The organism is Bradyrhizobium sp. B097 (assembly GCF_038957035.1).
Classification (GTDB): domain Bacteria; phylum Pseudomonadota; class Alphaproteobacteria; order Rhizobiales; family Xanthobacteraceae; genus Bradyrhizobium.
Map to the genome: position 1 here is coordinate 4,998,341 of NZ_CP152412.1, position 51,809 is coordinate 5,050,149.

The following is a 51,809-nucleotide window of genomic DNA, read 5'->3' on the forward strand; positions in this document are numbered from 1 at the left end:
TACTGCCGTCTTTCATAATAAGAGCGACGCTGATCCAGCTATGGAGCACATGCTCAAGCTGGCCGGCGTCCACATGACGAAGCGCCTCCGTGAGTACTCTGAGCCTGAATTTCTGGAAATCCTGGAAGAAGCGGAACGAAGCAAGCGTAGGGTGGATTAGCCGAAGGCGTAATCCGTCATTCCCTGCAATGCGGTCGGCGGGTTACGCTTCGCTAACCCGCCCTACGTGGCCATGCAGCTAAACGACGCGGCGAGCTCGACCTACACCTCGGCCAACACCCCTGCCGACGATACCTCACCCGCCTCCACCCGCCGGTTCTTCTCGTCCACCATCACCACGCGCGGGCGAAACCTGCGCGCCTCCTCGGCATCGAAACCGGCATAGGCGACGATGATGACCTTGTCGCCCGCCATGGCGAGGCGCGCGGCGGCGCCGTTGAGGCCTATGGTGCCGGAGCCGGCGGGCGCCTCGATCACATAGGTCGAGAACCGCGCGCCGGTCTCGATGTTGTAGATGTCGACGCGTTCGTTGATCAGGAAGCCGGCGGCTTCGATCAGGTTGCGGTCGATCGAGATCGAGCCCTCGTAGTGCAAGTCCGCTTCGGTGACACGCGCGCGATGAATCTTGCCCTTCATCAAAGTCACTTGCATTGAGCCTATCCCGTATCGTTGCGTCGGAATTTTCCGAGCCCGCCAATACGGACCGCGTGGCTCGCGGTCAATACGCCTCGCGCGAACGGCACATCGCGGTGTTTCCGCGCGTCGACGGAATTATTCTGAGATCGCCGATTGCGTTGGTTGGATTCGGCTGCCTGTCGCAGCGCCCTGAAATAATCGCACTGCAATTCGCCCTTCAGGGAGCATGGCATTATCTTGCCATCGATTGCCTGGCAGCGAGCATGAGCAAGCGCCGTCCTGCGGGCGGACCCGTTGGCTAACCCGCCCTACTCGCTCAGCGACCTGCCGTTGTGACCTGCTATGATGGCAGCTCGCCTGAGTGATTCAGCAATGGCCGCTCGCAACTTCACGAGGAACAATGTCCCAGTCTTTCAAAGTCGGCGATCTCGTCAGGAAGCGTGCCGGTTATGAGTATCCCGGCATCATCGTTTCAGTTTTCACGACGCGCGCCGGTGCAGTGCGTTACGTCGTGGAGGCCGATCATCCCGGATTTGCGGGGATGCTCCATATTTTCAATGGCGAGCAACTGGAGCCTCGCGCCTAAGTTTCGCAACGCTTCACCGCGCGCCTCGTCACGTTCGCCGATGGCCCGTCGCGACGTCATGCGGCCTACTGGCCGGCACGCTTTTCAAGAAGCAGCGTGCGGTCGGCGATGTCCTGCAATTCGAACGCCTGGGAGTCGAGGAACGCGACGGACCCGTTGTCGGGGTCCGCGGCGAGGCGATGGGTTTCACCCAGATGATGCTTGAGCCAGGCCCGCTGCTCGGTCTGCAATTGCGCGTGCGCCTCGCCCTTCGACTTTGCGAGCAGCGTTTGATAAGCGGCGTTGAGCCTGATGTCCCACTGCGCGATTGCGGCCTTGCCGCAATCGAGCATCTTGGTTGACACCCCTTCGGCCTTGTCCATGCACGCATCATACTCGGTGCCTTGCTGCGCGCGCACCGACAAAGTCCCGAGCATGAGCGTAGCTGCAACAATGACAAGCCTTCGCAAAAGCATGACCACGTCCAAATCACCCACCCGCATCTCCGAACAACCATCGTCGCACAGGGGTGCCCGAAGCTCCGTCATTGCGAGGAGCGTGAGCGACGAAGCAATCCATGCTTCCGCGTATGCGGCGCGATGGATTGCTTCGCTTCGCTCGCAATAACGGGATGGTCCCGCTGCACATCGGTGCGCTTATGACGCAGCAAGGCTGACCCGCCCTGCTCGCTGCCTGCTTACGGAAGCACACGAACGCGCTTCCAAACCTCACGCCGCCTTCGCTTCCTTCTCTGCCGGCGCGGTTTCCATCGCGCGCATGTAGAGATCGAGCAGGGATTCACGCTCGTCGCGTTCGTCCTGGTCCTGCTTGCGCAGCTTGATGATCTCTTTGAGGATCTTCACGTCGAAACCTTCGCCCTTGGCCTCCGAGAAGACTTCCTTCTTCTGCTCGCTCAGTTCCGCCATTTCAGTGTCAAGGTTCTCGACCCGCTCGACGAAGGAACGAATTTTTCCGCCGGGAATGGTGATGTCAGACATGGTGCCTCCTGCTGAATGAGGTCGTGAAAATGAAAGCAAAGAGATGACCAATATCTTAAGCATGCGATCGCCGCGGCGTATTCATAGCTTGAATTATGCATTGCAACGTTCGCTCGCGAAGAAACGGGGAGCACAGCTCGGACAATCACGTCGCGAGAACGCAAAGCTGCGCCCTCACCCACACCGTCATCGCCCGGCCTGTGCGCAATTGCGCACAAGGACCGGGCGATCCAGTACGCCGCGGCCTCCCGGCTCCAGCACCGGCGTCTCTGGAATACTGGATCACCCGCTTTCGCGGGTGATGACACCAACCTAGCTATCTGACAGCTGAATCAGGCCGATCCGTCATCCCCGCGAGCATCGCGCCACGCAGCTGAGGTATTTTTGTGACGACGATGCGCGCATCATCGCATGCGTCACAAATCGCTCAGGCATCGCCCGCCACCCGCAGCGTGATCCGCGTCAATTCGGACGGGCGGCCGAGCCGCAAGGCGAAACCCGGCCATAGCGCGGTGCCGTTGTTGACGTAGAGCGTCATCCCGTCGACGTCGTAGCGGCCCGAGACGAAGCCGGCATTGGCGGGCGCGGCCAGGCGGTCAATCCCGAGGATCAATCCGCCATGGGTGTGTCCGGAGAGTTGCAGCGCGACGCCGAGCGCAGCCGAGTTGCGCGCGTCGCTCGGCTGGTGGTCGAGCAGGACGACGGGCGCGCCCTTGGGGGCGGCGTCGAGAACCGCGGCAAGGTCGCGGATGGGATGCTTCCTGCGGCGCGACGCGCGGTCGGTAATCCCTGCGATCACCAGACGGCCGCCGCCGCGTTCGAGCACGACGTACCTGTTCTCGAGCGAGCGCAGGCCCAACGCTTCGTAGTGCGCCATCCAGGCGTCATAGCCGAAGATATATTCGTGATTGCCCGAGATCACATAGACGCCGTCGGCGGCCATAAGATCCCGCAGCGGCGCGATGTCGTTGCGCCGCGCGTCGATGGTGCCGTCGATCAGATCGCCGGTGATCGCGATCAGGTCCACGCGGAGCTTGTTCGATCGCGCGACGACCTCGCGCGCCCATGACGCCGGAAACAGCCGGCTGATGTGCAGATCGGTCAGTTGCAGGATGGTGTAGCCGTCGAACTGCCGCGGCAGTCCGCGGATCTCGACCTCAATATCTTTCAGCGGCGGAATGCGCATCGCCTGATGGACGCCGATCGCGGCGGCTGCGGCGGCCACCGCAGCAAGCGCGTAGCGGACGCCGTCAGGCGCGCCGACGAAGCCGCCGTGGATCAGGGCTGCGACCAATAGGCCAGCATCGAGCGCCAGTTGCAGCAGCGCCAGCAGCATGATCGCACCGAACGCCCAGTTGAACAGGACGACCACCGGACGCGGAAACTCCGGCGAGAATTCCGATCCCGACGACCATCTGTTCCAGCGGTGAAACTGCAAGGCGACCAGCACCAGCAACGCGGCGACGATCTTTGCCGGGAGCGGCCAGTCGAGCGGCCAGATGAAGCGGGCCAGGATCAAGAGACTGGTCAGGCCGAAGATGAGTTGGGGAATAGGTTCGCTCCGGATCGGATCGGTTGAGGCTCTGCGGTGGGTGCTCAGCGAAGGTAGGGTGGATCGGTCGCGGGCGTAAGGCGCCGTCATCAGCACATTTTCGTTGCATTGCCCTGCGCTGAAACGCGCTGCGCTTTGTCCCAGTAGCCCGGATGAGCGAAGCGATATCCGGGATCAGCCTCACAAGAACACACCACCGGCCCCGCATATCGCGTCGCTCATGCGGGCTACGGGCTGCGCGCGTTGCTGTGTAGCAAGCCGCAGGCCAGGTTGACGCCTCGGTGGAGGCCTCCAGGCACCTGCCCCATCAGCGGCCGCCAAAACTCCCCTAAAGATAGAACTTGAACATCGCTCATTTTCTTGATCTGTTATTGAACAATGTTCATTTATGCTGGGAACCGACGATGCAGACGACCTTCCGGATGGACGGATTGACCGGGTCCGAGCGACCCGCGAAACCGTGGATGAAAGTCACCCCGACGATCGTCACGATCGGCATCATTGCGGAATTCGCGGTGCACGGACGCATCGCGCAGCCGGCCAACTACAACGATTTCGCCGACCACTCGGCCGTCTTCGGCATCCCCCACGCAGCCGATGTCCTGTCGAACGCAGGCTTCGCTCTGGTCGCGATCTGGGGCTGGCTGGCGCTGAGGCCACGGCTCAACAGCGATGAGCTGCGCGCCGGATGGCCTGGCTATCGCCTGTTCCTGATCGGCCTGTTCCTGACCGCGTTCGGGTCCGCCTTCTTTCACCTTGCCCCCGGCAATGGCCGGCTGACCTGGGACATGCTGCCGATCGCGCTCGCCGGCGCGGGCCTGCTTATTGGCGTTCGCGGCGACACCCGGCCGGGGTCGAAGACGAACATCGAAGCGATCGTTCTCGGGCTTTTCGCCGTCGCGAGCGTCGCATGGTGGGTCACGACCGACAGACATGGTGCGGGCGACCTGCGACCGTATCTGCTGTTGCAGGTGCTCCCGCTCGTCCTCATCCCGCTCTGGCAGTCGATCTATCGCGCGCCGCGCACTGAGCGCATCGCGTTCGCCGCCGCGATGGCGCTGTACGTGCTGGCCAAGATCACCGAGGTGCTCGACCATCAGATCGCAAACACGCTCGGCTTCGTCAGCGGGCACACGTTGAAGCACCTGATCGCGACGGCAGCCACGGCTGCGATCGTCTGGGGGCTCACGCGACGATTTTCCGGCAGCGGCGGTCGAACGGCGGGCACTCGCACAATTTCGGAATAATGGAAAAGTACCGCTGAGTTGCCCGACGCGTCAAGTCGCTTCTCCGGGTCGCGGCGGCCACAGCTACTTTGCATGGGGTTGTTTTCGATATTTTGGGACGGGCAGCTTTGCCGCTTCAGCGCACCTCGGTCGGATCAGGCGGATTGACCCGCATGGCGACCGTATCCATATGCATCTGCATGAAACGGCAGCCCAGCCGTTTCGCACCCACCGTGGACACAGCCTGATACCACCGGCCTCGTCCGTTGCGCACCCTCCTCTAGTTCCGGAGCTCCCGTGGCCGCCCTCTCCATTCTCGATCTCGTCCGCGTCACCGAAGAGACCGATGCGCGCGGCGCGCTCTACAATGCGCGCGATGTCGCTCGCCATGCCGAGGCGCTCGGCTATCGCCGGATCTGGGTGGCGGAGCATCACAACATGGCGGGGATCGCGAGCGCCGCGACGTCTGTCGTGATCGGGCACATCGCGGCGGGAACGAAGACCATCCGGGTCGGCGCCGGCGGCATCATGCTGCCGAACCACGCACCTTACGTCATCGCCGAACAGTTCGGCACGCTGGCGCGGCTGTTTCCGGATCGCATTGACCTCGGCCTCGGCCGCGCGCCGGGCACCGATCAGCTCACCTTGCGCGCGCTGCGCCGGACGCCTGAATCGGCCGAGAACTTTCCGCAGGACGTGCTCGAGGTGCAGGCCTTCTTGGCGGCCGCCGGTCCCAACCAGCGCATCCAGGCGGTGCCGGCGGCCGGCACCGACGTGCCGCTGTGGATCCTCGGATCGAGCAATTTTGGCGCGATGCTGGCCGGCGAGCTCGGCCTACCCTACGCCTTCGCCTCGCACTTTGCCCCCGAGCTGCTGATCCAGGCGCTGCAGATCTATCGCGCTCGCTTCAAGCCATCGGAGCAGCTCCAGCAGCCCTACACAATGGTCGGCGTCAACATCATCGCCGCCGACACCGACGCGGAAGCGCGGCGGCTTGCCACCACGCAGCAGATGTCGTTCACCAACATCTTCCGCGGCGCGCGCGGCCTGAGCCAGCCGCCGATCGACGACATCGAGAGCTACTGGTCGCCATCTGAAAAAGTCCAGGCGATGCGGATGCTCGCCCGCACCATCATCGGCTCGCCCGAGACGGTGCGTGCCGGGATCGATGCGCTGGTCGCGGAGACCGGCGCCGACGAATTGATGATCGTGTCCGACGTCTACGATCACCAGAAGCGGCTGCGATCCTTCGAGCTGATCGCCGAAGCCGGCGGGATCAAGGCCGCCTGACCTCACCACGCACCCGACCGCTGCCGCTTCTGGCGCGGCAGCGGTTCAGGGTCGTAGTCTGCTCAATGCGCAGCGACGGCTTGCGGCACGGCATGGCTGGCGCGGTTGTCGAGGCTGAGCGCGCCGGCGCCGAACGCTGCGATCTGCAGCAATCCACCCGCCATCATCACGTTCTTCAGGAAGTGGATCATCTGGTTCTGGTCGGCGAAATTGCTGTGGAACGCGACCGCGGTTGCGATCGAGAACACCGCCAGCGCAAGCCCCACGGCGCGGGCCTGATAGCCGGCAATCAGCAGCAGGCCACCGCCGAGTTCGACGACAACCGCCACCGCAAAGGCGAGCGGCGGAAACGGCAGGCCGACCGCACTGATCAGACCGGTGGTGGCCGCATACGCGCCGAGCTTGCTGAGGCCGCTCATGGCGAACGGGAGGCCGATCAGAAGCCGGCCGCCGAAGGGAAGATATTTGGTAGCGCTCATGGTCGTGATCCTTTGTTGCGTGGATGAATACGGCGCCCCACCGTCCGTGGCCTCGCCGGTCGCGAACCGTCTTGCTGTCCGCTTCGTCCCTGTTATCGCCCCGCCACCGCCGATCGATTAGTCAGCCAGTTTCAGACGGATCGTTCCACCAGAAGAACGATCGCGCGGCATGCGACGGCGGCGCGCCGGACCACGCAGCGCCGGATCCCGCAGCGTCGTTCAGTCTGTGGAACGCTCCGTCTGACAAACGCCGGCTAATGCGGCCGGTCGGTCGCGCCTATGATCCCCTGCATCGAAGGAGACGGACCATGTGCGATATCCTGATGAACAACCTGATCAAGGCCCTGCGCAGCTTCCAGCACGCCTGCCTCACGCCGGCCATCCGCGACGACGACGACGACGATGGCGACATCGCAACGCCGAAGACGAGCCTGGACGACGGCTGGTGAGGCCGCTCGCGAGGCGCCCTCGCCGGCTATCCGCAGACCCAGCGGCGCGGATATCGCGCCCGACATGGCGGCACGCCGGGCGCCGCCGCGCTGCCTGTCGAACGGCTTTCCGGTCGACAGGCGGCGATTCGACGTTGAAAATCGAAGGGAACTATGATGCGGATGAATGATCTGGTCCCGCCCGATGCGGGCGGAATTGACCTGGCAGCGCCTTTCATGCGGGACTTCAACGACCTCTATTTCTTCGCGGCAGTGGTCAAGCACGAGGGGTTTTCGGCCGCGGCACGCGCGCTCCGCCTGCCGAAGTCCAGGATCAGCCGCCATGTCGCGCTGCTGGAGGAGCAGCTCGGCGTTCGCCTGATCGAACGCTCGACCCGCCGGTTGAGCATCACGGCGATCGGCCGCGACGTCTATCGGCATGCGCAGACCGTGGTCGACGCCGCCGAGGCCGTGGACGAAGTCGCCCTGCGCATGAAATCCGAGCCGCAGGGCCTGGTCCGCATCGGCTGCCCGGTCGGCGTGCAGCGGGCGCTGGCGCCGAAATTACCCGAGCTGTTCGCCAAATATCCACGCCTCAGGGCGCAATTCCTCATCACCAACCGGCCGATCAATCTGATCGAGGAGCAGGTCGACGTCGCCATTCGCATCCGCGACAGCCTCGATACCGACAGCGAGATGCAGATGCGCAGGATCGGGACCAGCCGCAGGCTTCTGGTCGCGAGCCCGGCCTTGCTCAAGGCGCACGGCACGCCCAAGGCGGCCGGCGATCTTGCCGGGCTGCCGATCCTCGATGCCACGGAAACGCCGGGCCCGCGCACCTGGGAGCTGTCAGGCCCGCGCGGGCAAAAGGCCTCGGTCGCCGTCGAGCCGAAGATCTCGGCGGGTGACTTCACCATCCTCATTCACGCGGCCGAGGCCGGGCTCGGCATCGCGCTGCTGCCCGAGCTGCAATGTCAGGCCGCACTCAGCGAAGGCAAACTGGTCCGCGTGCTGCCGGACTGGAGCGCCAAGGAAGGCATCATCCATCTCGTGTTTCCGTCTCGCCGCGGCATGTTGCCCGGCGTCCGCGCCACCATCGATTTCCTGGCCACCGCGCTCAAGGCGCAGATTTAGCTGGCTCAAGTCTGGCTGGTCCGCCCTGCGCGCTCGCCGCTCAGCCGCACACGCGACGGTTTTTTCTTGCTTTACCCGCGTGCGCCCCTACGGTGCGCCCGTCACGACGGAGACGATCTCAACGATGGACGCGGCCATGAACTGCCCGAAATGCAATTCCGAGCATGCCTATCAGGACGCGGCTCTCTGGGTCTGCCCGGAATGCGCCCATGAATGGAGTGGCGAGGCGATCGCAGTAGCCGCGCAGGAGGCAGGCGTGCGTGATGCGCACGGCAATCCGCTGGCGGACGGCGACAGCGTCATCGTGATCAAGGATCTCAAGGTCAAGGGCTCGTCATCGGTCGTCAAGGGTGGCACCAAGGTCCGGAACATCCGCCTCACCGAGGGGAGCGATGGACATAACATCGCCTGCAAGATCGATGGCATCGGCGCGATGAACCTGAAATCCGAGTTCGTGAAGAAGGCCTAGCGAGCATAGTGCGTAAAGCGGATTAGCCGACTACGTTCGCCGTAGCTCAACAAGCGAAGGCGGAAGGCGTAGTCCGCCGTTTCTCGCGCGCCATCGGCGGGTTACGTTGCGCTAACCCGCCCTGCGCATTTGCTCACACCCTGCTCAGCGCCTGCGCGATGTCGGCGACCAGATCGGACGGATGCTCGATCCCGATCGAGAGCCGGATCGTCGTATCCAGCACCCCGATCTTCTTCCTGATATCGGCCGGCACGCCAGAATGCGTCATCGTCGCCGGCAGGCTCGCGAGCGACTCGGTGCCGCCGAGGCTCACCGCGAGCTTGAAGATCTGCAAGCTGTTGAGGAATTTCTCCGCCGCCGCCTGCCCGCCGACGATGTCGAACGAGAAGGTCGAGCCGGCGCCAGAGCTTTGGCTTGCGAACACACGCCCGGCAGGAGACGCCGCGTCGTGATGGCCGAGATAATGCACCTCGGCCACCTTGGGATGGTCACGCAGATAGTCGGCGACGATGTGCGCATTGCGGTCGGCCTTTTCCATGCGCAGGCTGAGCGTTTCCAACGAACGGCTGATCATCCAGCAGGAATGCGGATCAAGCTGGGTGCCGATCGCGCCGCGCAGCGCCTTGACGTCCTTCATCAGTTTCTTCGAGCCGAGCGCCGCGCCCGCGATCAGGTCGGAATGGCCGCCGACATATTTGGTCAGCGAGTACAGCGAGAGATCGGCGCCGTGCTCGATCGGGCGCTGAAACACCGGCCCGAGCAGCGTGTTGTCGCAGGCGATGATCGGGGTAAAGCCCTGCGCCTTGCCGATCGCGTCGGCCACGCGCCGGGTGAGCGCGATATCGACCTGGCCGTTGGTCGGATTGGCCGGCGTCTCGATGAAGATCATCGCGACGCGGCCTTTCTTCATGGCCTCGTCGGCAGCAGCGCGGACGACGGTCTCGTCGAGGCCGTCGGCAAAGCCGACGGCTTGAATCGAGAATCCCGCCAGCGTCCTGCTGAACAGCGTCTCCGTGCCGCCATAGAGCGGCTGCGAGTGCAGGATGACGTCGCCGGGCCGCGCGAAAGCCAGCACCGTGGTCGAGATCGCCGACATCCCGGAGGAGAACAGCGCGCAGCTCTCGGTGCGCTCATAGATCGCAAGCCGGTCCTCGACGATCTCGCTGTTCGGATGATTGAAGCGCGAATAGACCAGCCCCGCTCCCATGCCTTCCGGAGGCTCGCGCCGGCCCGCGACGAAATCGAAAAAGTCCTTGCCGTCCTCGGCGGTCCGGAACACGAAGGTCGAGGTCAAAAATACCGGCGGCTTGACGGCGCCCTCCGACAGCTGCGGATCGTAGCCGTAGTTCAGCATCTGGGTTTCCGGATGCAGCAGGTGATTGCCGATGTGGGTTCTGGACGGAAACGGTTTGACCACGGCCAGTCTCCTTGTTCGAGGGACCGTCGCATGTGCGGCAGGCCCTTAAGAATCTGCCGCAAGCATACTCCACCTTTGTGCCGTTCCGCCAAAACACTGCGTCGAACACTCTGGATAACGAACGGCCGGCGTGCGCCCTGCACCGCCGGCCGTCTGAAAACCGTAGCTCGCATCGCGCGTGCGTGATGTCACTTGGCGGGCGATATCAGGACCGATCGCCGGCGCGCGCAGCTCATGCAGCGGTGAATACGCGGCTACCAGCTGCGATCCACATTGCGCACCTCGCCGGTCCGCGCATCGACATCGACCTGCATCCAGCGGCCGAGCCGGTCGCGGCCCTCGACTTCCCACTCGTCGCCGAGGAACTGGGTGTTGGACACCGTCACGATGCCGAGATTGGTCGCGACGTCGAGGGCGGCCTCCATCGAAATCTGGCTGCCGGAATCATAAGCCATCGCCGGCGTCGCTGCGCCGATCGCCAACGCCGCAATGGCGGGAATAATATAGCTTCGCATCAGTCACTCCTCATGGAACGGGACGTCATGCCGCATAAAACGAGCGGCGCACCCAATCAGTTCCGGCAACAGAGGTGACAGAGCAGCGCGAAACTTCAGCAGTTGCGGCAGTTTGGTGGCAGTTCCAGTTTCACCGACGCGCGCTGCGCGGCTTGCGCGTTGGCTTCTTCCACATCCGGAATCCACCCTCGAATGCGTTGGCGTTGTCGCCGAACCTCACGTTCGGCGGCGGGTTGTCGACCTTGTCGGCATTGCCGCCGCCGAGCACGATGTAATCGGGCTCCAGCGCCGCCGACAGCCGCGCGATGACATCGTCGACGCTCTTGCGCCATTTCTTCCGGCCGCGCCGCTCGAGGCCGGCCGCGCCGACATAGTCCTCGAACGTCCCGTCCCTGCGATAGGGCAAATGACCGAGCTCCATCGGCTCGTAAATGCCCTCCACGATCATCGCCGAGCCAAGCCCGGTGCCAAGGCCGAGAAACAGCATCCGCGCGCCCTGATAGCTGCCGATCGCCTGCATCAGCGCATCGTTGACGACCTTCACCGGCCGGCCGAACGCGCCGTGAAAATCAAAGCCGGCCCAGCCGCGGCCAAGATTATGCGGCTCCGTCAGCGGACGGTTGTGAACCACCGGTCCGGGATAGCCGATCGAGATCACGTCATAGGACCAGTCCCTGGTCAGCGCCTTGACCTGCCGTACCATCTCGGTGGCGGACAGCGTTGGACCTGACTCGAATTCGCGCTTGATGCGCTCCTTGTCGGTCATGACCTTGACATGCGTGCCACCGACGTCGATCGCCAGCACCGTCCGGCGCGACGCGGGCTTTGCCGTCATCCTCGCTGTCGTCTTGCCGGCTTTCTTGTTTGTCTTCTTGGCCATCAATCCGCTCTCTCTTGCGCGCGTGCAGTGGAGCAGAGAAACCCGTCGCGCGCCACAGCTCCGTTCTGCATCTGACTCCAGTTTGTTCGCGGGGAACGAATCGGAATCGAGAAATCGGCGCAGCTCAAGCATTAACAGGGCGTGTGCATTTGCAGCATCCGGGCAGCTGATATTGTGCCGAGATGGGATAATTGCTCTCGCGCGGAATATCTCGGCGCACTTCGGGCGCCCTGCGTTCAATCGCTTAACCGATCAAGCGACGATTCGCACCACGGCCGCGTTCCCCATCCGACTCCAGTTTGTTCGCGAGGAACGAATCGGAATCGAAAAATCAAAGCAGAGCGATTCTTAACAACACGTTGGCGCGACTCCGGATGCGCCGTTTTCTTGTGCGTGAGGACGTCCAACCATGGACCGGCGCGCACCGCGCTCCGTTCTCCATCCGACTCCATTTTGTTCACAAAGAACGAATCGGAATCGGACAAATCGGCGCGAGCCGAATCTTAACAACACGTTCGCGACTTCGACGCCGACGGTTACGCGGAGCCGGTCACCGGGCCGCCCTTCGGGCGGACCCGTTGGCTAACCTGCGCCACGCGGTCACGCTCATACGCAAGCTCCGGCCGCAGCGTGCGCATCTTCTCCGCAAGCCTGTGGCTTGAGGTCTCCTCCGCATGCGCGAGCCGGTTGACGAGCGCGATATAGTCCGCATCGCTCTTGTGCTGGTTGAGCTTCGACTGGCCCTCGATCTCGTCGACGGCGATATCGATCACCCGGATCCCAGCCAGCATCTGATCGCGCTTGCCGGGCTCCATCTGCGTGAGGTCCCAGGGCTGCTTCGGCAGCCGCGCCTCGGAGACCGCGAGCAGCGCATCGCCGTGGCCGCGGTTCTCCCCGTGATCGCGCAGATGCGCAACGCCGGACAAATGCACCGCCTCGTAGAGCCAGGTGGAGACGTTATCGCGCGAGACGTACCAGTCGTTCGAGATGTAGGCGTCGTCACCGGAGACGATCAGCAGGAAACGCCTGACGCCGTCGGCGAGCTCGACCAGCGGGTTTTTCGCGGTGAGATGGATCTGCACGATCACGCGATCGTCGCGCCGCGCGATCGCGAACGGCACGTGGGACGCCCGCGGGCCGCGTGCATCGGCGGCGACGATGGCGCCGAAGCCGCGCGCCGCCGCAAAGGCCAGCGCGTGGTCGTCCTCGATGCGGAATTGGGGACGGAGGATGTGCATGGCGGCGGCGCTCGCGGCTGGAGGGAGACGACCCAGCGAAGCTAGCGCAACTTTTGCCGGAGATCACCGCCATGCACCGTCCGGCTCAGCAGATCATGGCATTGTCGCCGTGATCGCAGACGCCGCCCGGCTGATCCCGGGGCAGCGTCTCGAACTCGCCGTAGCGCGGCACGACCATGCGCGGCGGTCCGCCGCCCCAGCGACTGGCGGCCGAGGCATGTCCCTTTACGAACGCGGATGGGCCGGCCGGGACTTCGCGCGCCATGGCCGATGTCGTCAGCATGGCGAGCGCGACCAGGCCCGCCGCGACGTGTTTAATCGTCGTCATCGAACTTCTCCTGCTGGATTCAACAGGATGGGATCATCTCGCCAACCCGCTGAAGCGTTTTCGCTAGAACCATGACGGGCGGCGCCACCCGATTATTCCGCGACGACGCAGCGAATTTTCCTGCGCTGCGGCCCGGTTCGACACATTCGATTGATCGGAGCGTGACCGCCGGGACCGGAGGCCCGAGCGGCCTCGACCAGGTTTGCCTGCGCGCAAGTCAAATCCGGTTCCGCGAACTGCGACAAAACAACCCGACGGGCAACTCGGCAAAAACGCGGCAAGCCCGCTATAAGAAAATATTCCGCTTGGCAGGTCGCGAGAATGCAGATGCGTGACTCAAGCGGCACCACACACTCAGTGTCGTCCCGGCCTAGTGCGCAATTGCGCACGGGGGCCGGGACCCATAACCACAAATGCGGCTTGTTGCGCGACGTCGGAACGACGAGTCCCGATCACAACGCCGGCCGCGGAGTATGGGTCCCGGCCTTCGCCGGGACGACGAATGGAGAGGAACGCGCGCCCGCCTCCATCACCGTATGCCGGCTGCAAAGGCAAAACCTTTGCGCTGGGACGACAGAGCTAATGCAGCTTAGCAATGCACAAGGCCACGATGCGCCGTTGAACTGGCCGCAACGGACAGGTTACGCTGTCACCGATCACGCCCTCTCGCTGGAAGGATCACCATGAACGGCAATCGATATTATGGCGTTCGCGTCGAGGGCGCGAAATACGGCGTGGGGTTCGGCTCGGCGCTGGCGATTGCGATCTCCTACACCAAGAACCATTCGATCCTGTGGGCGATCATCCACGGTATCCTTGGCTGGCTCTACGTGATCTACGCCGCGCTGTTCGGATGATGCGGACGACATGAACGTCATCTCGATTCAGTCACAGGTCGCCTGGGGCCATGTCGGCAACAGCGCGGCGACCTTTCCTATCCAGCTGCACGGCATCGACGTCGTCGCCGTGCCGACCACGCTGCTGAGCAACCGGCCGGGCCATCCGACCATCCGCGGACGGGTGCTCGACGTGCAGCTGGTCGCCGACCTCCTGCGCGGCATCGAGGAGCGCGGCGCGATCGAAAGCGCCCGGATGATCCTGTCGGGCTATCTCGGCTCGGCCGACATCGCGATTGACGTCGCCGACTTCGTCGCCCGCGCGAAAGCGGAAAACCCGGCCCTGCTCTATTGCTGCGATCCCGTGCTCGGCGACCGTGATCGCGGCATGTTCGTGCGACCGGATATCCCGCCGCTGGTGCGCGACCAGCTCTGTCCGCTGGCCGACATCATCACGCCCAACCATTTCGAGTTCGAATTCCTCTGCGGCGCGCGCGTGGCGACGACCGATGACGTCATCGCGCAAGCCCGCGCGCTGATGGCGCGGGGGCCTGCGACCATCGTCGTCACCAGCGCCGAGCTTGCCGGCACGCCCGATGGCGAGATCGAGACGCTGGCGATCGAGCACACGGGAGCGTGGCGCGTGCGCACCGCGCGCGTGCCGATCAGCCCGTCCGGTACCGGAGACCTGTTCGCCGCGCTGTTCGTCGCCGCCCGCGTGCGTGGCCTGGCGACACCGGAGGCGCTCAGCCACGCTGCGTCAGGCATCCACGGCGTGCTGGTGCGCACGGCGGAGCGAGGAACCGAGGAAATGCGCATTGTCGAAAGCGCAGACGTGATGCTTGATCCGAAGCCACGCTTCGCGGCGGTCGCCATCCCTTCATCCTGACATTCGGGACACGTTTCATGATCGACATCACCACCCTCCTCACCTACGCCGCCGTCGTGCTCGGCCTGTTCCTGATCCCGGGGCCAGCCGTGCTGCTTGTGCTCGCGCGTTCGGTCACCGGCGGGCCGCGCGTCGGCGTCGCGACCGGGTTCGGCATCGCGCTCGGCGATCTCGTCCACACCGCCATGGCGACGTTCGGCCTCTCGGCCGTGCTGATGACCTCGGCGCTCGCGTTCTCGATCGTCAAATATGCCGGCGTGATCTACCTGATCGTACTCGGCGTCCGCGCTCTGTTCGAGAAAAATGACGACCTGCATTTGCCGGCGGCGCAGCCGGTCGATCCGCGGCGCGCGTTCCGGCAGGCGATCTGGGCGGAGATGCTCAACCCGAAGACTGCACTGTTCTTTCTCGCCTTCCTGCCGCAGTTCGTGCACCCCGGCCACGGCTCCGCCGTCGCGCAGTTCGCGACCCTCGGCCTGATCTTCGTTGCGATGAGCGCGGCCTACACCTCGCTGCTCGCGCTCGCCGCCGGCCAGATCAGCCCGTGGATCCGGCGGCATCGCCGCATCGGCCAGTGGCAGGGCCGCGTGGTCGGCACGATCTACATCGCGCTCGGCATCCGCCTCGCGTTTCAGGAGCGCTGATGTCTCCGCTCAAGCCGCAGGCCACATATGACGACTTCGCCCGCCTCGACATCAGGATCGGCAAGGTGGTCGAGGTGCAGTCGTTTCCGCGCGCCCGCAACCCGTCCCTGAAGGTCGGTGTCGATGTCGGCGCCGGGCGGATCATGTGGTCGAGCGCGCAGATCACGAACTATGAGCCGGCGGCGCTGATCGGCTCGCTGGTGGTCTGCGTGTGCAATCTCGGGCCGAAGAACATCGCCGGTTTCACCTCGGAACTGCTGATCCTGGGCGCCAAGGATGCCGGCGGCCAGGTGATCGTGCTCGGCCCGCGCAGCGAGGTTGCGATCGGTGAGCCGATCTTCTGACGACTCGACCCGATCACGGCGGCGTGATTCAAATCGTCTGGATTCCCCGTAGTTTACCGATGGGGGATCACCCGGATTCTAAGTGCCCGCGCGCGCTGCTATTCCAGCGCACGAGAATCGCTTCGGCATGGGAATCGGAAGATGTCCGCAGTTTTTTTTCACTGCTCCGACGACAAGCACGTCATCCTGGATCGCATCGGCGCCGCGATGGATTTTTCGGAGGTGCGGATACATGCGGAGCAGCTGGCGCGCAGCTTTGTCATGACGCCGAGCGTGGAAGACTGGCGCAACTGGGCGGTCCACGTCACCGACGATATCGGGACCGAGATCTTCGAGCTGCCGTTCACCGCCGTCCTCGGCGAATTGCACTGAGGGCCTGACATGACGTCGATGGAACTCGCCCTGCAGCCCTTGCGGCGCCGCTTCAACCGCCTCGCTCAGCGCTGCGTCGCGCTGATCGAGGGCGTCATCAACCCCTATCGCCCCGAGCTGTACTACATGCGCGGGCCGGGTCCGAAATGCCGCGCCAGGCGGCAGGCCACGCTGCGCGACTAGTCCGAGGGTTGAGCGACGAGAAAAGGCCGATGGGCGTTACGCCACCGGCCTTCTCCTGCGGCTGCCGGTTCCCGGAGTCCGGTTCCGCCGCAATTCCACCTGGTCCCAAGCTTGCGACGACAATTTTAATCAAATCTTAACGGCAAGGCGGTGAGCTGGATGACAGGACTCCTTCGCCGTGCTGCGCGTGTAGTTCATCGTGCTGGATGCGTTGCACATCGTTTTTGCGCTGATCGCCCGACGATTGTGCGCGATGCATCTTAGGGAACGCACGACTCAGTGTTACCCTGTGATGCAAACCGAAACGGAGAACTTCGGATGCCGTACTACACCTTCGATCTCGTGGTGGGGGACGAGTTCCGGAATCAAGGAACGATCATCCTCGAAGACATCAGCCTTGCCTCCGATCGCGCCGATCAGCTCGCCAATGAGCTGTCGCAGGTCAAGCCGGAGCTGAAGGCACGCGGCTGCGCCGTGCGCGTCACCGACATCGACCGGCGCGAACTCTACCGGACGCCGCTCGACCCCGTGCCGCACTGGCGCAGGGCCGGCTAGCGCCGGCAGACTTTGGACTCTGTTGACCGCGCTCATCCGCGCGCGGTCTTGATCTTGCTGCGCACAGCGGCTGATGTTGCCGCCTCAGCAAGACCAGTCGGCGCGCGGTCCGATCACTTCTTCATGTTCAACCGGCCGATGAAGTCACGTTTGCCGAGCGGCGCGCCCTTGTGGCGGAGGATGTCGTAGGCGGTGGTCGAGTGGAAGAAGAAGTTCGGCAGCGAGAACGACATCAGGAATCCCTCGGCCGTGAACGGCATCGACCGCTCGCCGAGCTTGAACATCACTTCGCGCCCGAGCAACGCATTGACCGCATCCGGCGTCAGCGCCGACAATTCGCTGTGCGCGTCCTTCACCAGCGCCTGCAATGCGGCGTAGTCCAGATCGGGCTTGCCGGACGGCGGGACGAATACGCCGTTCTTGGCGGCCTCCATCGCGCCGCGCGAATGATGCGCGAGCGAGACAACCTGAAAGCGGAACGGCAACATGTCCGGAAACAACCGGGTCTCGACGATCTCGGCCGGATCGATGCCGTTCTCCTTGAAATGCGCGAGGCCCTTGTCGAGAAAGCCCGAGGCGGCGCCGAGGATCTGCAGATAGTTGGCAACGGTCGCGTCGTAGAGTGAAAAGGTCATGGCGAATTCCCCCAGATAGAAAATTTGTCTGATGCTTGCCGGAACAGAGTTCCCGGAATTTCCGGCGAAGGCAAGCGGCCTTGAGCGTTCGCAACCTTGGGGATTCGCAACCTTGGGGATTCGCAAGTCGAATGGTCCAGCGCCCAGCGCCGGATCATTCGGTCAGGCATCGCGGGCTCCCCGCGGTCAGCTCTGATGCGGTCCGCGCATCATCTTCATGGCGTCCTCGATATGGCGCCACTCGCGGGCCTCTTCGGTCTCGCCCTTGCTCTCGCAGGCGATGGCGTTCTGCGCCGCCTCGGCAATCGCCTGCAGGCCGTGCTTCTCCAGCATCTGCCGCGCGATGGTGTGGATCTGCATCTCTGCTATCATGGCGCTCTCCTCTGCTGTCTGACGCCGCAGGGACAGGCGTGACCGCGCGTCCCGCGGACTGACTTCAAAACGGCCGAACGCCGCGTCTGGTTCCCGCATCCCGGCCGGCGCGACGGATTCAACGGTTTCCACGCGCCGCGGCGGCGGATACAGAGAGGCGGACCCTGCTCCTTCCCGAGTTGCCGGACCCATGGCGCAGAACATCTATGACGATCCCGGCTTCTTCGCCGGCTACAGCCAGCTGCCTCGGCAGGTCCGCGGGCTACTCGGCGCGCCCGAATGGCCCGAGATCCGCGCCATGCTGCCTGACATCGCAGGCAAGCGCGTGGTCGATCTCGGCTGCGGCTTCGGCTGGATGTCGCGGTGGATGCGCGAGCAAGGCGCCTCGGGCGTGCTCGGCGTCGACCTCTCGCAGAACATGATCGCGCGCGCCACCGCGATGACGCAGGATCCGGCTATCACCTACGAGATCGCCGACCTCGAAACGCTGGAGCTGCCGAAGGCCACGTTCGACCTCGCCTACAGCGCCCTCACCTTCCACTACATCAGGGACTTCGATCGCCTGGCGCGGATGCTGTATCGCACGCTCGTCCCGGACGGGCATCTGGTCTTCACCATCGAGCATCCGATCTACATGGCCGCCGCCCATCCCGACTGGGGACAGGACCAGGACGGCCGCAAGACCTGGCCGGTCAACCGCTACTTCATCGAGGGCGAACGCCGGACCGACTGGTATGTGAAAGGCGTGCTGAAATATCACCGCACCATCGGCACTACGCTCAATGCGTTGATCGGCGCCGGCTTCACGCTTCGCCATGTCGAGGAATTCTCCCCGACGCGGGAGCAGATCAAGGCTGTGCCCGAACTGGCCGACGAACTGGAACGGCCGATGATGATGCTGGTGTCAGCGCAGCGCTAGCGCATGATCCGGAATAGTGAGAAGCGGTTTTCCCTCGCGACAAACGCGTAGCGTTTGCGCGGAGATCATGCGCAAACGGCAATAGAGCATTACGCCGCGAGCAGCTTGTCGAATTCCTCGGGCGGGTATGATTTTCCGTCGTTGTCGGTGATCACCACCTGCCATCCCTCGCTCGCCCAGACCTTGGCCTTGGCGACGATGATGAAAGTGCTCTCCCGCTCGATCCTGACCGTTTCGTTCTCGCGTTCTGCGATCATCTTGTAGGCCAATGCTTGTCCCTCGCCGACACAGTCCATTCGGCGGTGTGTTGGCAGCGGCGTTGGGCCGCAATTCGCCGGGAGCATGACAATTTGGTGGAAGCACAGGCGCCGGATGCGGCAGAGCGCAACGTGCGGTCGCGGCCAGCTCAACTTACCCATCAAGGTCGGCATATCCAGCATGTGGTCTTGCCGCAAATGGCTCAGGCCCACCCTGTGAACGCACTCGGCGCGCATGCCTCAAAGAAAAACCCCGCCTCGGTGGGACGCCAAGGCGGGGAAGGTTCATTGGGTTGAAATCCACGCGCCTGGAAAAGGAGAGCGCGGGAAGTAGCGGCATCAATTCTATTTGCGGCCAGCTTTCGGACAACAGGATTAAAGCGCGCGCAGCGCCGGGAGTTTTTCCCGATCCGTCCGGCAAAAAATCCCGAACCTGGCTTACGACGCAGCTCACTGCACCACGTCGAGCCGGACATTCGCGACGCCCTTGCCGATCATGCCGAGCGACTGTGCGGCGGAATACGAGACGTCGACGATGCGCCCGGGAACGTAAGGCCCGCGGTCGTTGACGCGTACGGTGACCGAGCGGCCGGTCTTGACGTCGGTGACACGCAGCTTGGTGCCGAACGGCAATGTCGGATGCGCGGCGGTCAGTTCGTGCGCGTTGAACTTCTCGCCGCTCGCGGTCTCCTGCCCCTCGCTGTAGAAGCTCGCGACGCCCTGCGACGCAATCCTGGTCTCGCCACCCTTGCGTGCGGCGTACGGCGTGTGCTTGCGCGCGGTTGAGACATGTGTGCGCGTCGCCGATGACGCAGCCCGGGTCGGGTCGGCCGATACCGGCCGGCTCGCGAGCGCCTGCGAGCGCTGGCTGACGACGGAGGACTGCGCACAGGCCGCAAGCGACGCGGCACCGATCACGATGGCGCAGAGCCGCAACGGCTTTCGCGCACGAGCCAATGCAATTGCGGGCGCAACACCGCGCGCGCTGCGTTTGACGTCGACGTACGAAATGACTGCATCGTCGCGTGACATGTTGCATCCCCAACTCGCGCCCCAGCCCAAGCCGAAAATCCAACACCCGCATGGCCGAATCCAATCGGGGCGGAACGGTGGCGGAGCGCGGTCGGGCGGGCCGCAGGCGACCCGATTTCCCCTCGGGTGTGGTGGATGCGCCACACAACCAGGGAGGTTTACCCGGAAATGGGACCCCGTGGCTCTCGCGAGCGCGTGGGTGGGCGCCCGCTCCTCGGCTCCCAGCGTCGGTTCCCGAAACTCCCCAACCTCTCCACCCTCTCGCCTTGCTTTGGTCAAACCGGACTGGAGTCGTGGGGCCAGGGCCAGGGGTCGATACAGAGCTCAAATTGCCGGCCGCCCATTTGCGGTTGACCTTGGACTGAAACGGGGACCGCCATGCAATCGACACTGAAAGACGCAGATCCGCACGATATTTTCGCGATCGAACCTAGCTTCACTGCAACCCGCCCGGACAATGCCGCCGCCGCGCCGGCACCCGCCGCCAAGGCAGCGGCGGGGCAACGCGAGCCATGGTTCGGCCCGAGCCTCGCCCCCTCTTCCACGCCACAGGTCGCGCCCGCCGCCACGGTCACCTCGGTACCGCTGGTGACGCCGATACCAGTGACGGCGCCGCCGGCCGCGCCGGAGTACAGCGCCGCAAGCCATGACGGCAGGCTGGACGACATCAGACTGGAGCGTGCGCCGCGTCCGACCAATAAATGGGCGATCCGCGCTTTCTGGTTCGTGTTCGCGATCGTCGGCGCCATGGGCACCGCGGCGTGGCAACACTACGGGCATCGCGTCAAGCAGGTGGTGGCGGAGTACGTGCCCCAGGTCGAGGCCCTGACGTCGCTGCTGCCAGGCAAGGCCGGTCCCACTGCCGACCAGGCGAGCCCGCCCGCGCAGGCGGCTGCCGCCGATCAGCCGGCTGAGGCTGCCGCGGCGGCTGCGCCACAGGACGTCGCCACGGCCGCGCCCGCTCCTGCCGCAGCAGCGGCGCCGGTCGCGCCCGCCGTATCAGCGGCACCAGCCGCAGCCGCACCTGACCAAACGCAATTGTTGCAGTCGATGGCGCGCGATCTCGCGTCAATGGGACAGCAGATCGAGCAGCTCAAGACCAGCATCGATCAGCTGAAGGCGAGCCAGGATCAGTTGACGCAGCGGGTCGCACGGACGACCGAGACCAGGGCCGTCGAACCGCGGCCGGTCGCGCCGCGCCCGCGTGCCGCGATCACGCCGCCGGCGGCACCACACACGGCTGTTGCTTCACCGCCGGTGCGCCGGTCGTACCCGCCGGCGCAGGCCTACATCCCGCCGCCACCGCCGGCATCAGCAGCACCGCTGCCGGCGCCCGTTGCTGCCGCACCGCAGGCTGCCGCGCCGCGGCCAGTGCAATCGCAGCAGTCCTCTGCTGTCGATGCCGATGATAACGGCCCCGTGGTTCGGCCGCCGATGCCGCTGCGCTGACGGCCTACGAACGGTCGCGGGCAAACGAAAGGGCACCGATCGCGCTGACGCGATCGGTGCCCTTTTTTGTATCTCAAATGCGAATTAGGCGCTCTGTCCCGGCGGCAGCACGACCACGGTCGCGCCCGGCTTGACGTGCTGGTAGAGATCGATGACGTCGGCGTTGTTCATGCGGATACAGCCCGACGAGATCGCTTGCCCGATATATTCAGGCTGGTTGGTGCCGTGGATGCGGTAAAGCGTGTCCTTGTTGCCCTGGTAGAGGTAGATGCCCCGGGCACCGAGCGGATTGGCCGGTCCGCCGGCGACACGCGCCGGATACGGTCCGAGCCGCTCCTGGATGTCCTTGGTCGGAACCCAATCCGGCCATTCGGCGAGCCGGCCCACGGTGGCGACGCCGGAGAACGCCATCGCCTCCTCGCCGACGGCGACGCCGTAGCGGATCGCCTTGCCGCCGGGCAGCACGTAATAAAGGTAGCGCGCGTCGGTATCGACCAGGATCGAACCCGGCTGCTCCTTCCGCGTGTAATCGACAATGTGGCGCTGGAACTGATCCGGAATCTTGGCGTCCGCATAGGGCGGATGCGCCAGCAATTGCCGATCGCGCGGCGTCATCGCGGCATCCGTCACCGGCGACAGCGTCGCCTGCATGCAGCCGCCAAGTGCGAGCGAGCCCATCAGCACCGCAGCAAGCCCCAACTTCGACACGATCATTCTCCCCTGCGTCAAGTTGTGGCACTTGCTGCCGAAATCGTGCTGAAATCGTGGCAGCGCAGATTGGAACACGGCTGTTTGATCGGTTCCTTCGGCAAGTGTGTCCTTCCGGTTGCAGTCGGTTCCCACGGACGCTAGCCTTGCGGCAAAATATCCAAACACCGGGAGGAATTCGATGCGTTACGCTCTGCTGATCGGCGGCCTGATTGTCGCGGCAACACCGGCCCATGCCGATCCGCGCGCGGCCTATGTCACCATGGTGCTGCAGGCCTTTGCCGCCAAGGTCGAGTGCCCCGGCACCGATCTGGTCTACCAGGATCTCGTGCAGCGCGCGCAGGACATGCACCTGCCCGACGGCACCACCGAGCAGGTGCGCAAGGCGATCGCCTTCATGCATACCGGCGGCAAGATGGGCGAGAAACAGGCCGACGACCTGATGACCGAAGTCGCGATCGCGACCCAGACCACCGACCTCGACCAGCGCCGCGCCGGCAGCATGACGACCTGGTGCCAGGACCAGAAGACGCGGCTCGCGGGCTACATCAGGACCAAGTAGTAGAAAGCGTTTTCGAGCGAAGTGGGCACCGGTTCGCGTGAAGAAAACGCGTCAAACAAGAATCCTCAATCGAGCTCCGGCGGCGCGAACCAGTTGGTCAGCGACAGGCCGCCGTCGACCACGATCGATGCGCCGGTGACGTAGCCTGCGAGCCTGTGCGACAGCACGGCGAGCGCCATCGACGCGAGATCGTCCGCCTGGCCTAGCCGCCCGAGCGGAATGTGCTTGGCCAGCGCCGGGTCTGCGACGAAGCCGCCGGCCGCGATCGCACCGGGCACCAGCGCGTTGACGCGGATGCCGTAGCGGCCCCAGCTCTTGGCAAGCTCCTTCACCAGCATCGCCATGCCGGCCTTCGCCGTCGAGTAATGCGGCAGGTTGCGCGGCGTGCCCGCATGCAGCGAAGTGAGCAGCAGGAACGAGCCAGGCCGCTTCGCCGCGATCAGAGTGCGCGCCAGTTCGCGCGACAGATGAAAACCGGCATCGAGATTGACCGCGTGCATCTGCCGCCAGGTCTCTTCATCGACCACCATCGCATGATCGGCCTCGCGGCGCGGCGGCGAGGCGCTGTGGACGAAATGCGTCACCTGCCCGACCGCGGCTTGCGCATGTGCCAGCAGCGCGTCGCACGCCGCACGTTGCGCGAGATCGCCGACCCAGGGCACGGCAAGTTCGGGATGTGCGGCGGCCTTGATGGCGGCCATGACCCTGTCCTCGTGCAAATCGGCGAACACCGTGCGCACACCTTCGCCCACCAGGGCCTGCGCGACCGCGCGGCCGATGCCGTTGCCGGCCCCGGTCACCAGGGCCGTCTCGCGCGCGGGATCGAAGGGCGACGTGAAGAGGCTCATGATGCCTGTCTCCGAGGACGCGCGGACTGGCGCTCAGTATGGCGGCGCCTTGCGCGCCCGCTGTGCTTTGGCGGCTTCGATCCACCAGGTGAAGTCGTCGGCAAAGCGTGGAAAGGCGTGTTCGAGCGACTTGCCGCCCTCGCCGATCGGCTTGCCTTCGGCGGACAGGGTCTGCGCGATCGGCCCCGCGCTGATCGTGCTCGACACCACCACCATGCCCATCTCCGACAGCGTGCCGTGCCAGGCGGTCGCGGCGCGCGCACCGGCGAACCGCCCGGCCGAGTAGCTCGCGATTGCCGCGGGACGCCAGAACCATTCCTCGAGGAAATGATCGGTCAGGTTCTTCAGCCCGGGCTGGATGCCCCAATTGTATTCGCCGGTGACGAACAGGAAGCCGTCGGCGTCTCGGATCTTTCCGGCGAGCGTTTCGAGCACGGCCGGCGCCTGGCCCTTGGGATGTTCCTTGTACATCCGGTCGAGCATCGGCAGGCCGACCTCCTTGGCGTCGATCAACTCGACATCGTCGCCGCGCGCACGAAGGCCGTCGACGACGAAATGCGCCAGGCGGATGCCCATGCGATCCGAACGATAGGAGCCGTAGAGAACGAGAATTCGGTGAGTCATGATGGCGCGATCCTACCATGGCGTTGCGACAGCCGTCCTGCGGCTGGCGCGCAGATGTTAACGGCATTTCCGGCGCGTTTTCCCGGCATTAAGCAATTCGTCGCAAGTCGCCCGCCGCGGCCAAAAATTGCCAGATTTGTTTTCTGGATATGTTTTCGCTTCGAGAAGGAGAACCCGACATGCGGATCGCAAAGCTGGTTTTCGCAGGCTCGCTCGCGGCCGTCGCGGCCGTGGCCACGCCTGCGCTGGCGAAGAGCGCCGAGCAGCAGAAAGCCGACGACAAATCCACCACCACCACTTCGGCCGGTTGCCAGGCCTACCAGCAGGCCGCCGACGGCACCTGGACCCAGTTGCCCTGCGGCGAGGCCGGCACCGGCGGCGCGACCCAGCACCGCTCCGCAACCAAGGGCGCCGACGAGGACTCACGCTAGAGTCTCTGTGGGAACCGCCGCGCGTACGCCAATCGGCGGACACGGTATCGTACAGCTGTCGCCGCATTCCCGGTCTTAACCTCTCTCCTTACGGAGGGAGCCGGATGTTCAAACGAGTGGCAATCGCGATACTTGGGCTTTCGCTCGCGCTTCCATTGATACCATCGGAAGCTGCGGAGCAGCATCGCGGCGGCGACGCCGCGCTCGGCGCGTTGTCGGGCGGGATCATATTCGGCCCCATTGGCGCGGTCGCCGGCGCCGTCGTCGGCTACACGGCCGGACCGTCCATCTCTCACTCGCTCGGCGTCCGTAGCCATCAGACACATGCGCGGCGGACCAAATCCGTCAGACAGGCGCAGGCATCCACGAAGTATCGTCAACCCGCACCGGACCGTCGGGCGGCACTCCCTGCGGCGGCGCCGGCAGCGGCACCGGCACCGCCGCCTCCCCTCGAGACGGCAACGACAATGCCGCCGGTCCAGCCGCTGGAATAGGCGACGGCCCAGCCGGAGTACCTCCGGTTGTCGCCGCTCGAGCGAACGCCCGCATCATAAACCCAAGCTTAATGCGCGCCCGGTACGGTTGGGGCCTTCCCTCTTTCGTCAAGAAATGGCGTGCATCCCATGAAAATCGGTACTCTCCTGACGGCCGCGATCGTCTCTTTGTCCGCGGTCGGCGGTGGCCTGGCGGCCTATGTCGCGGCGACCAAGTACCAGACCATGGACAAGGTTTCGACCGCGCAGAGCCGGCTCGAGATCGTCCGTGCCGTCGGGGATATCCCGCGCTACATGAACCCCGAGCGTGGCTACGCCACCAACCTGCTGCTCGCTGGCGGCACGATCGATCCGAAGCAGATCGCCGAACTCGACCGTCAGCGCCAGCTGACCGACGGCGCGCTGGCCAAGGTCAACCAGGTGCGCGCCACCCTGCCGGGATCGCTCGACGATGGCGAGGCCGTCGCGCGCGAGATCGACGCGCTGAAGGTGAAGTTTGCCGGGCTGCGCGACGCCATCGCGGCTGCAATCTCAGGTGCGGCCGATGCCCGCCGCGCGGCCGCCGGCAAGATCGTCGCCGACAATTCCGTGTTCAACGCCGGTGTCACCACGCTGCTCGACGAGCAGGTGCGCCGGCTCGCCGGCCTCGACGGCAATGCCTATCGCCAGGCCAGCTACGCCAACATCGCCTGGATGCTGCGCGACACCGGCGGCCTCAATGCCAGCCTGCACAAGGCGCTGGTCGGCGCCAAGCGCGTCGCGACCGATCAGGAGAAGCTGGAACTCTACCGCTCAACCGGCCGCACCGAGCAGATCCTCTCGACCTTGCAGGAACTGCGCAACAACCCGGCAACGCCCGCCAACGTCATGACGGCGCTCGGCAAGATGCAGGCCGACTATGTCGAGCGCTTCGGCAAGGCGCTGAAGCTTGCCAAGGAAGGCGCCGTGACCGGCAAGTACGAGCTGGATCTCGACACCTACTATCCGGAATCGCAGATCGGCCTCGCCGCCATCATCACAGTGCGCGACGCGTTCTACGAGAATGCCGAGCAAGTGCTTGCCAACGCCTATTCGTCGGCGCGCTTCAGCTTCGTGATCGCACTGATCGGGCTGCTCGCGGTCATCGCCGTCAGCGCCGGCCTCATCGTCGTGGTCGGCCGCCGCATCCTCAACCCGATCGCAGCCCTCACCGGCCGGATGTCGCGCCTCGCCGCGGGCGACGTCGCCGAGGCGATCCCCGGCGCCGCGCGCAACGACGAGATCGGCGCGATGGCCGCCGCCGTGCAGGTGTTCAAGGACAACAGGATCGAGGCGGATCGCCTCGCGAGCGAGAAGGAAGCCGAGAACGACGTCAAGATGCGCCGTGCCCGCGTGCTCGACGATCTGACCCATGCTTTCGAAGCCAAGGTCACCGAACTGGTCGGCGGATTGTCCGCGGCGTCCTCGGTGATGGAGGACACCGCGCAATCGATGTCCGCCACCGCCGCCGCCACCAACCGTCAGGCCGCGGTCGTCGCGGCGGCGTCGGATCAGACCTCGACCAATGTGCAGACGGTGGCGAGCGCGACCGAGGAACTGACCTCCTCGATCTCGGAGATCGCCCGCCAGGTCGCGACCTCGACCGAGATCGCCGCGCGCGCCGTCGACCATGCAAGGCGCACCGGCGACACCGCGCGTTCGCTGGCCGAGGGCGCCCAGAAGATCGGCGACGTCGTGACGCTGATCCAGAGCATCGCGGCGCAGACCAACCTGCTCGCGCTCAACGCCACCATCGAGGCGGCCCGCGCCGGCGAGGCCGGTCGCGGCTTTGCCGTCGTCGCCTCGGAAGTGAAGTCGCTGGCCGGTCAGACCGCGAAGGCGACCACGGAGATTTCCGAGCAGATCACCGCGATCCAGACCGCAAGCGACGAGACCGTGACGGCGATCCGGAGCGTCGTCGACGTCATCACCGAGATCGACCAGATCGGCACTGCGATTGCCGCCGCGATCGAAGAACAGGGCTCGGCGACCAAGGAGATCTCGCGCAGCGTCCAGGAAGCCGCGCGCGGCACCCAGGAGGTCAACTCCAACATCTCCGGCGTGCAGCGCGCCGCCGACGACACCGGCGCGGCGGCAACCCAGGTGCTGGGCGCAGCCGAGCAGCTCTCGACGCAGTCCAAGGACCTCGCCGGCCAGGTCAACCGCTTCCTCTCCGACGTGCGGGCGGCGTAGTCGCGAATCCGTAGGATGGGTAGAGCGCAGCGAAACCCATCGCTTCGCTGCGAGTGTTGATGGGTTTCGCTTCGCTCTACCCATCCTACGTTCGTCATGACGTGATCGAACGGTAACGTGGCTCACTCCACGTGCTAGCCGCCGCGCAGGCCGAGCACCCGGCGGGCGATCGCCTGGCGATGGACCTCGCTCGGGCCTTCGTACACCCGCATCAGGCGGGCCTTCTGCCACAGCGCGTTGAGCGGCAATTCCAGCGTCACACCGAGTGCGCCAAGCGTCTGCATGGCGTGGTCGCAGGCGTCATAGGCCATCTCGGTCGCAAACACCTTGATCATCGAGGCCTCGTGGCGGATGTCCTCGCCGCGGTCGGTCTTGTCGGCGGCCTCGCGCACCATCAGTCGGCAGGCATGCATGCGGGTGGAGATATCGGCGATCCACCACTGGATCGCCTGGCGCTCGGCGAGCTTGACGCCGAACGTCTCGCGCTGCTTGGCGTGCTCGCACATCATGTCGAGCGCGCGCTTGGTGATGCCGACGCAGGTCGATCCCATCTCGAGCCGCCGCGTGCGCAGGCGCAGCTGCATCGGCGCGTAGCCCTTGCCGACCTCGCCCAGCACCGAGTCCTTCGGGATGCGGCAGTCCTCGAACACGATCTCATAGGTCGAGCCGCCGCCGACCATCGGGATCTCGCGCTCGATGATGAAGCCCGCCGTACCCTTCTCGACGATGAAGGAGGTGATGCCGCCCTGGCGCTGATCGTTGCCGACGCGCGCCATCACGATGATGAAGTCGGCGGCGCGCGCATTGCTGATCCAGATCTTGCGGCCGTTCAGCACCCACTGCTCGCCATCGAGCACCGCGCGCGTCTTCATGCCCGCGGGATCGCCGCCGGCGCCGGGCTCGGAGATTGCGATCGCCGACGTCATCCGGCCCTCGATATAGGGCTGCAGATATTTCTTCTTCTGCGCCTCGGTGCCGACCGCCTGCAGCATGCGCAGGTTCGGCGAATCCGGCGGCAGCACGAACGGCACGCAGCTGCGGCCGAGCTCTTCATGCACCGCCGCCATCGTGCGCGTCGGCAAATCGTGGCCGCCGAGATCCTCGGGCGCATCGAGGCCCCAGAGGCCGAGGTCCTTGGAGACATCGCGCAGCCGCTTGCGCTGCTCTGCGGTGAGCTCGGGATGATCGCTGCCGGGCAGTTTGGATTTCAGATATTGCGGCTCCAGTGGGATCAGTTCGCGATCGACGAATCTCGCGACGGTCTCGCGGATCATGGCTGTCTGTTCATCATCGCTCATCCGGGATTCCTCGCCTGTGCTGCTTCGCTTCACAAAACCAGTAGCGCATTTTTTGTCGGCACAAATAGCGGAAACGCGCGCACGCGCTCACGCTCGCGCGAGGGTTTCATGGCGCGGAATTCAATATCCCGCGGCGCGGTCAGCGCGTGCGCAATTGCGCAGAACGTGGCAGCGCGTCGAGCAGACGATCGTGCAGCACGAGGTGATCGGCTGCTAGGAAGCGATCAACGATCGGTGCCCAAATCGCCGGTGCTGCCGCTGCTCCGCGCTGGTTGCAGCCTCCTACTCGGCAAAGCCGACATAGCGGACAAAGTCGCTGTTGGCCTCGCGGTCCGACCGCACCGCGTTGGCGGCAAAACCGTCGTCGGGATAGCCCATTGCGACGCAGGTCATGATCACCTGGTCCTCCGGGATATTGGCGACCTCGCGCACGATGTCGGAGCGCATGATGCCCTGGCCGTTGATCACGCTGCCGAGGCCGCGGTCCCAGGCTGCCAGCACGATGCCGTAGCAGAGCGCGCCGAGGTCGAAATGGCAGACCGCGCCGGGATCGAGGATCCGGTCATAGGCCAGGACCAGCGAGACCGGAGCGTCGAACTGGCGGAAGCCGCGCAGCACCCAATCCTGCCGCATCGGCTTGTCGTCGCGGGCAATGCCCATGGCGCCGAACAGCTTCTTGGCGATGTCGACCTGACGGCCGCGGTGCACGCCCTGGTACTCGCCATGGCTGATGATGTCGCGCTTGGCCTTGGCGCCGGCGATCATCTCCTCCATGTTGCGGCGGCGCACTTCTTCCAGCGGCGCCCCGGTCAGGACATGGACGTGCCAGGGCTGGGTGTTCATCGAGGACGGCGCGCGCTTGGCCACCTCGATGATCTCCTCGACGGTCGCCCGGGACACCGGCTGCTTCTTGAACCCGCGCACGCTTTTGCGTGTCTGTACCAGCGTCTCGAATTCCATTCCGCGTTTCCCCCATTTTGTTCCGCGCTGCACGCGGAATTTTCTCGTAGCTCACCGGGTATTTTATAGACAAATTCGGCTGTGGGAACTTGATCGGGCCAAGAATCCGATATCCAATCCGGCCACTGGTTTGGTTTAGGGAGAACCCAGATGAAGCGGATTTTCTTGGCGGCCGTGATCGCGACCTTTGCCGCCGGTTCGGCATTTGCACAGGACGCCTCCTGCGAGACGAAAGCCGTCGGCAAGGACGGCAAGCCGCTGGCCGGCGCGGCCAAGACCTCGTTCATGAAGAAGTGCACGATGGATACCTGCGAGACCAAGGCGGTGGGCTCCGACGGCAAGAAGCTCGCCGGCGCGGCCAAGAACTCGTTCATGAAGAAGTGCCAGAGCGGCGCCTGAGCCCCTCGCCGGCGCTTATTTGGCCCCCCTCAATCGGGACAGACTTCATCGGAACTCGATCGGGTCGCGCAGGGCGCGGCCCGAACCGCTGTTGATCGGTGTCCTCAGAACGAGACGCCGACCCGGACGCCCTTGCTCCAGACCCGCCGGCAACGCTTTTTGGTATTGCCGTGAAACATCTCGAAACGCTCGGGCAACTGGACCGGCTTGGAGAATTCCAGGCAGGCCCCGCCGGCGGAATAGTCCACCAGCCGGCATTCGATCAGCGGCGCCTTCGGTTCGAGCTGGAGCTTGACCACGCTGGATACACATCCTGTCGGACGAACACGCGCAAATCGTCGGGGATGCATCAGGCCGCCTCTGGTGGAATCGTACCAATAGATTCCTCGGCGGCCGTTAACATTTCGTTCAGGCGAACTGTTACGAATCGTGTCTGCCGCCAGACGGATCGGCGGGCCCGACGCCGGCACGGCGCGAGGCCGCCAGCGTCTCCGATGGCGCTTCCCCGAACTGCGACCGGTAGCTCCGCGAAAAATCACTCAGGTGCCAGAACCCGTAGGCCAGCGCACAGGCCTTGACGCTGGGCGCACCGGCGCGCAGTTGCTGGCGGACCAGCCAGAGCCGGCGCAGCCGCAGGTAGCGATGCAGGCTGACGCCCCGGTAGCGCTGGATCGCGTCGTGCAGCGTGCGCACCGACACGCCGATCTGCCTGGCGAGTTCGCCGCTGTAGATCGGGTGAGCCACGTCGCCGGCCAGGATGGCGCGCGCATCGTTGAAGACCTTGAACTGGCGCGTCGTGTTGGCCCGCGTCGCCCACTTGGCCGGCACGATCTCGGCGAACGCGTTGTCGATTGCGGCGAGCAGCGTCTCCTTGATCGACGCCCCCGTGGCGAACTCCGCAATCGTGACCTGATCCGACGTGACGAGCAGAACCTGCCTCACCACTTCGCGCAACCGATCCTGCGCGCGTTGAGAAATCTCGTGAATGCTGAAATGGAGCCCGGCGCTCGGCCAGCCGCGGTCGACAATCTCGGGCGTGAACATCATCGAGACATATTGGCGGGGCGTCTGCTCCACGGAGGTGTAGAACGCGCCGCCGCCGCCAAGCACGATCACCGCACGATCGCGCTCGACGCCGTTGAACCGCATCGGAACGCCGTCATCCATCGTGAAGCCGACCGCGGTGGTCTGCCGCGCAAGCTGCGCGTCGACGATCCGCGGGAACGATTGCGTGTAGTTGAGCTCGCATCCTGGCAAACTCAGGATGATCTGCTCGGCCGAAATCTTCCGCGCAAGTGGCGTGAAATCAACATCCAGATCTCGGATCGAACTCCGGAATGCATCAACATCGTCAAAACGAAAGACTCTCGGCACCAGCAATGGCGCCGTCAAATGACTGCTCCTGTGAAATGGCTTCTAAAATTTGCACGCGGCGCCGCGCACAGCGCGCCGGCCGCATTGATAAATTCCGTGCACAAAATACAAATCGCCCAATGAGCTCAATCAGGAAAAATGCGGTCCGCTCGTCGAACCGGACAATCTGGCAAAATAGCGCCGCTGCCGAATTTCGATAGTGTTTGCCTGGATATCCACCGTTGGGATCAGCCTCCACACCGATTTCTATACCCCTATTAAAGATTCGGGGAGCAGATTGACGTTGGGAACGATGCTGTTCCCCGTCGCGGAACATTTTAGGGACCGCAATGACAGCCATTGCCTCGCCCGATCTTATTGCCAAGCTCGACCATGTCTTGAAGGCCGGTTCGCCAGACCTCCGCACGCGCATGCTGCAGGAGGTGGCCGGGCTGTTTCTCGACGACGCTCACCGCCTTAGCGAACACCACGTCAAGCTGTTCGACGACATCCTGATCCGTCTGACTGAGAGCGTCGAGTTGCGCGCCCTGACCACGCTCAGCCGCTCGCTCGCCGACTTGCACCTGGTGCCGCGGGAACTCGCCCGTCGCCTCGCCAACCATGACGATGCCGATGTCGCCGCGCCGATCCTGCGAAACTGCGCCTGCATTCCGGACGCCGATCTGATCGACATTGCCTGGATGCGGGCCGAGGGACATCTCTGCGCGATCGCTGGACGTAAGGCCGTCGACCAGGAGCTCACGGACATTCTGCTGATGCGCGGCGACAGCAATGTGCTTCGCGCGCTCGCGCGCAATCCCGGCGCCGACATGACCAGCGCAGGCCTTGCCATGATGGTCGATGCCGCCGAGCGCGACGGGGACATCGCAGCTGCGCTGGTCTCGCGCAAGGACCTGCCTCACCGCGTTCTTGCCGACCTCCTCATGCGATCCACGCCGCGCCAGCAAGCCCGGCTGCTCAGGATCGCACGCCCCGAGTTTCGGGACGCGATCCGCGCCGCGATCGATGCCGGGCTCGCTGCGAAACCCGTTCAGGCCGTGTGAGTTGCGCAATGGCGTATGGTGACCGCAGGGCGGAGCGCGTCAAGCTTGAGACGCGCCATCCCGTCAATCTCATGGGGGTCGACGGCACCTGGCGGCGGAGCTGCATCCTGCTCGACGTCTCGCAAAACGGTGCCCGGCTCGAGGTCGACGGAACGCTTGATGTGCTGAAGGCCCAGGAGTTCTTCCTGGTGTTGTCCTCGCGTGGACTGGCGTTCCGACGCTGCGAACTGGTTCGTGTCGACGGTACCGAGATCGGCGTGAGATTCATCGAAGAACGAAAGCGAAAGGGACGCGCCGTCATTCCGAGATCAGGATCGGCGGCAACCGGCCCGAGGGGAAGTTGACGACATGACCATGCAGAGAGCAACAAGCATCGCGATATCGGCGGTCTCCACCGCACCATTGCGCGGCACCATCGCAATCGAGTGCGCCGGCAGCGTCGCGACGTTCGAGATCGACGAGGAACTGGCCCATCGCCTCTGCAGCGACCTCGAGCGATTTCTGACCCAGGTTCCACGCCGGACCAGCACGGCGCGTTCCGGCTGACATTGCCCGAACGCCCGCGCCGCCTACTCGCGCTTGAAGCGATAGTCGAAGCGGTCGCCGTCCGCCTTGATCAGGCCGACCGTGGGGGCCGGAAAATGGATCGGCAGGATCAGCGTGTCGGTCCCCGCAACCGAGGCAAAGAACTTTCGCCGCGAGACCGCCGATTGCTTCGGGTCCCAATCCGGCTTGGCCGACCACTCCGGCTCGCGGCACTGGATCGCGTGATGCATCAGATCGCCGGCGACCACCGCGCGCTGCCCCTTCGAGAAGACGTTGACGCAGCAATGGCAGGGCGAATGGCCTGGCGTCGGCGTCAGCGTGACGGTGTCGTCGAGCGCATAGTCGTCGTCGACCAGGAGCGCCTGCCCGGCTTCGACGATCGGCAGGCAATTGTCGCGAAACACCGTGCCGGGCGGGTTGGCGCCCTTGGCGTTCTCGGCCTCCCAGGCGGCATACTCGCCTTTGTGGAAGACGTATTTCGCATTCGGGAAGGTCGGCACCCAGCGCCCGTCGCGCAGCGTGGTGTTCCAGCCGGTGTGATCGATATGCAGATGGGTGCAGAACACGTAGTCGATCTGCTCATAGGAGATGCCGAGCGCGAACAGCTCGTTGCGCCAGCGCTCCTTGCCCGGGAAATCGAACGGCGGCGGGTGTCCCTTGTCCTCGCCGGTGCAGGTGTCGACCAGGATGGTGTAGCGCGGCGTCCGCACCACGAAGGTCTGATAGGTGATCAACATCATGCCGCGCGCGGCATCGAAGACCTCCGGCTCCATCGTCTTCAGATGATGCTTGAACACATCGTCGTCATAGGTCGGGAAGAAATCCTGCGGCCGCCGCCACGGCCCCTCGCGCTCGATCACAGCGTCGATCGTGATGTCGCCGATCCTGATCTGCTTCATGCCGCTTCGCTCCCGCTTTTTTGAGAAGCGTAGCGGGCGATGCTGGGCCAGACAAGCCGGACACAGCGCGGCAGGCCATGCGCCGTTGCATTGCTTGCGCGCGTGGCTTGCCGCAAACCGTAGTCTTTAAACAGCGTCCTTGGCGACCTTGAGAGGTGACGCCTTGACCGACTTGCTGGCCGGCTTCGCTGCAAATTCCATCGGCTCTTTCGTGAAAGGATTTACACCACTGCGAGCTTCCGTGGCAGGCTTATGCACGACAGACATTTTCACAAAGCCAGGAATGACGAACTCACCGGATTCGTTCAGCTCCTTGTAGCCAACAGTCGCCATATGCTCGATGACGGTCCTCACGTCGTTCTTCGATATCTGCGTGCCCTCGGCAATCGCGTCGATCAATTGATTCTTCGTCATCTTGGCCATGCTGAAATCCTCTGAATTCGGGGGGCGCGCGAGCTACGATGTAACTCTGTCCAGAATGTGGTAAAGCCACGCAGCGCGCTTCTTGTTCATGCCAACGGTCATGAAGTCACCGGGCTTAGAACCTATCGAGGCCTGAAACGCAAGCATGCGCAACAATCTGCAGTGTATATTTCTCGACCCGGTTAGCGCCTTGATTCTACGCGCGGACTTGCTCAGCAAGGCGATTGCCGTTGTCGACGAGTTCAAGAACCAGGCCGCAGCAGCAAACTGCGAACCACCATCGCCTTACCCGCTCGCCGTGATAGACGACGAGGAAGTATCGCCAGAACGGTGCCAGGACGTCGCCCGCCGCTCGATCGCTGCCGGCAGCAAGATCGACGTCGTGGTCCATCCCGGTGCGACCCACGACTTCTCAGCGCGGCGCTCAGGGATGCGATGGTGAGGTCGATTGCCGCAGTCGACGGCTTGAAGGATTAGGCCGCCGCAAATCGACCAGAAACGCCTCCTACCCGGAGCAACCATCCAGCAGGGAAACGAGTCGCTTGGGCAGGAAATTGAAGTACGCGGCAGCGGCGATCGTTGCCATCACCGCCGGCATCTACCTCAACAACTCCAGCCTTCTCGCAACCCACGCCGGCGGCAAGCCGGTGCTCCTCGCCCATCGCGGCATGGCGCAACGCTTCGACGAGCGCGACCTCAGGAACGACACCTGCACCGCGGCGCGCATGCTGCCGCCAAGCCATGACTATCTCGAGAACACGATCCGCTCGATGCAGGCGAGCTTCGATCGCGGCGCCGATATCGTCGAGCTCGACGTCCATCCGACGACCGACGGCGAATTCGCGGTGTTTCACGACTGGACGGTCGATTGCCGGACCGACGGCCAGGGCGTCACCCGCGAACAGCCGATGGCACGGCTGAAGATGCTCGATATCGGCTATGGCTACACCGCCGATGGCGGCAAGACCTTTCCATTCCGCGGCAAGGGCATCGGCTTGATGCCATCGCTGGACGAGGTGCTCACGACCTTTCCGGATCGCCGGTTCCTGATCAACGTCAAGAGCCGCGATCCCTCCGAGGGCGAGAAGCTCGCGGCGGTCTTGAATCGGCTTCCCGCCGAGCGACGCGAGCTGATCATGGTCTATGGCGGCGACGATCCGATCGAGGCGATCCGGCGCCTTGCGCCGGGGACGCGGACGATCTCGCGCGCAGCCATCAAGAGCTGCCTCGTTCGCTATCTCGGCTATGGCTGGACCGGCATCGTGCCGGATGCCTGCCGCAATGCCATCGTGCTGGTGCCGATCAACTACGCGCCGTGGCTGTGGGGATGGCCGGACCGTTTCCTCAACCGCACGGCGGCGGCAAACAGCGTGGTGTTCGTGCTCGGCCCCTATCAGGGCGGCGAATTCTCGACCGGGGTCGACGATGCCGAGCTATTCCGGCGCCTGCCCGAGAACTATTCCGGCGGCATCTGGACCAACGAGATCGAGACCATCGCCCGCCTCACCGGCCGGTAGATCCGGCGTCTCCTGTCATCTCGCCGTCATAGAAATCGTGCGACTGAAGCCGCCGCTCGCCGCATCGAGGACAAACCTTATGACCGAACCGAAGCCTTCCCGCCCCAAGCTTGCCGAAACCGTCATCGAGCCGACGGTCAAGCTGCGAGAGGTCAAGGTCGGCCGTTGCTGCGAAGTCCTCGGCGACACCGCGATCGAATACACCGAGCTCGGCGATTACTCCTACCTCGGCAGCGGCTGCATGGTCGCCGACGCCCAGATCGGCCGGTTCTGCGCGATCGCGGCGCAGGTTAGGATCGGCGCGCCCAATCACCCGGTCGAGCGCCCCTCGCAGCATCGCTTCACCTACTGCCCTGAATACTACTCGGCCTCCGCCGAGCGCGATCATGGCTTCTTCAGCGATCGGCGCGCGGACCGCGTCGTGATCGGCAACGACGTCTGGATCGGCCATGGCGTGATCGTGCTGCCCGGCGTCACCGTCGGAGACGGTGCGGTGCTTGCGGCCGGCGCGGTGGTCTCGCGCGATGTCGCCCCCTACACCATCGTTGGCGGCGTGCCGGCCCGGCCGATCAAGGAGCGGTTCAACCGCAAGATCGCGGCCGAGCTGTCGCAGATCGCTTGGTGGAATTGGCCGGCCGAGACCATCTGGGAGCGGCTACCGGAATTCCAGTCCGGCGACGTCGAGGCGTTCTGCGCACGGTGGAGAGCGTGAGCTAACTCCGCAACCCCGGCGCTTCCTGTCCGGTTCGTGCGACGTATTCGGTATAGCCGCCGCCAAACTGATGGATACCTTCCGGCGTCAGCTCGAGCACGCGGTTGGAGAGCGCGGCGAGGAAGTGCCGGTCATGGGACACGAACAGCATCGTGCCCTCGAACTCGGAGAGCGCTGATATCAGCATCTCCTTGGTGGCGAGATCGAGATGGTTGGTCGGCTCGTCGAGTACCAGGAAGTTTGGCGGATCGAACAGCATCTTGGCCATGACGAGCCGCGCCTTCTCGCCGCCCGAGAGCACCCGACACTTCTTCTCGACATCGTCACCCGAGAAGCCGAAGCAGCCGGCGAGCGAGCGCAAGGAGCCCTGCCCGGCTTGCGGAAATGCGTCCTCCAGCGACTGGAACACGGTGCGCTCGCCGTCGAGCAGGTCCATCGCGTGCTGGGCGAAATAGCCCATCTTGACGCTGCCGCCGACCGCGACCGCGCCGTCGTCGGGCTCGGTTGAACCGGCGACCAGCTTCAGCAGCGTCGACTTGCCGGCGCCGTTGATGCCCATCACGCACCAGCGCTCCCGGCGGCGGATCATGAAGTCGAACCCGTCATAGATGCGCTTGCTGCCGTAGGCCTTGTGGACATTCTTCAGGCTGACGACGTCCTCGCCGGAGCGCGGCGCGGGCTGGAATTCGAACGCGACGGTCTGCCGCCGCCGCGGCGGCTCGACCCGCTCGATCTTGTCGAGCTTCTTGACCCGGCTCTGCACTTGAGCTGCGTGCGAGGCGCGCGCCTTGAAGCGCTCGATGAACTTGATCTCCTTGGCGAGCATCGCCTGCTGCCGCTCGAACTGCGCCTGCTGCTGCTTGTCGGAGAGCGCACGCTGCTGCTCGTAGAACTCGTAATTGCCGGAATAGGTGGTGAGCTGGCCGCCGTCGATCTCGACCACCTTGTTGATGATGCGGTTGATGAACTCGCGGTCATGCGAGGTCATCAGCAGCGCGCCCTCATAGCCCTTCAGGAACTGCTCCAGCCAGATCAGGCTTTCAAGATCGAGATGGTTGCTCGGCTCGTCGAGCAGCATGACGTCGGGACGCATCAGCAGAATACGCGCCAGCGCGACGCGCATCTTCCAGCCGCCGGAGAGCTTGCCGACGTCGTCGTCCATCATCTCCTGGCTGAAGCCGAGACCGGAGAGCGCCTCGCGCGCACGGCCGTCGAGCGCGTAGCCGTCGAGCTCCTCGAACTGATGCTGCACCTCGCCATAGCGCGCGATGATGTCGTCCATCTCATCGGCCTTGTCGGGGTCGGCCATCGCGGCCTCGAGTTCCCGAAGCTCGGCTGCCACGACGCTGACGGGTCCCGCCCCATCCATCACCTCGGCGACTGCGCTGCGGCCGGACATTTCGCCGACATCCTGGCTGAAATAGCCGATCGAGATGCCGCGATCGAGCGAGACCTGGCCTTCATCGGGGATTTCCCGGCCCGAGATCATCCGGAACAGCGTGGTCTTGCCGGCGCCGTTCGGGCCGACAAGGCCGATCTTCTCGCCCTTCTGGAGCGCCGCGGAGGCTTCGATGAAGAGGATCTGGTGGCCGACTTGCTTGGAGACGTTATCGAGGCGGATCATGCTCTCATACTGGGAACTGAGGGTTTGCGGCCTCTTATTCGATCTGGGACGTGGGTGGAAGCCCATTCCTTGGGGTTTCGCGCCGTGCTCCATGCATGCCACGAGCGTTGCCAATGGAATATGACATGAAGCTCTTCAGCGGCCGGTTTTGGGGCGTCACATGCAAGTCTGGTTTCTCTATCTGCTCGCGCTCGGCGCCGGCATCGCCGTGGCTGTTCAACAGGTCCTGAACGGCAACCTCCGGTCCGCCCTGAACTCGCCGGCCTGGGCCGGGCTCGTCAGCTATCTCGGCGGGTTCGTGACGATGGCTGTCGTGCTGATCGCGACGCGGGAGCCGGTGCCGTCCTGGAAGCTGGTCTCGGCTGTGCCGTGGTGGGCCTGGAGCGGCGGCATCCTCGGCGGCGTCTTCATCTTGCTGATGATCCTGCTGCTGCCCTCGCTCGGCGCCGCGACTTTGCTGGCGCTGGTGGTCGCGGGTCAGATGACCGCGGGCATCGCGATGGATCATTTCGGCGTGTTCGGGCTGTCGCAGCATCCGGTATCGATTTCACGACTGGCCGGCATCGCGCTGATCATCGGCGGCGTGCTCCTGATCAAGGATTGAGGCCATCGACAAGCCGGTCGATGCGATTGATTCCCTGAATGAGAAAGCTCCACCGAATCCGGCGTCGAATGACGTTATGACGCAAGCACCCGGGTGGTAGTCTGCGGGTGTGGACACCCGCCGATTCGTCGCTTAGCTGTAAGCACCCGCCCTCGTCGTGTTGCGTCATGCGGGACCGACCCTCCCTGTTCATTTGCGTCAAAAGAATTGCGCATCCCGCCAGCGTCGAGAGGCCGCATCCCGGGCTTCGGCGTGGGTCGGAGGTTGCGAGGAGCACAACATGACCCATCGTTTCCGTTTGGTCGTCGCTGCGCTGGCACTGCTGCTCGGCAGCGGCGGCGCGGCGCTGGCCCAGTCGCTGCCCGACTACATGGCGCCGATCTCGGGCAAGACTACGTCCACGCCAGCCGATGTTGCGACCAAGGACGTGCTTGCGCTCAACACCGGCATGTTCGAGCTCTATGGCGATGCGGCGCGGATCTTCCAGAAGAACATCCTCGACAAGCATCCGGTCATCCTCGGCCTGTTCTCCGGCGCCGGCGGCCGCCTGATCCTGTACCGGCCGGGCAAGCCGCCGACCGAGGCGCCGCAGGTGCCGGTCGTCTATCAGCTGCTCAAGTCGGTCGGCCACAGCACGATGGCGCTGGCCGAGGTGGTCGGCCCCTATGTCGACAATCCCGACGACAAGGCGTGGCGCGGGTCGATGCAGGCCTATCGCAGCCGGATGCAGTCGGCGCTCGACGGGCTCGATGCGACGGCGATGCAGGCGGATTGGCGCGACAACAACCGCGCCATCCTCAAGAACAACATCGCCTTCATGGATGAATGCCTCACCGCCGGCGCGATCCCCTTCGCGACACTCGAGGCATTCGGCAAGAAGCAGGCGCCGCTGCTCGCCAGGAACGTCGCCTGGGCCGCGCATACCCAGGTCGCGCACTGGATGACCGTCATGGCCGACTGGAAGACCGAGCTCGGCGCCGACTGGGACAAGACCTATGGCGCGAGCAACACGATCTACGTCGCGCGGCAGAACAACGTGATCTTCAGCGTGCTGGCGCAGTTCTTCGGGCCCGACGCCATCAACAGCCGCCTGATGCTGATCGAGACGATTTCCTTCACCACCACGCCGTCGGACATGCTGGAGTCGCTGACCCGGATCATCGCCGATCGCTCGGTGGGCGCGCTGTTCTTCGGCAGCTACCATTTGATGGACTACGAACTGATGGGGGGCGATGCGCGCGAGGCGATCATCGCCGAGACCAAGAAGCGCGGCATGACGACCTTCCTGCCGCCGCTGGTGCCGTTCGGTTCCAAGCAATGGCCGACCCTGATCACCCCGGGTCCGGGACCGACCACCATCGCCGACCTCAAGTGAGGCCAGATCTACAAGTGAGAAGGCTACGACCTATTGCGGCCTTGCGATTGCGCTCGCTTTGCCGCAACACTGCAGCGTGTATTTTGTCAATTCATAAACTGCGGCGCGATGCGCCGCCGAAGCGTTGATGAGAGATCAGACCATGCGGCCCTCGCGACGCGACTTCGTGAAGTGGTTGTCGGCAGGCGGCATCTCGGTCAGCCTGTCGCATCTGGCGCTTGCGAAGGATCCGGCCTTCGCGACCCGCGAGACGCTTCCCGGTCGCGGCCATTTCAATCCGGCGGCCAAGGGCGCCGGCCGGGTCGACGGGGTGGCCAAGGTTACCGGCGCAAAGCTCTACGCCTCCGACTTTCGCGCCGCCGACATGCCGGGCTGGCCTGCGACCACCTCGCACGCCATCCTGGTCCGCGCCAACGACGCCACGCATGTCTATGCCGGCATGGACCTCGCCCGGCTCGATGGTCCGGCGAAGCCCTCGGTCGTCGTGACGTCGGCCGATCTCGACCGGATCGGCACGCGGGTGCCGGAGTTCTACACCGGCGATCTGTTCTGCCCGGTCGGCACGACGCCGCTCTATCTCGGACAGCCGGTCGCACTGCTGATCTTCGAGCAGTTCGACGCCTTCGACCGTGCACGCCTCGCGCTGCGCGAGGTCGGCTTCGTCAAGTTCGGCGACGAGACCGGCCCGGTGATCCTGCCGAACTACGGCGCCTATCGCTTCACGCGCGTCGCCGGCGCCACGCCAGAGGCGTCCGACGTCTATTCGCCGATCCAGGCCGGCTGGGTCTCGCCGAGCCGCATCCAGAACGCGGCGCTGCCGGTCTGGCTGCCGCTCGCCAAGGAGACCAAGGCCGACTACGCCAAGGCCGCGATCCATGGCGAAGCGATCCGCGCCCAGCTCGCCAAGGACGATCCGTCACAGCTCGTGCTCGATCGCGAGTTCGAGACCCAGTCGGTCGATCCGATGTTCCTCGAACCCGAGAGCGGGCTCGCCTGGTACAGCGACAACAGCGGCAATCTCGAACTGGTGCTCGGCGTGCAGTCGCCCTATGAGGCGACCGAGTCGATCGCGCATCTGCTCGGCAAGGCCCGCCCACCCTTCCGCCCCTCGCACATCAACGCGCAGTTCGCTCATATCGGCGGCGGCTTCGGCGGCCGCGATCACACCCCGTTCGTGCTTTACGTGGCGCTGGCGGCGATGTTCTTCCCGGGACAGCCGGTGCGGCTGGCGCACGATCGCTACCAGCAATTCCAGGGCGGCATCAAACGCCACCCGATCAAGATGCGCTCGCGGATCGGCATTGATCGTGCCAGCGGCAAGATCACCGCATTCGCAGCCGATCATGTGCTCGACGGCGGCGGGCTCGCCAACTTCTCCGCCAACGTCGCGACCGTCGCCGCCACCGCGGCGATCGGCATCTACGACGTCCCGAAGGTCGACGTCACCACCGTGGCGCTGCATTCGCGCGGCGTCACCGCAGGCTCAATGCGCGGCTACGGCACGCTGCAGACCATGACCGCGCTGGAAGTGCTGATCGACGAGGCGGCGAGCGAGCTCAAGGCCGACCCGATCGCGTTCCGCCGCAACAATGCGCTGAAGCAGAACGGCCGGACCATGACCGGCAATCCCTACATCGTGTCGGTGCGCACGCCCGAAATCCTCGACAAGCTCGAGACGCATCCGATCTGGCGGCAGCGCGCCGACTTCAAGCAGAAAGCACCGGAAGGACGGTTGGTCGGCACCGGCGTCGCCTGCGTCACCAAGGATTACGGCGCAGGCGCGGATTGCTCGCTCGGCCGGGTCGAGATCGATCCTGAGGGGCGGATCGCGATCTTCTGCGATCACGTCGAGATGGGCAACGGCATCGGCACGGCGCTTGCCAACCGCGTTGCCGGCCATCTCGGCGCCATCGCCGACGAGGTCGCCGTCTCTCGGGTCGACAGCTACGACGCGCTCGGGCTCGTCACCTCGGGCGATCCCTACACGATGGATCAGAAGACCCAGGATCTCGCCGAGAAGAAGCCGCGCTGGGTGCCCGCGATCAGCTCGGCCACCAGCGCCTCGATCGGCGCGCATGTCGGCACGCATTCCTCGGCCGAGGCCGCCCGCGTCATCTTCCGCTACGGTCTGTGGCCGGCCGCGCTGGAGCTCTGGCAGATCGGCAAGGCCGATCCGCGCGCCCGGCAATGGGACAGTGCGCGTTGGAACGATGGCCAGCTCGTGCTCGATGATCTCGCGCCGCTGCCGCTGCCGAAGCTTGCCGCGACCGCGCATGCGCGCGGCTTCGTCACCGGCGCGGTGGCGCACAGCTTCTCGCGCTGGGCCTGGTCGCGCGCGCGCTTCCCGCTGTTCGGCGAGCAGTACCGCGCCGAGATCGATGCGCTGGCGATCCGCCGCGGCCGCGGCAGGTTCGAGCGGATCGATCGCGTCAGCGTCAAGTTTCCGCCGACCGACAACAACCGGATCGGCACTGCCTATACCTCGATGTGCGGCACGCTGGTCCGCGTCGAGATCGAGCGCGCGACCGGCATCCTGCGCATCGCCAAGGCCTACAGCGTGCTCGAATGCGGACAGGCGCTGGTGCCCGAAGTGGTGCTCGGCCAGTCGCATGGCGGTTTTGCCATGGGGATCAGCTACGCGCTGCTCGAAACCCTGCCGCCGTTCGAAGGCGGGCCCGGCAACGGGCAGTGGAATCTCGGCCAATACCTGATCGCGCGCGGCTCCGATCTGCCACTGCACGATCTCGAAATCGAGATGCTGCCGCCGCTGACGCCGGACGAACCGCCCAAGGGCATGGCCGAGGTGGTGATGATCCCGATCGTGCCGGCGCTGCTCAACGCCATCAACGATGCCACCGGCCATCGCTTCCGCTCATTGCCGGTGACAACGAGCCTGCTCAAGGGAGCGCTTGCGTGACGACGCTCAACCTCACCATCAACGGCCGGAAGCACGGCCCGATCGAGGTCCGCGACGACCTCTCGATGAACGATTTCCTGCGGGAAATGCTCGGCATGACCGGAACCAAATTCGGCTGCGGCGCCGCGCAATGCCTGAGCTGCGCCGTCATCATCGATAACCCCGACGGCACGAGCTACACCACCCCGACCTGCGTGGTGCCGGCGGCGAATTTCGACGGCAAGGCGATCCGCACCGTCGAGGGCCACGCCAAGGACGGCGAGCTCTCCGCGTTGCAGCGCGCCTTCATCGACCATTTCGCGTTCCAGTGCGGCTACTGCACGGCCGGCTTCCTCAACGAGGGTCAGGTGCTGCTCGAACTGCTGGCAAGAGAGCCAGTGGCGCGGGATCAACTCGAAACCGTCATTGCCGACGCGCTCGATGGCCATCTGTGCCGCTGCACCGGCTACATCAAATATCATCAGGCGGTACGCGACGTGATCCTCGCCGATGCCAAACGCTATCTGACCGCCAACAAGTGAGCCCGCGCGCGATGACGTCGGAAACGCGGTTTCGGATCATTGCAGTGCTGACGGCACTCGCGACCAGCCTGTGTGCCGGCTATGCGGCGTCGGAGAGCGCCAGCCACGCCCTCGCCTCGCCGGAAAGCTTTGCCGGTATAGAGAATGTCGAACAGCGCTCGGCGGCGATCTTCACCGAGCTCGGCAAGGTCTTGACGCATCCGCGCTGCACCAATTGCCACCCCGCCGGCGACAGCCCGCGGCAGGGCGACATCAGCCGCATGCACCAGCCACCGGTCACGCGCGGCGCCGATGGCCATGGCACCAACGCGATGCGCTGTTCGATCTGTCACCAGCACGCCAATTTCGATCCCGGTCGCGTGCCGGGTCACCCGGAATGGCACCTCGCGCCGCGCGAGATGGCGTGGGCCGGCAAGACCGTCGGCGAGATCTGCGAGCAAATTCGCGACCCCGCGCGCAATGGCGGCCGCAAGGTCGAGGATCTGATCGAGCACATCGGCAAGGACACGCTGGTCGGCTGGGCCTGGCATCCCGGCTTCGGCCGCTCGCCGGCGCCCGGCACGCAGGCAGAGGCCGGCGCGCTGGTCGAGGCATGGGTCAAGACCGGCGCAGCCTGCCCTGCGCCCTAGCACACACGCTTAGTGGCGCTTGAAGTACTGCACGTCGCGCTCGTGCTTCTCTGCCGCCGCGCGTGACTTGAAGGTGCCGAGATTGCGGCGCTTGCCGGTCTTCGGATTGACCTTGCGGGAATACAGCCGGTACTCGCCGGAACGCAGCTTGCGGATCATGACATCGCCTCGCCAATGCCTTTCGCACGTCAACGACATGCGAGCGCGAGCGTTCCTGCCTAAAGCGCGATGAGACTAGAAGCAGAGGTTGGTCACGGCATTGCCGCGCTTGTCCTTGATCACGTACGGACAGCGGGCGCGCTCCAGCGCCTTCTTGGCATCCTCGTCGCCGAGCGCTGCCGCCCGTTCGTAATAGGCTTTTGCCGCATCGCTATCCTTCGGACCGCCGCGGCCGGCCTGCGCGAAGGCGCCCATCCGCTCCAGCGCGCCCGGATGGTTCTGCGCGGCAGCCTTCTCGAACAGCGCCCGCGCGCCGGCATCGTCCTGCGCACCGCCCTTGCCTTCGGCCAGCATCATGCCGAGCTGGTACTGCGCCTCCGCATTGGTCTCGGAAGATTTGGCGAGCAATTCGCGCGCACGTGCCGGGTCGGACGCTACGCTGCCGCCGAGGGCGGCGAGATTGCTGACGCCGCGCGCGTTGCCGGCCTGCGCCGCGCGCTCGAACAATTTGCGCGCCTGCGCCTCGTCTTTGGCGACGCCGGTGCCATTGCCGTAGAGCACGCCGAGTTCGACCATCGCCGACGTCGAGCCCTTGTCGGCCGCCTTGCGCCAGGCCGACATTGCTTCCGCCGTCTGCCGGTTGGCGGCATAGGCACGGCCAAGCTCGTACATCGCGCGGCGCGACGATTTTGCCGCCACTGCGCAATACTTGATCGCGGTCGCGATATCGGCCGACGCAATTTCGGGCACGCCCTTCACGTCAGCCGGCTTGTCGGGATCGGTGGGATCGGCGGCAAGCCGGTCGCACAGCACGAGGTCGGCCGATTGTGCGTGGGCCAGCACAGGCGCGGCCAGCGCTACGGCAAGGACAATTGCATGGAGTGTTCTGAACATGACTGGCAGGTTGCGTCTCGGTGTGGACAAATTCAAGGCTCGAGCCCGGTCTCGCGCAGCACCGGCGCGACATCGGCGGACGCGAGGTACCGCAGCAGATGATCGGCGGCCGCTGCGCGTCGTGAGTCGACCATGCGGCCCGCGGAAAACACCGCCGGCGTCTGCAAACCTAAGGGAATTGGCCCGACGATTTCGATGCCATCGATCTGCTTCAACTCGCTGATCTGCTGGATCGCAAGGTCGGCTTCGCCGGTGACGAGCCTTTCCGCGGTGAAGCCCGCCGGAATGATCACCGCACGGGCGTTGATCGCATCCGCAATGCCGAGACGCACGATCAGCTGCGCAAACAGGATGCCGCTGGCGCCGAGCCGCGAATAGGCCACCGCCCGTGCGCCGAGCAGCGCCGCACGCAATGCGGCTTCGCTGGCGATGTCGGGATGCGCAGCGCCCGCCTTCACCGCGACACCGACATAGGAGCGCGCGAGATCGACAACACTTTCCCGCGCAACGCGGCCCTCGCCGATCATCTCGTCGAGGCCCTCGCGGGTCAGGATCACGAGGTCGGCGGCCTCACCGCCGCGCAGGCGTTCGAGCAGCGCCAGCGTCGGCGCGAAATCGGCATCGATCCGCACGCCGCTCGCCGCATGGTAAGCCGCGGCAAGGCGCGCGACCGCGCCCTTCAGCGCCAGCGTCGAGAGCACGCGAACCCAATTGTCCATCCCGCTTACGCCCGCCGCATCAGCTTGAGCGCGGCCCTGAGGCGGAGGCTGCGCTTGCCGGCAAGCGCCGTCGCTTCGAGCACGGCGCCTTCCGCGTCGCAGCTGCCGGCAAAGCCGATGCCGACCTCATGGCCGCCGAAGACCGGGTTCTCGCCCATCGCCGAGGTGTGCTCCTGATTGAGGATCTGCCCCTTCCAGCGGCCCTTCTCGGAGATGTAGGTGCCCAGATAGTAGAAGAACGCATCGCCGCCAAGGATGCGGCCGTTGTTCAGCAGCATCACGCCGGTGAGGCTGCCGTCGACACCGTCAAGCAGCTGGATGTGGATCGAATAGAGCCCGTTGATGATACCGCCCTCGCCGACCCCGCCTGCGATCGGGACTTCGTCCTCGGTGATCGGCGTCATCACCGACTGGAACGGTACGCCGGGCAATTCCTTCAGCTCGCCCTTGAAGCGGTAGAGCTCGCCGTCCGGCCTACCCTTGGCGAGCAGCGTCGCGTCATCGGTGCCGGCCATCGCGCGGTAATTCGGATCGGGGTTGTGGCGGACGGTCTGGATCTCGACCGCGACCTCGTCGCCGGCTTTCTGATAGGTGCCGATATGGGCGAACGCCGAGTTGCCGCCGAGCATCTTGCCGTCGCCGACATACATCACGCTGCGGCCGACGGCGCCCCCCAGCTCGAACCGGACCTTGTAAAACCCTTCAAACAAGCGCCGTGTCCCCGGCAGCCAAGACATAACCGTTGTCTAGCGCGGTTCATAACGCAGCGAAACCGCTTTCGGCGGCAAGCCTGCCGCAAAGACTGTCGTTAAAAAGCAAAGGTCCGCCAAGACAGTCGCCCTGGCGGACCCGATTGCGGTACCGGATGGCTCCATCCGGGTCCGATAGCTGCTTAGTCCGCGGCCGTTTAAGCTGCAGCCACTTAAGCCGCAGCCATTTAGGCTGCAGCCTTGGCGCCGGTCGGAACCTCGGAGATCGTCTTCAGGATCTGCGAAGCGATCTGGTAGGGGTCGCCTTGCGAGTTCGGGCGGCGGTCTTCCAGATAGCCCTTGTAGCCGTTGTTGACGAAGGAGTGCGGCACGCGGATCGACGCACCACGGTCAGCCACGCCATAGCTGAACTTGTTCCACGGCGCGGTCTCATGCTTGCCGGTCAGACGCTTGTCATTGTCCGGCCCGTAGACGGCGATGTGATCCATCAGGTTCTTGTCGAAGGCCTTCATCAGGCTCTCGAAGTACTCCTTGCCACCGACTTCGCGCATGTACTTGGTCGAGAAGTTGGCGTGCATGCCCGAGCCGTTCCAGTCGGTGTCGCCGAGCGGCTTGCAGTGGAATTCGATATCGATGCCGTAGCTCTCGGTGAGGCGCAGCATCAAATAGCGAGCCATCCACATCTGGTCAGCAGCGGTCTTGGAGCCCTTGCCGAAGATCTGGAATTCCCACTGGCCCTTCGCCACTTCGGCGTTGATGCCTTCGTGGTTGATGCCGGCGGCGAGGCAGAGATTGAGATGCTCTTCGACGATCTTGCGGGCGACGCTGCCGACGTTCGAATAGCCGACGCCGGTGTAGTACGGGCCCTGCGGCGCGGGATAACCTTCGGACGGGAAGCCAAGCGGGCGGCCGTCCTTGTAGAAGAAGTATTCCTGCTCGAAGCCGAACCAGGCGCCTTCGTCATCCAGAACGGTGGCGCGCTTGTTCGAGACATGCGGCGTCTTGCCGTCGGGCATCATGACTTCGCACATCACCAGCACGCCGTTCTCGCGCGCAGCGTCGGGATAGCAGGCGACGGGCTTCAGCACGCAGTCAGAGCTGTGGCCTTCAGCCTGCTGGGTGGACGAACCGTCAAAGCCCCACAGCGGGAGCTGTTCGAGGGTCGGGAACGACGCGAATTCCTTGATCTGCGTCTTACCGCGCAGGCTCGGCGTCGGCGTATATCCGTCGAGCCAGATATACTCGAGCTTGTACTTGGTCATTGAACCTCTCTGTTGATGATGCAAAACCGTGAGGAACCGAAAGCCAGTCGGCCGCCGCACGCGTACCCGGCCACCATCGGCCGGCTCTTACTAAGCAATTAAAATGCCAGTCGCTGCACTGCGGCACCCGCCCGGCCCGCGGATGTCCACAGCGGACATCGCATTTTTAGCTGCGACAAAGCAGCGCAGCTGGCATGCGTCACGGTCAGCCAAAATCTTCTCTCAGCGCCCTCCGCCGCTCGTTTCTGCAGCAAATTCAGCTACGGCGTCCGCCGCCGATTAATGCGGCGGCAGGGCCATGTGACAGTTCGTGTCCAACCATCGGGCGCCGAGCAACCATCGGCTCGGCCCAAGCGTTGGTCAGCTGCATCCTGCCTCGCAGGATGCAAACCGGGATTTGCACACGAATTAGACAGCGAATGACTGTTTCTTGGTCAACTTGCACCCCGCCGGACCCGGGCCGATATCAAAATGACGGTAACGACACACGAATGAGTCGGGCGCACCATGGAGGCTCGCTCCGGCCATAGGAGACTTTGAGATGATTACGACGGGCCAAAATCAGGGATCGGCAACGATCTACCAATTCCCGGCTGGGGGCCGCGCGGCTCTCGGCGGACGCCGCTACGGCGAGATGCGGACGGGACGCGAGCTGGCCGCTGAGGTCGCGACCTCGGCCTGCAGCGAGAGCTGGTACCATCAGGCGGCCATCGACGATGCCAAACCGAGCCGCGATCACTGATGCCGACGCAACGCAAAGGCGTAGCGCAAAAACGTCAGACAGCAGCAGGGCAATAGGAAAGGGTCGGAACGAAGCGTTTCGGCCCTTTTTTCATGCCAGCTCGCAGGCCGTCACCGGCCGCTTGGCGTGCCGGAGCCTGGTCAATCCGGCCCGGGTAATCTCGAGCGTGACACCACCGCCCTTGTAGCGCGCGCCCGTCAGCGACAGCAGCTTCGTCAGTGTCACCGCCTTGCCGTCGAGTTGCAGATGCGCGCGGGTGTCCCCGTTGAAGAACGCGGCAATGAACTGCGTGCCATCGGCACAGTGATAATTCCGGAAGGTGGATTGCGCCGGCGCTCCCCAGGAACCAAAAATCTCGAAAAGAATTGCGCCGACGAGAATGGCGCCTCCGCGATAAGTCATATTCTCCCCCCGAGAGGCCGGTTATAGACCTGTCTGCGCCCCATACTCCTGCGCCAGGATTTCTGCGCCAAGACCTCATCAGCTGCAACAGGCCCGCCCGATGTCAGAAGCCCCTGCCCGTCACCTCAATCTCGCCGGCGCCAGCAATTTTCGCGACCTTGGCGGCTACCAGACGCGTGACGGCCGCACGGTGCGCTGGCGGCAGATCTTTCGCTCCAACCATCTGGCGCATCTCACCGAGCAGGACGTCACCGTGGTGCGCGGCCTCGGCGTCAAGAGCGCATTCGACTTTCGCGGTGTTGCCGAGCGCGCCGAGGCGCTGTGCAGCATGAGCGACGTGACCGTGCATTCACTGCCGGTCGAGCCGACGGTGGTTGCTTCGCTGCGGGCGATCGCCAGCAAACGTCAACTCCTGGAAGCCGATGCGATCGACGTGATGCGGGATTCCTACCGCGGCTATGTCCAGGACAACACCCCGCGCTATCGCACGCTGTTCGCTCATCTGCTCGAGAACCGCGCGCCGCTGGTGATCCACTGCACCGCGGGCAAGGACCGCACCGGCTTTGCCTGCGCGCTGATCCTGCAGGCGCTCGGCGTGTCCGATCAGGTGATCGCGGACGATTATCTCCTGACCAACCAGTTCTACAAGCGCGACCCGGCCCACAGCACCGAGCTGCCCGATGACGTCAAGCAGGTGCTCGGCACCGTACGCGCGGCGTTTCTGGAGGCGGCGTTCGAGGCGATCGATGCCGACTATGGCGGCCTCGACGGCTATTTCCGCGAAGGCCTCGGGCTCGGCCAGGCCGAGCGCGAGGCGCTTGAAGGCCGCTATCTACAGGCCTGATCGATTCACGCGAGAGCGTTCGAGCGTAGTGAACACTGGTTCGCGTGGAGAAAACGCGACCTGACTGAAAAAGAGTTCAGGCCGCAGCGGCCTCGAGCTCAAGCTCCGCGTCGAGATCGGCGATCACATCCTCGAATGCCGAGATCGCCTGCTGAATCGCTGCGATCTGCATCAGCTCCCAGCTGCCCACTGGTCCGTTGCGGTTTTGCAGCGCTACCACGAGATCGCGCCGCTGCTCCTTAAGCTGAACGAGCGGTAAACCGTGATCCGGAAGATTTCCCATTCTCATAACCCCTACCTTGGCTAGAGTTCCGCTTCTAAGCAAAGGGTTCTGAAAACGACTTACGGAACTGCCGCAAATTTTATCCAACCGGCCCACCTCCGTAGTCTTACGTAGTCAGGACGACGTGCTCGCGCTGCGTGCCACCGCATCGTTGATCGCACCGAGCAACGCTTGAGTGACACAATCGGTTGCCCACTCGCTCGTATGGAGATGCTCTTGCGCACCATCGTCGAGTTCGGAGAGCGGAATTCCGGCATCGACCCATTGCTTCATCAGCGCAAAGCGGCGGAACAGGTTGACTTTCCTGCTTGCAGCGACGTCGGCGATCATTGGCATGAACTGGTTGGCGAGCTTGAGCACGTCCGGCGCGCCGATGATTGCCTGGGTGTATTGCGAATCGATCACCACGACGTCCAGCGGCAGCCCGGCAAGCACATCGAGTCCTGCCTCGAATGTCGCTTGCACCTGATCGAAGTTGTAGTTCCTGTACACGGCGTTGGTGCCAACCTGCCAAATCACCATCACCGGTGCTTCAGCGATGACATCGGACTCGATGCGCGAGAATTCTTCCGGCGCCTCTTGCCCGCCGATCCCTCGGTTGATGATGTCGATCATCCGGCCGAAGGACTGCTTCTGGCTTCGCCATAAGATCTCCAGCCGTGGTGGAAATGGGAGAATTTTATCGGCTCCCGCGGTCGATGATGATCCGAGGGCAACAATCTTGACCTTCCGGTCGCGCTTGAGCGCCTGCGCAAGATGCGGCAATCCGTAGCTGAACTTGACCAGTTCGAGATGGGTTTCGCAGGCCCTCGGTGTCGGCATCGCAAACATCCTTGAGGTGAATGAACTGATGAATGCGCGCAGTAGGAGACGAAATTGGCGGCATTGCAAATGAAATCCGCCTGATCATAGTGGGCAGCAACCTGTTGCGAATACGGAGAGCGCCATGAACGGAAAAGCCATCGTCATCACCGGCGCGCTTGGCGCGCTCGGCAAGGTGGTCGCCGAAGAAGCCCTGGCGCGCGGCGCGCGCGTTGCCGGCATCGATCATGCGGCCTCGCAGCTGGCCGCGACGGCCGATCGTATCGAGCTCGGCGGCGTCGACCTCACCGACACCGCGCAGGCGACGGCTGCGATCGACAAGGCCGCGGCGCATTTCGGCCGGCTCGACGGGCTGATCAACATCGCAGGCGGCTTTACCTTCGAGGCGGTGAGCGACGGCGATCCCGCGACATGGCAGCGCATGTACGCGATGAACGTGATGACCGCCTTCAACACGTCGCATGCCGCGATTCCGCATCTCACCAAATCCGGCGCCGGGCGGATCATCAATATCGGCGCGCTCGGGGCGCTGCAGGCGGCGTCCGGGATGGGTCCATATGCGGCGTCAAAGGCCGGCGTGCACCGCCTCACCGAGTCGCTCGCCGCGGAGC

At 64.6% G+C, this 51,809-nt stretch carries 68 protein-coding genes (2 of these 68 running past the window's edge); 35 read left to right on the forward strand and 33 right to left on the reverse strand.

Features of this window, described 5'->3' with window-relative positions:
- Nucleotides 1–160, forward strand: the 3' portion of a protein-coding gene (locus AAFG07_RS23495; RefSeq protein ID WP_342722257.1) for a hypothetical protein. 422 nt of this gene lie to the left of the window's left edge; the window shows 160 of its 582 coding nt (coding positions 423–582); its start codon lies beyond the left edge, outside the window; its stop codon occupies nt 158–160.
- A 101-nt stretch (nt 161–261) separates the two neighbouring features.
- Here AAFG07_RS23495 and panD read toward each other — a convergent pair whose 3' ends face one another.
- Nucleotides 262–651, reverse strand: a complete 390-nt coding sequence (gene panD, locus AAFG07_RS23500) for an aspartate 1-decarboxylase (RefSeq protein ID WP_342722258.1) — start codon at nt 649–651, stop codon at nt 262–264.
- Between the two features lie 385 nt (nt 652–1,036).
- Between panD and AAFG07_RS23505 the strand changes: the two genes are divergently transcribed.
- Nucleotides 1,037–1,222: a hypothetical protein gene (locus AAFG07_RS23505; protein WP_162136641.1), complete on the forward strand. Its 186-nt coding sequence runs from the start codon at nt 1,037–1,039 to the stop codon at nt 1,220–1,222.
- A gap of 65 nt (nt 1,223–1,287) precedes the next feature.
- On the opposite strand, the gene AAFG07_RS23510 is transcribed toward AAFG07_RS23505, so the two are convergent.
- From AAFG07_RS23510 to AAFG07_RS23520, 3 genes are all read right to left on the reverse strand, one after another.
- Complete coding sequence (locus AAFG07_RS23510; protein ID WP_342722259.1) at nt 1,288–1,698, reverse strand: lysozyme inhibitor LprI family protein; 411 nt, start codon at nt 1,696–1,698, stop codon at nt 1,288–1,290.
- Between the two features lie 231 nt (nt 1,699–1,929).
- Nucleotides 1,930–2,199 carry a DUF2312 domain-containing protein gene (locus tag AAFG07_RS23515; RefSeq protein ID WP_342722260.1) on the reverse strand — a complete coding sequence of 90 codons (270 nt, stop codon included), beginning with the start codon at nt 2,197–2,199 and terminating at the stop codon, nt 1,930–1,932.
- Nucleotides 2,200–2,626: 427 nt separating this feature from the next.
- Nucleotides 2,627–3,751, reverse strand: coding sequence for a metallophosphoesterase (locus AAFG07_RS23520; protein WP_342729224.1), 1,125 nt, complete (start codon nt 3,749–3,751; stop codon nt 2,627–2,629).
- Between the two features lie 341 nt (nt 3,752–4,092).
- Here AAFG07_RS23520 and AAFG07_RS23525 point away from each other — a divergent pair, with 341 nt between their 5' ends.
- Nucleotides 4,093–4,998 carry a hypothetical protein gene (locus tag AAFG07_RS23525; RefSeq protein ID WP_342722261.1) on the forward strand — a complete coding sequence of 302 codons (906 nt, stop codon included), beginning with the start codon at nt 4,093–4,095 and terminating at the stop codon, nt 4,996–4,998.
- A 276-nt stretch (nt 4,999–5,274) separates the two neighbouring features.
- Nucleotides 5,275–6,267 carry an LLM class flavin-dependent oxidoreductase gene (locus tag AAFG07_RS23530; RefSeq protein ID WP_342722262.1) on the forward strand — a complete coding sequence of 331 codons (993 nt, stop codon included), beginning with the start codon at nt 5,275–5,277 and terminating at the stop codon, nt 6,265–6,267.
- A 62-nt stretch (nt 6,268–6,329) separates the two neighbouring features.
- On the opposite strand, the gene AAFG07_RS23535 is transcribed toward AAFG07_RS23530, so the two are convergent.
- Nucleotides 6,330–6,746, reverse strand: a complete 417-nt coding sequence (locus AAFG07_RS23535) for a DoxX family protein (protein ID WP_342722263.1) — start codon at nt 6,744–6,746, stop codon at nt 6,330–6,332.
- 323 nt (nt 6,747–7,069) lie between these two features.
- Here AAFG07_RS23535 and AAFG07_RS23540 point away from each other — a divergent pair, with 323 nt between their 5' ends.
- The 3 genes from AAFG07_RS23540 (at nt 7,070) to AAFG07_RS23550 (ending at nt 8,777) form a co-directional block, all read left to right on the forward strand.
- The gene (locus tag AAFG07_RS23540; protein WP_342722264.1) at nt 7,070–7,195 is read left to right on the forward strand and encodes a hypothetical protein; all 126 of its coding nucleotides are present in this window, start codon (nt 7,070–7,072) and stop codon (nt 7,193–7,195) included.
- 162 nt (nt 7,196–7,357) lie between these two features.
- Nucleotides 7,358–8,308 carry a LysR family transcriptional regulator gene (locus tag AAFG07_RS23545; protein ID WP_342722265.1) on the forward strand — a complete coding sequence of 317 codons (951 nt, stop codon included), beginning with the start codon at nt 7,358–7,360 and terminating at the stop codon, nt 8,306–8,308.
- A gap of 124 nt (nt 8,309–8,432) precedes the next feature.
- Nucleotides 8,433–8,777, forward strand: a complete 345-nt coding sequence (locus tag AAFG07_RS23550; protein WP_342722266.1) for a zinc ribbon domain-containing protein YjdM — start codon at nt 8,433–8,435, stop codon at nt 8,775–8,777.
- A 133-nt stretch (nt 8,778–8,910) separates the two neighbouring features.
- Here the strand turns inward: AAFG07_RS23550 and AAFG07_RS23555 are convergent, their stop codons facing one another.
- The 5 genes from AAFG07_RS23555 to AAFG07_RS23575 form a co-directional block, all read right to left on the reverse strand.
- The gene (locus AAFG07_RS23555; protein WP_342722267.1) at nt 8,911–10,194 is read right to left on the reverse strand and encodes a cystathionine gamma-synthase family protein; all 1,284 of its coding nucleotides are present in this window, start codon (nt 10,192–10,194) and stop codon (nt 8,911–8,913) included.
- A gap of 254 nt (nt 10,195–10,448) precedes the next feature.
- Nucleotides 10,449–10,709, reverse strand: a complete 261-nt coding sequence (locus tag AAFG07_RS23560; protein ID WP_342722268.1) for a PepSY domain-containing protein — start codon at nt 10,707–10,709, stop codon at nt 10,449–10,451.
- 130 nt (nt 10,710–10,839) lie between these two features.
- Nucleotides 10,840–11,544 carry an ROK family protein gene (locus AAFG07_RS23565; RefSeq protein WP_342729225.1) on the reverse strand — a complete coding sequence of 235 codons (705 nt, stop codon included), beginning with the start codon at nt 11,542–11,544 and terminating at the stop codon, nt 10,840–10,842.
- Nucleotides 11,545–12,125: 581 nt separating this feature from the next.
- Nucleotides 12,126–12,827, reverse strand: a complete 702-nt coding sequence (locus tag AAFG07_RS23570; protein ID WP_342722269.1) for an FMN-binding negative transcriptional regulator — start codon at nt 12,825–12,827, stop codon at nt 12,126–12,128.
- Nucleotides 12,828–12,912: 85 nt separating this feature from the next.
- The gene (locus AAFG07_RS23575) at nt 12,913–13,155 is read right to left on the reverse strand and encodes a hypothetical protein (protein ID WP_342722270.1); all 243 of its coding nucleotides are present in this window, start codon (nt 13,153–13,155) and stop codon (nt 12,913–12,915) included.
- Between the two features lie 683 nt (nt 13,156–13,838).
- On the opposite strand from AAFG07_RS23575, the gene AAFG07_RS23580 reads away from it, so the two are divergent.
- The 7 genes from AAFG07_RS23580 to AAFG07_RS23610 all read left to right on the forward strand — a co-directional run bounded on the left by AAFG07_RS23580 (nt 13,839) and on the right by AAFG07_RS23610 (nt 16,978).
- Nucleotides 13,839–14,012, forward strand: a complete 174-nt coding sequence (locus AAFG07_RS23580) for a hypothetical protein (protein ID WP_016840760.1) — start codon at nt 13,839–13,841, stop codon at nt 14,010–14,012.
- A gap of 10 nt (nt 14,013–14,022) precedes the next feature.
- On the forward strand, nt 14,023–14,880 hold the full coding sequence (pdxY, locus tag AAFG07_RS23585) for a pyridoxal kinase PdxY (protein ID WP_342722271.1): 858 nt from the start codon (nt 14,023–14,025) through the stop codon (nt 14,878–14,880).
- Between the two features lie 17 nt (nt 14,881–14,897).
- Nucleotides 14,898–15,524 (forward strand): LysE family translocator, encoded by a 627-nt coding sequence (locus tag AAFG07_RS23590; protein WP_092113636.1) that lies wholly within the window; start codon nt 14,898–14,900, stop codon nt 15,522–15,524.
- Nucleotides 15,524–15,868 (forward strand): tRNA-binding protein, encoded by a 345-nt coding sequence (locus tag AAFG07_RS23595; RefSeq protein WP_342722273.1) that lies wholly within the window; start codon nt 15,524–15,526, stop codon nt 15,866–15,868. Before AAFG07_RS23590 ends, AAFG07_RS23595 begins: the two co-directional genes overlap by 1 nt.
- A gap of 141 nt (nt 15,869–16,009) precedes the next feature.
- Nucleotides 16,010–16,240 carry a hypothetical protein gene (locus AAFG07_RS23600; RefSeq protein ID WP_342722274.1) on the forward strand — a complete coding sequence of 77 codons (231 nt, stop codon included), beginning with the start codon at nt 16,010–16,012 and terminating at the stop codon, nt 16,238–16,240.
- A 9-nt stretch (nt 16,241–16,249) separates the two neighbouring features.
- On the forward strand, nt 16,250–16,423 hold the full coding sequence (locus AAFG07_RS23605; RefSeq protein ID WP_342722275.1) for a hypothetical protein: 174 nt from the start codon (nt 16,250–16,252) through the stop codon (nt 16,421–16,423).
- Nucleotides 16,424–16,741: 318 nt separating this feature from the next.
- Nucleotides 16,742–16,978 (forward strand): hypothetical protein, encoded by a 237-nt coding sequence (locus tag AAFG07_RS23610; RefSeq protein WP_092113629.1) that lies wholly within the window; start codon nt 16,742–16,744, stop codon nt 16,976–16,978.
- Nucleotides 16,979–17,091: 113 nt separating this feature from the next.
- Here AAFG07_RS23610 and AAFG07_RS23615 read toward each other — a convergent pair whose 3' ends face one another.
- Nucleotides 17,092–17,613, reverse strand: coding sequence for a DUF1993 domain-containing protein (locus AAFG07_RS23615; protein WP_342722276.1), 522 nt, complete (start codon nt 17,611–17,613; stop codon nt 17,092–17,094).
- Between the two features lie 186 nt (nt 17,614–17,799).
- Nucleotides 17,800–17,985, reverse strand: coding sequence for a hypothetical protein (locus tag AAFG07_RS23620; RefSeq protein WP_092125583.1), 186 nt, complete (start codon nt 17,983–17,985; stop codon nt 17,800–17,802).
- 190 nt (nt 17,986–18,175) lie between these two features.
- Between AAFG07_RS23620 and AAFG07_RS23625 the strand changes: the two genes are divergently transcribed.
- Entirely contained in the window at nt 18,176–18,904 is a 729-nt protein-coding gene (locus AAFG07_RS23625) for a class I SAM-dependent methyltransferase (RefSeq protein ID WP_342722277.1), read from the forward strand.
- 89 nt (nt 18,905–18,993) lie between these two features.
- On the opposite strand, the gene AAFG07_RS23630 is transcribed toward AAFG07_RS23625, so the two are convergent.
- Both AAFG07_RS23630 and AAFG07_RS23635 read right to left on the reverse strand, forming a co-directional pair.
- The gene (locus AAFG07_RS23630) at nt 18,994–19,344 is read right to left on the reverse strand and encodes a hypothetical protein (RefSeq protein WP_342722278.1); all 351 of its coding nucleotides are present in this window, start codon (nt 19,342–19,344) and stop codon (nt 18,994–18,996) included.
- A 267-nt stretch (nt 19,345–19,611) separates the two neighbouring features.
- Complete coding sequence (locus tag AAFG07_RS23635) at nt 19,612–20,193, reverse strand: septal ring lytic transglycosylase RlpA family protein (RefSeq protein ID WP_342722279.1); 582 nt, start codon at nt 20,191–20,193, stop codon at nt 19,612–19,614.
- A 378-nt stretch (nt 20,194–20,571) separates the two neighbouring features.
- On the opposite strand from AAFG07_RS23635, the gene AAFG07_RS23640 reads away from it, so the two are divergent.
- The gene (locus tag AAFG07_RS23640) at nt 20,572–21,642 is read left to right on the forward strand and encodes a hypothetical protein (protein WP_342722280.1); all 1,071 of its coding nucleotides are present in this window, start codon (nt 20,572–20,574) and stop codon (nt 21,640–21,642) included.
- Between the two features lie 84 nt (nt 21,643–21,726).
- On the opposite strand, the gene AAFG07_RS23645 is transcribed toward AAFG07_RS23640, so the two are convergent.
- Nucleotides 21,727–22,350 carry a L,D-transpeptidase gene (locus AAFG07_RS23645; RefSeq protein ID WP_097675429.1) on the reverse strand — a complete coding sequence of 208 codons (624 nt, stop codon included), beginning with the start codon at nt 22,348–22,350 and terminating at the stop codon, nt 21,727–21,729.
- A gap of 181 nt (nt 22,351–22,531) precedes the next feature.
- Here AAFG07_RS23645 and AAFG07_RS23650 point away from each other — a divergent pair, with 181 nt between their 5' ends.
- The gene (locus AAFG07_RS23650; protein ID WP_076860242.1) at nt 22,532–22,912 is read left to right on the forward strand and encodes a hypothetical protein; all 381 of its coding nucleotides are present in this window, start codon (nt 22,532–22,534) and stop codon (nt 22,910–22,912) included.
- Between the two features lie 65 nt (nt 22,913–22,977).
- Here AAFG07_RS23650 and AAFG07_RS23655 read toward each other — a convergent pair whose 3' ends face one another.
- Both AAFG07_RS23655 and AAFG07_RS23660 read right to left on the reverse strand, forming a co-directional pair.
- Complete coding sequence (locus AAFG07_RS23655; RefSeq protein WP_342722281.1) at nt 22,978–23,760, reverse strand: SDR family oxidoreductase; 783 nt, start codon at nt 23,758–23,760, stop codon at nt 22,978–22,980.
- Nucleotides 23,761–23,793: 33 nt separating this feature from the next.
- A complete protein-coding gene (locus AAFG07_RS23660; RefSeq protein WP_342722282.1) occupies nt 23,794–24,384 on the reverse strand; it encodes an NAD(P)H-dependent oxidoreductase in 591 nt (196 codons plus the stop codon).
- A 179-nt stretch (nt 24,385–24,563) separates the two neighbouring features.
- Here AAFG07_RS23660 and AAFG07_RS23665 point away from each other — a divergent pair, with 179 nt between their 5' ends.
- The 3 genes from AAFG07_RS23665 (at nt 24,564) to AAFG07_RS23675 (ending at nt 27,520) form a co-directional block, all read left to right on the forward strand.
- Nucleotides 24,564–24,815, forward strand: a complete 252-nt coding sequence (locus tag AAFG07_RS23665) for a hypothetical protein (protein ID WP_342722283.1) — start codon at nt 24,564–24,566, stop codon at nt 24,813–24,815.
- Nucleotides 24,816–24,919: 104 nt separating this feature from the next.
- Nucleotides 24,920–25,309, forward strand: coding sequence for a DNA-directed RNA polymerase subunit N (locus tag AAFG07_RS23670; RefSeq protein WP_342722284.1), 390 nt, complete (start codon nt 24,920–24,922; stop codon nt 25,307–25,309).
- Nucleotides 25,310–25,438: 129 nt separating this feature from the next.
- Nucleotides 25,439–27,520, forward strand: a complete 2,082-nt coding sequence (locus AAFG07_RS23675) for a HAMP domain-containing methyl-accepting chemotaxis protein (RefSeq protein ID WP_342722285.1) — start codon at nt 25,439–25,441, stop codon at nt 27,518–27,520.
- Nucleotides 27,521–27,654: 134 nt separating this feature from the next.
- On the opposite strand, the gene AAFG07_RS23680 is transcribed toward AAFG07_RS23675, so the two are convergent.
- On the reverse strand, nt 27,655–28,818 hold the full coding sequence (locus AAFG07_RS23680; protein ID WP_342722286.1) for an acyl-CoA dehydrogenase family protein: 1,164 nt from the start codon (nt 28,816–28,818) through the stop codon (nt 27,655–27,657).
- Nucleotides 28,819–29,100: 282 nt separating this feature from the next.
- Nucleotides 29,101–29,778, reverse strand: a complete 678-nt coding sequence (locus tag AAFG07_RS23685; RefSeq protein WP_342722287.1) for a nitroreductase — start codon at nt 29,776–29,778, stop codon at nt 29,101–29,103.
- 150 nt (nt 29,779–29,928) lie between these two features.
- Here AAFG07_RS23685 and AAFG07_RS23690 point away from each other — a divergent pair, with 150 nt between their 5' ends.
- Nucleotides 29,929–30,177: a hypothetical protein gene (locus AAFG07_RS23690; RefSeq protein ID WP_092113602.1), complete on the forward strand. Its 249-nt coding sequence runs from the start codon at nt 29,929–29,931 to the stop codon at nt 30,175–30,177.
- 104 nt (nt 30,178–30,281) lie between these two features.
- Here the strand turns inward: AAFG07_RS23690 and AAFG07_RS23695 are convergent, their stop codons facing one another.
- From AAFG07_RS23695 to AAFG07_RS23705, 3 genes are all read right to left on the reverse strand, one after another.
- The gene (locus AAFG07_RS23695) at nt 30,282–30,527 is read right to left on the reverse strand and encodes a PilZ domain-containing protein (RefSeq protein ID WP_342722288.1); all 246 of its coding nucleotides are present in this window, start codon (nt 30,525–30,527) and stop codon (nt 30,282–30,284) included.
- A gap of 70 nt (nt 30,528–30,597) precedes the next feature.
- Nucleotides 30,598–31,344 carry an AraC family transcriptional regulator gene (locus AAFG07_RS23700; RefSeq protein WP_342722289.1) on the reverse strand — a complete coding sequence of 249 codons (747 nt, stop codon included), beginning with the start codon at nt 31,342–31,344 and terminating at the stop codon, nt 30,598–30,600.
- A 184-nt stretch (nt 31,345–31,528) separates the two neighbouring features.
- Nucleotides 31,529–31,891 (reverse strand): hypothetical protein, encoded by a 363-nt coding sequence (locus AAFG07_RS23705; protein WP_342722290.1) that lies wholly within the window; start codon nt 31,889–31,891, stop codon nt 31,529–31,531.
- Between AAFG07_RS23705 and AAFG07_RS23710 the strand changes: the two genes are divergently transcribed.
- Genes AAFG07_RS23710 through AAFG07_RS23720 form a run of 3 tightly spaced genes read left to right on the forward strand, consistent with a single transcriptional unit; the run spans nt 31,881 to nt 33,140 of the window.
- Nucleotides 31,881–32,594 (forward strand): DUF2336 domain-containing protein, encoded by a 714-nt coding sequence (locus AAFG07_RS23710; protein ID WP_342722291.1) that lies wholly within the window; start codon nt 31,881–31,883, stop codon nt 32,592–32,594. The two genes, AAFG07_RS23705 and AAFG07_RS23710, sit on opposite strands and share 11 nt — an antisense overlap.
- 8 nt (nt 32,595–32,602) lie before the next feature.
- Nucleotides 32,603–32,938, forward strand: coding sequence for a PilZ domain-containing protein (locus tag AAFG07_RS23715; RefSeq protein ID WP_342722292.1), 336 nt, complete (start codon nt 32,603–32,605; stop codon nt 32,936–32,938).
- 10 nt (nt 32,939–32,948) lie between these two features.
- Nucleotides 32,949–33,140 carry a hypothetical protein gene (locus AAFG07_RS23720; protein WP_342722293.1) on the forward strand — a complete coding sequence of 64 codons (192 nt, stop codon included), beginning with the start codon at nt 32,949–32,951 and terminating at the stop codon, nt 33,138–33,140.
- Nucleotides 33,141–33,163: 23 nt separating this feature from the next.
- Here AAFG07_RS23720 and AAFG07_RS23725 read toward each other — a convergent pair whose 3' ends face one another.
- Both AAFG07_RS23725 and AAFG07_RS23730 read right to left on the reverse strand, forming a co-directional pair.
- Nucleotides 33,164–34,039: an MBL fold metallo-hydrolase gene (locus AAFG07_RS23725; protein ID WP_342722294.1), complete on the reverse strand. Its 876-nt coding sequence runs from the start codon at nt 34,037–34,039 to the stop codon at nt 33,164–33,166.
- Nucleotides 34,040–34,165: 126 nt separating this feature from the next.
- Nucleotides 34,166–34,462 (reverse strand): HU family DNA-binding protein, encoded by a 297-nt coding sequence (locus tag AAFG07_RS23730; RefSeq protein ID WP_092113589.1) that lies wholly within the window; start codon nt 34,460–34,462, stop codon nt 34,166–34,168.
- 145 nt (nt 34,463–34,607) lie between these two features.
- On the opposite strand from AAFG07_RS23730, the gene AAFG07_RS23735 reads away from it, so the two are divergent.
- The 3 genes from AAFG07_RS23735 to AAFG07_RS23745 all read left to right on the forward strand — a co-directional run bounded on the left by AAFG07_RS23735 (nt 34,608) and on the right by AAFG07_RS23745 (nt 36,691).
- The gene (locus tag AAFG07_RS23735; protein ID WP_342722295.1) at nt 34,608–34,904 is read left to right on the forward strand and encodes a hypothetical protein; all 297 of its coding nucleotides are present in this window, start codon (nt 34,608–34,610) and stop codon (nt 34,902–34,904) included.
- A 100-nt stretch (nt 34,905–35,004) separates the two neighbouring features.
- Entirely contained in the window at nt 35,005–35,979 is a 975-nt protein-coding gene (locus AAFG07_RS23740) for a glycerophosphodiester phosphodiesterase family protein (RefSeq protein WP_342722296.1), read from the forward strand.
- A 79-nt stretch (nt 35,980–36,058) separates the two neighbouring features.
- Nucleotides 36,059–36,691: a DapH/DapD/GlmU-related protein gene (locus AAFG07_RS23745; protein WP_342722298.1), complete on the forward strand. Its 633-nt coding sequence runs from the start codon at nt 36,059–36,061 to the stop codon at nt 36,689–36,691.
- Nucleotide 36,692: 1 nt separating this feature from the next.
- Here the strand turns inward: AAFG07_RS23745 and AAFG07_RS23750 are convergent, their stop codons facing one another.
- Nucleotides 36,693–38,315: an ABC-F family ATP-binding cassette domain-containing protein gene (locus tag AAFG07_RS23750; RefSeq protein ID WP_342722299.1), complete on the reverse strand. Its 1,623-nt coding sequence runs from the start codon at nt 38,313–38,315 to the stop codon at nt 36,693–36,695.
- Between the two features lie 160 nt (nt 38,316–38,475).
- Here AAFG07_RS23750 and AAFG07_RS23755 point away from each other — a divergent pair, with 160 nt between their 5' ends.
- The 5 genes from AAFG07_RS23755 to AAFG07_RS23775 all read left to right on the forward strand — a co-directional run bounded on the left by AAFG07_RS23755 (nt 38,476) and on the right by AAFG07_RS23775 (nt 44,361).
- Nucleotides 38,476–38,919, forward strand: coding sequence for a DMT family transporter (locus AAFG07_RS23755; RefSeq protein WP_342722300.1), 444 nt, complete (start codon nt 38,476–38,478; stop codon nt 38,917–38,919).
- A 280-nt stretch (nt 38,920–39,199) separates the two neighbouring features.
- A complete protein-coding gene (locus tag AAFG07_RS23760) occupies nt 39,200–40,294 on the forward strand; it encodes a hypothetical protein (protein WP_342722301.1) in 1,095 nt (364 codons plus the stop codon).
- Between the two features lie 142 nt (nt 40,295–40,436).
- A complete protein-coding gene (locus tag AAFG07_RS23765) occupies nt 40,437–43,211 on the forward strand; it encodes a molybdopterin cofactor-binding domain-containing protein (protein WP_342729226.1) in 2,775 nt (924 codons plus the stop codon).
- On the forward strand, nt 43,208–43,732 hold the full coding sequence (locus AAFG07_RS23770; RefSeq protein WP_342722302.1) for a (2Fe-2S)-binding protein: 525 nt from the start codon (nt 43,208–43,210) through the stop codon (nt 43,730–43,732). The genes AAFG07_RS23765 and AAFG07_RS23770 overlap by 4 nt, the downstream gene beginning before the upstream one ends.
- 11 nt (nt 43,733–43,743) lie before the next feature.
- Entirely contained in the window at nt 43,744–44,361 is a 618-nt protein-coding gene (locus tag AAFG07_RS23775) for an Isoquinoline 1-oxidoreductase subunit (RefSeq protein ID WP_342722303.1), read from the forward strand.
- Nucleotides 44,362–44,370: 9 nt separating this feature from the next.
- On the opposite strand, the gene AAFG07_RS23780 is transcribed toward AAFG07_RS23775, so the two are convergent.
- The 5 genes from AAFG07_RS23780 to AAFG07_RS23800 all read right to left on the reverse strand — a co-directional run bounded on the left by AAFG07_RS23780 (nt 44,371) and on the right by AAFG07_RS23800 (nt 48,105).
- On the reverse strand, nt 44,371–44,520 hold the full coding sequence (locus AAFG07_RS23780) for a hypothetical protein (protein WP_016843021.1): 150 nt from the start codon (nt 44,518–44,520) through the stop codon (nt 44,371–44,373).
- Between the two features lie 75 nt (nt 44,521–44,595).
- Nucleotides 44,596–45,414 (reverse strand): tetratricopeptide repeat protein, encoded by an 819-nt coding sequence (locus AAFG07_RS23785; RefSeq protein WP_342722304.1) that lies wholly within the window; start codon nt 45,412–45,414, stop codon nt 44,596–44,598.
- 32 nt (nt 45,415–45,446) lie between these two features.
- A complete protein-coding gene (locus AAFG07_RS23790) occupies nt 45,447–46,133 on the reverse strand; it encodes a substrate-binding domain-containing protein (protein WP_342722305.1) in 687 nt (228 codons plus the stop codon).
- Nucleotides 46,134–46,138: 5 nt separating this feature from the next.
- On the reverse strand, nt 46,139–46,843 hold the full coding sequence (locus AAFG07_RS23795) for a GrlR family regulatory protein (protein ID WP_342722306.1): 705 nt from the start codon (nt 46,841–46,843) through the stop codon (nt 46,139–46,141).
- Nucleotides 46,844–47,070: 227 nt separating this feature from the next.
- Nucleotides 47,071–48,105: a glutamine synthetase beta-grasp domain-containing protein gene (locus tag AAFG07_RS23800; protein ID WP_342722307.1), complete on the reverse strand. Its 1,035-nt coding sequence runs from the start codon at nt 48,103–48,105 to the stop codon at nt 47,071–47,073.
- A 541-nt stretch (nt 48,106–48,646) separates the two neighbouring features.
- Between AAFG07_RS23800 and AAFG07_RS23805 the strand changes: the two genes are divergently transcribed.
- Nucleotides 48,647–48,847 (forward strand): DUF2735 domain-containing protein, encoded by a 201-nt coding sequence (locus AAFG07_RS23805; protein WP_092113564.1) that lies wholly within the window; start codon nt 48,647–48,649, stop codon nt 48,845–48,847.
- Nucleotides 48,848–48,937: 90 nt separating this feature from the next.
- Here AAFG07_RS23805 and AAFG07_RS23810 read toward each other — a convergent pair whose 3' ends face one another.
- Nucleotides 48,938–49,249 (reverse strand): MliC family protein, encoded by a 312-nt coding sequence (locus AAFG07_RS23810; protein WP_342722308.1) that lies wholly within the window; start codon nt 49,247–49,249, stop codon nt 48,938–48,940.
- Nucleotides 49,250–49,349: 100 nt separating this feature from the next.
- On the opposite strand from AAFG07_RS23810, the gene AAFG07_RS23815 reads away from it, so the two are divergent.
- Nucleotides 49,350–50,093 (forward strand): tyrosine-protein phosphatase, encoded by a 744-nt coding sequence (locus AAFG07_RS23815; RefSeq protein WP_342722309.1) that lies wholly within the window; start codon nt 49,350–49,352, stop codon nt 50,091–50,093.
- A gap of 76 nt (nt 50,094–50,169) precedes the next feature.
- On the opposite strand, the gene AAFG07_RS23820 is transcribed toward AAFG07_RS23815, so the two are convergent.
- Together AAFG07_RS23820 and AAFG07_RS23825 are read right to left on the reverse strand one after the other, a co-directional pair.
- Nucleotides 50,170–50,376, reverse strand: a complete 207-nt coding sequence (locus AAFG07_RS23820; protein ID WP_038375209.1) for a hypothetical protein — start codon at nt 50,374–50,376, stop codon at nt 50,170–50,172.
- A gap of 114 nt (nt 50,377–50,490) precedes the next feature.
- Nucleotides 50,491–51,198 (reverse strand): SGNH/GDSL hydrolase family protein, encoded by a 708-nt coding sequence (locus tag AAFG07_RS23825; protein WP_342722310.1) that lies wholly within the window; start codon nt 51,196–51,198, stop codon nt 50,491–50,493.
- A 124-nt stretch (nt 51,199–51,322) separates the two neighbouring features.
- On the opposite strand from AAFG07_RS23825, the gene fabG reads away from it, so the two are divergent.
- Nucleotides 51,323–51,809, forward strand: the 5' portion of a protein-coding gene (gene fabG / locus AAFG07_RS23830) for a 3-oxoacyl-ACP reductase FabG (protein ID WP_212317641.1). Its footprint extends 194 nt past the window's final position; the window shows 487 of its 681 coding nt (coding positions 1–487); its start codon is at nt 51,323–51,325; the stop codon falls past the right edge of the window.

Coding starts and splice junctions, on each gene's coding strand:
- AAFG07_RS23690 (WP_092113602.1), top strand. CDS start 29,929: ATGAAGCGGATTTTCTTGGCGGCCGTGATCGCGACCTTTGCCGCCGGT.
- AAFG07_RS23800 (WP_342722307.1), bottom strand. CDS start 48,105: ATGACCAAGTACAAGCTCGAGTATATCTGGCTCGACGGATATACGCCG.
- AAFG07_RS23570 (WP_342722269.1), bottom strand. CDS start 12,827: ATGCACATCCTCCGTCCCCAATTCCGCATCGAGGACGACCACGCGCTG.
- AAFG07_RS23765 (WP_342729226.1), top strand. CDS start 40,437: ATGCGGCCCTCGCGACGCGACTTCGTGAAGTGGTTGTCGGCAGGCGGC.
- AAFG07_RS23670 (WP_342722284.1), top strand. CDS start 24,920: ATGTTCAAACGAGTGGCAATCGCGATACTTGGGCTTTCGCTCGCGCTT.
- AAFG07_RS23705 (WP_342722290.1), bottom strand. CDS start 31,891: ATGGCTGTCATTGCGGTCCCTAAAATGTTCCGCGACGGGGAACAGCAT.
- AAFG07_RS23805 (WP_092113564.1), top strand. CDS start 48,647: ATGATTACGACGGGCCAAAATCAGGGATCGGCAACGATCTACCAATTC.
- AAFG07_RS23810 (WP_342722308.1), bottom strand. CDS start 49,249: ATGACTTATCGCGGAGGCGCCATTCTCGTCGGCGCAATTCTTTTCGAG.
- AAFG07_RS23605 (WP_342722275.1), top strand. CDS start 16,250: ATGACGTCGATGGAACTCGCCCTGCAGCCCTTGCGGCGCCGCTTCAAC.
- AAFG07_RS23580 (WP_016840760.1), top strand. CDS start 13,839: ATGAACGGCAATCGATATTATGGCGTTCGCGTCGAGGGCGCGAAATAC.
- AAFG07_RS23745 (WP_342722298.1), top strand. CDS start 36,059: ATGACCGAACCGAAGCCTTCCCGCCCCAAGCTTGCCGAAACCGTCATC.
- AAFG07_RS23675 (WP_342722285.1), top strand. CDS start 25,439: ATGAAAATCGGTACTCTCCTGACGGCCGCGATCGTCTCTTTGTCCGCG.
- AAFG07_RS23575 (WP_342722270.1), bottom strand. CDS start 13,155: ATGACGACGATTAAACACGTCGCGGCGGGCCTGGTCGCGCTCGCCATG.
- AAFG07_RS23600 (WP_342722274.1), top strand. CDS start 16,010: ATGTCCGCAGTTTTTTTTCACTGCTCCGACGACAAGCACGTCATCCTG.
- AAFG07_RS23610 (WP_092113629.1), top strand. CDS start 16,742: ATGCCGTACTACACCTTCGATCTCGTGGTGGGGGACGAGTTCCGGAAT.
- AAFG07_RS23710 (WP_342722291.1), top strand. CDS start 31,881: ATGACAGCCATTGCCTCGCCCGATCTTATTGCCAAGCTCGACCATGTC.
- AAFG07_RS23650 (WP_076860242.1), top strand. CDS start 22,532: ATGCGTTACGCTCTGCTGATCGGCGGCCTGATTGTCGCGGCAACACCG.
- AAFG07_RS23550 (WP_342722266.1), top strand. CDS start 8,433: ATGGACGCGGCCATGAACTGCCCGAAATGCAATTCCGAGCATGCCTAT.
- AAFG07_RS23715 (WP_342722292.1), top strand. CDS start 32,603: ATGGCGTATGGTGACCGCAGGGCGGAGCGCGTCAAGCTTGAGACGCGC.
- AAFG07_RS23825 (WP_342722310.1), bottom strand. CDS start 51,198: ATGCCGACACCGAGGGCCTGCGAAACCCATCTCGAACTGGTCAAGTTC.
- AAFG07_RS23750 (WP_342722299.1), bottom strand. CDS start 38,315: ATGATCCGCCTCGATAACGTCTCCAAGCAAGTCGGCCACCAGATCCTC.
- panD (WP_342722258.1), bottom strand. CDS start 651: ATGCAAGTGACTTTGATGAAGGGCAAGATTCATCGCGCGCGTGTCACC.
- AAFG07_RS23660 (WP_342722282.1), bottom strand. CDS start 24,384: ATGACTCACCGAATTCTCGTTCTCTACGGCTCCTATCGTTCGGATCGC.
- AAFG07_RS23595 (WP_342722273.1), top strand. CDS start 15,524: ATGTCTCCGCTCAAGCCGCAGGCCACATATGACGACTTCGCCCGCCTC.
- AAFG07_RS23680 (WP_342722286.1), bottom strand. CDS start 28,818: ATGAGCGATGATGAACAGACAGCCATGATCCGCGAGACCGTCGCGAGA.
- pdxY (WP_342722271.1), top strand. CDS start 14,023: ATGAACGTCATCTCGATTCAGTCACAGGTCGCCTGGGGCCATGTCGGC.
- AAFG07_RS23815 (WP_342722309.1), top strand. CDS start 49,350: ATGTCAGAAGCCCCTGCCCGTCACCTCAATCTCGCCGGCGCCAGCAAT.
- AAFG07_RS23820 (WP_038375209.1), bottom strand. CDS start 50,376: ATGGGAAATCTTCCGGATCACGGTTTACCGCTCGTTCAGCTTAAGGAG.
- AAFG07_RS23545 (WP_342722265.1), top strand. CDS start 7,358: ATGAATGATCTGGTCCCGCCCGATGCGGGCGGAATTGACCTGGCAGCG.
- AAFG07_RS23790 (WP_342722305.1), bottom strand. CDS start 46,133: ATGGACAATTGGGTTCGCGTGCTCTCGACGCTGGCGCTGAAGGGCGCG.
- AAFG07_RS23730 (WP_092113589.1), bottom strand. CDS start 34,462: ATGGCCAAGATGACGAAGAATCAATTGATCGACGCGATTGCCGAGGGC.
- AAFG07_RS23655 (WP_342722281.1), bottom strand. CDS start 23,760: ATGAGCCTCTTCACGTCGCCCTTCGATCCCGCGCGCGAGACGGCCCTG.
- AAFG07_RS23640 (WP_342722280.1), top strand. CDS start 20,572: ATGCAATCGACACTGAAAGACGCAGATCCGCACGATATTTTCGCGATC.
- AAFG07_RS23560 (WP_342722268.1), bottom strand. CDS start 10,709: ATGCGAAGCTATATTATTCCCGCCATTGCGGCGTTGGCGATCGGCGCA.
- AAFG07_RS23755 (WP_342722300.1), top strand. CDS start 38,476: ATGCAAGTCTGGTTTCTCTATCTGCTCGCGCTCGGCGCCGGCATCGCC.
- AAFG07_RS23620 (WP_092125583.1), bottom strand. CDS start 17,985: ATGATAGCAGAGATGCAGATCCACACCATCGCGCGGCAGATGCTGGAG.
- AAFG07_RS23775 (WP_342722303.1), top strand. CDS start 43,744: ATGACGTCGGAAACGCGGTTTCGGATCATTGCAGTGCTGACGGCACTC.
- AAFG07_RS23735 (WP_342722295.1), top strand. CDS start 34,608: ATGCGCAACAATCTGCAGTGTATATTTCTCGACCCGGTTAGCGCCTTG.
- AAFG07_RS23615 (WP_342722276.1), bottom strand. CDS start 17,613: ATGACCTTTTCACTCTACGACGCGACCGTTGCCAACTATCTGCAGATC.
- AAFG07_RS23695 (WP_342722288.1), bottom strand. CDS start 30,527: ATGCATCCCCGACGATTTGCGCGTGTTCGTCCGACAGGATGTGTATCC.
- AAFG07_RS23725 (WP_342722294.1), bottom strand. CDS start 34,039: ATGAAGCAGATCAGGATCGGCGACATCACGATCGACGCTGTGATCGAG.
- AAFG07_RS23785 (WP_342722304.1), bottom strand. CDS start 45,414: ATGTTCAGAACACTCCATGCAATTGTCCTTGCCGTAGCGCTGGCCGCG.
- AAFG07_RS23540 (WP_342722264.1), top strand. CDS start 7,070: ATGAACAACCTGATCAAGGCCCTGCGCAGCTTCCAGCACGCCTGCCTC.
- AAFG07_RS23535 (WP_342722263.1), bottom strand. CDS start 6,746: ATGAGCGCTACCAAATATCTTCCCTTCGGCGGCCGGCTTCTGATCGGC.
- AAFG07_RS23780 (WP_016843021.1), bottom strand. CDS start 44,520: ATGATCCGCAAGCTGCGTTCCGGCGAGTACCGGCTGTATTCCCGCAAG.
- AAFG07_RS23760 (WP_342722301.1), top strand. CDS start 39,200: ATGACCCATCGTTTCCGTTTGGTCGTCGCTGCGCTGGCACTGCTGCTC.
- AAFG07_RS23515 (WP_342722260.1), bottom strand. CDS start 2,199: ATGTCTGACATCACCATTCCCGGCGGAAAAATTCGTTCCTTCGTCGAG.
- AAFG07_RS23565 (WP_342729225.1), bottom strand. CDS start 11,544: ATGACGGCAAAGCCCGCGTCGCGCCGGACGGTGCTGGCGATCGACGTC.
- AAFG07_RS23720 (WP_342722293.1), top strand. CDS start 32,949: ATGCAGAGAGCAACAAGCATCGCGATATCGGCGGTCTCCACCGCACCA.
- AAFG07_RS23625 (WP_342722277.1), top strand. CDS start 18,176: ATGGCGCAGAACATCTATGACGATCCCGGCTTCTTCGCCGGCTACAGC.
- AAFG07_RS23700 (WP_342722289.1), bottom strand. CDS start 31,344: ATGGATGACGGCGTTCCGATGCGGTTCAACGGCGTCGAGCGCGATCGT.
- AAFG07_RS23685 (WP_342722287.1), bottom strand. CDS start 29,778: ATGGAATTCGAGACGCTGGTACAGACACGCAAAAGCGTGCGCGGGTTC.
- AAFG07_RS23665 (WP_342722283.1), top strand. CDS start 24,564: ATGCGGATCGCAAAGCTGGTTTTCGCAGGCTCGCTCGCGGCCGTCGCG.
- AAFG07_RS23635 (WP_342722279.1), bottom strand. CDS start 20,193: ATGTCACGCGACGATGCAGTCATTTCGTACGTCGACGTCAAACGCAGC.
- AAFG07_RS23630 (WP_342722278.1), bottom strand. CDS start 19,344: ATGCTGGATATGCCGACCTTGATGGGTAAGTTGAGCTGGCCGCGACCG.
- AAFG07_RS23505 (WP_162136641.1), top strand. CDS start 1,037: ATGTCCCAGTCTTTCAAAGTCGGCGATCTCGTCAGGAAGCGTGCCGGT.
- AAFG07_RS23590 (WP_092113636.1), top strand. CDS start 14,898: ATGATCGACATCACCACCCTCCTCACCTACGCCGCCGTCGTGCTCGGC.